Origin of the sequence: Polaromonas vacuolata (assembly GCF_012584515.1) — a bacterium.
Classification (GTDB): domain Bacteria; phylum Pseudomonadota; class Gammaproteobacteria; order Burkholderiales; family Burkholderiaceae_C; genus Polaromonas; species Polaromonas vacuolata.
On the sequence record NZ_CP051461.1, the window covers coordinates 1,054,526 to 1,112,196 of the forward strand.

At 52.3% G+C, this 57,671-nt stretch carries 48 protein-coding genes, 1 tRNA gene and 3 pseudogenes (2 of these 52 running past the window's edge); 34 read left to right on the plus strand and 18 right to left on the minus strand.

What is annotated here, in order from left to right; all coding sequences use genetic code 11:
* Together HC248_RS04980 and HC248_RS04985 are read right to left on the minus strand one after the other, a co-directional pair.
* A protein-coding gene (locus tag HC248_RS04980; RefSeq protein WP_168921545.1) for a homoserine kinase crosses the window boundary here: on the minus strand, window positions 1-880 show its 5' portion. The gene continues 71 nt to the left of window position 1, outside the view; the window shows 880 of its 951 coding nt (coding positions 1-880); its start codon is at window positions 878-880; its stop codon lies beyond the left edge, outside the window.
* Window positions 881-954: 74 nt separating this feature from the next.
* Window positions 955-1,320, minus strand: coding sequence for a hypothetical protein (locus tag HC248_RS04985; protein ID WP_238342722.1), 366 nt, complete (start codon window positions 1,318-1,320; stop codon window positions 955-957).
* Window positions 1,321-1,408: 88 nt separating this feature from the next.
* Here HC248_RS04985 and polA point away from each other — a divergent pair, with 88 nt between their 5' ends.
* Both polA and HC248_RS04995 read left to right on the plus strand, forming a co-directional pair.
* On the plus strand, window positions 1,409-4,258 hold the full coding sequence (gene polA / locus HC248_RS04990; protein ID WP_168921546.1) for a DNA polymerase I: 2,850 nt from the start codon (window positions 1,409-1,411) through the stop codon (window positions 4,256-4,258).
* Between the two features lie 547 nt (window positions 4,259-4,805).
* Window positions 4,806-4,967: a hypothetical protein gene (locus HC248_RS04995; RefSeq protein WP_168921547.1), complete on the plus strand. Its 162-nt coding sequence runs from the start codon at window positions 4,806-4,808 to the stop codon at window positions 4,965-4,967.
* A 607-nt stretch (window positions 4,968-5,574) separates the two neighbouring features.
* Here the strand turns inward: HC248_RS04995 and HC248_RS05000 are convergent.
* From HC248_RS05000 to HC248_RS05015, 4 genes are all read right to left on the minus strand, one after another.
* Window positions 5,575-6,555, minus strand: a complete 981-nt coding sequence (locus tag HC248_RS05000) for an IS30 family transposase (RefSeq protein ID WP_168920864.1) — start codon at window positions 6,553-6,555, stop codon at window positions 5,575-5,577.
* A 1,438-nt stretch (window positions 6,556-7,993) separates the two neighbouring features.
* Window positions 7,994-9,007 carry a glycine betaine/L-proline ABC transporter substrate-binding protein ProX gene (gene proX / locus HC248_RS05005; protein WP_168921548.1) on the minus strand — a complete coding sequence of 338 codons (1,014 nt, stop codon included), beginning with the start codon at window positions 9,005-9,007 and terminating at the stop codon, window positions 7,994-7,996.
* 728 nt (window positions 9,008-9,735) lie between these two features.
* On the minus strand, window positions 9,736-10,647 hold the full coding sequence (locus HC248_RS05010) for a sulfurtransferase (RefSeq protein ID WP_168923678.1): 912 nt from the start codon (window positions 10,645-10,647) through the stop codon (window positions 9,736-9,738).
* 38 nt (window positions 10,648-10,685) lie between these two features.
* Window positions 10,686-11,597: a DMT family transporter gene (locus HC248_RS05015; RefSeq protein WP_168921549.1), complete on the minus strand. Its 912-nt coding sequence runs from the start codon at window positions 11,595-11,597 to the stop codon at window positions 10,686-10,688.
* Window positions 11,598-11,793: 196 nt separating this feature from the next.
* On the opposite strand from HC248_RS05015, the gene HC248_RS05020 reads away from it, so the two are divergent.
* From HC248_RS05020 to HC248_RS05030, 3 genes are all read left to right on the plus strand, one after another.
* Window positions 11,794-12,492 carry a TIGR04283 family arsenosugar biosynthesis glycosyltransferase gene (locus HC248_RS05020; protein WP_168921550.1) on the plus strand — a complete coding sequence of 233 codons (699 nt, stop codon included), beginning with the start codon at window positions 11,794-11,796 and terminating at the stop codon, window positions 12,490-12,492.
* Window positions 12,405-13,115, plus strand: a complete 711-nt coding sequence (locus tag HC248_RS05025; RefSeq protein ID WP_238342723.1) for a TIGR04282 family arsenosugar biosynthesis glycosyltransferase — start codon at window positions 12,405-12,407, stop codon at window positions 13,113-13,115. Before HC248_RS05020 ends, HC248_RS05025 begins: the two co-directional genes overlap by 88 nt.
* Before the next feature lie 239 nt (window positions 13,116-13,354).
* Window positions 13,355-13,525, plus strand: coding sequence for a hypothetical protein (locus HC248_RS05030; RefSeq protein WP_168921551.1), 171 nt, complete (start codon window positions 13,355-13,357; stop codon window positions 13,523-13,525).
* A gap of 73 nt (window positions 13,526-13,598) precedes the next feature.
* Here HC248_RS05030 and HC248_RS05035 read toward each other — a convergent pair whose 3' ends face one another.
* The gene (locus tag HC248_RS05035; RefSeq protein ID WP_168921552.1) at window positions 13,599-14,723 is read right to left on the minus strand and encodes an aromatic ring-hydroxylating oxygenase subunit alpha; all 1,125 of its coding nucleotides are present in this window, start codon (window positions 14,721-14,723) and stop codon (window positions 13,599-13,601) included.
* A gap of 344 nt (window positions 14,724-15,067) precedes the next feature.
* Between HC248_RS05035 and HC248_RS05040 the strand changes: the two genes are divergently transcribed.
* From HC248_RS05040 to HC248_RS05065, 6 genes are all read left to right on the plus strand, one after another.
* On the plus strand, window positions 15,068-16,021 hold the full coding sequence (locus HC248_RS05040) for a polyprenyl synthetase family protein (RefSeq protein ID WP_168921553.1): 954 nt from the start codon (window positions 15,068-15,070) through the stop codon (window positions 16,019-16,021).
* Between the two features lie 36 nt (window positions 16,022-16,057).
* On the plus strand, window positions 16,058-17,920 hold the full coding sequence (gene dxs, locus HC248_RS05045; protein WP_168921554.1) for a 1-deoxy-D-xylulose-5-phosphate synthase: 1,863 nt from the start codon (window positions 16,058-16,060) through the stop codon (window positions 17,918-17,920).
* A 110-nt stretch (window positions 17,921-18,030) separates the two neighbouring features.
* Window positions 18,031-19,110 carry a TRAP transporter substrate-binding protein gene (locus HC248_RS05050; RefSeq protein WP_168921555.1) on the plus strand — a complete coding sequence of 360 codons (1,080 nt, stop codon included), beginning with the start codon at window positions 18,031-18,033 and terminating at the stop codon, window positions 19,108-19,110.
* Between the two features lie 176 nt (window positions 19,111-19,286).
* Window positions 19,287-22,262 (plus strand): aconitate hydratase, encoded by a 2,976-nt coding sequence (locus HC248_RS05055; protein WP_168921556.1) that lies wholly within the window; start codon window positions 19,287-19,289, stop codon window positions 22,260-22,262.
* On the plus strand, window positions 22,262-23,449 hold the full coding sequence (locus HC248_RS05060; protein WP_168921557.1) for an FAD-dependent monooxygenase: 1,188 nt from the start codon (window positions 22,262-22,264) through the stop codon (window positions 23,447-23,449). Before HC248_RS05055 ends, HC248_RS05060 begins: the two co-directional genes overlap by 1 nt.
* Before the next feature lie 172 nt (window positions 23,450-23,621).
* On the plus strand, window positions 23,622-24,389 hold the full coding sequence (locus HC248_RS05065) for an SDR family oxidoreductase (RefSeq protein ID WP_168921558.1): 768 nt from the start codon (window positions 23,622-23,624) through the stop codon (window positions 24,387-24,389).
* A 140-nt stretch (window positions 24,390-24,529) separates the two neighbouring features.
* Here HC248_RS05065 and HC248_RS05070 read toward each other — a convergent pair whose 3' ends face one another.
* From HC248_RS05070 to HC248_RS05085, 4 genes and pseudogenes are all read right to left on the minus strand, one after another.
* On the minus strand, window positions 24,530-24,784 hold the full coding sequence (locus HC248_RS05070) for a DUF2442 domain-containing protein (RefSeq protein ID WP_168921559.1): 255 nt from the start codon (window positions 24,782-24,784) through the stop codon (window positions 24,530-24,532).
* 8 nt (window positions 24,785-24,792) lie between these two features.
* Window positions 24,793-24,966: pseudogene (locus HC248_RS17625) on the minus strand (DUF4160 domain-containing protein); the annotation flags it as partial.
* 133 nt (window positions 24,967-25,099) lie between these two features.
* A complete protein-coding gene (argF, locus tag HC248_RS05080) occupies window positions 25,100-26,026 on the minus strand; it encodes an ornithine carbamoyltransferase (protein WP_168921560.1) in 927 nt (308 codons plus the stop codon).
* Window positions 26,023-27,243: an aspartate aminotransferase family protein gene (locus HC248_RS05085; RefSeq protein WP_168921561.1), complete on the minus strand. Its 1,221-nt coding sequence runs from the start codon at window positions 27,241-27,243 to the stop codon at window positions 26,023-26,025. Before HC248_RS05085 ends, argF begins: the two co-directional genes overlap by 4 nt.
* A gap of 290 nt (window positions 27,244-27,533) precedes the next feature.
* Here HC248_RS05085 and HC248_RS05090 point away from each other — a divergent pair, with 290 nt between their 5' ends.
* Entirely contained in the window at window positions 27,534-27,866 is a 333-nt protein-coding gene (locus HC248_RS05090; RefSeq protein WP_168921562.1) for a DUF3579 domain-containing protein, read from the plus strand.
* 272 nt (window positions 27,867-28,138) lie between these two features.
* Here HC248_RS05090 and rpsT read toward each other — a convergent pair whose 3' ends face one another.
* A complete protein-coding gene (gene rpsT, locus HC248_RS05095; protein WP_168921563.1) occupies window positions 28,139-28,450 on the minus strand; it encodes a 30S ribosomal protein S20 in 312 nt (103 codons plus the stop codon).
* A gap of 185 nt (window positions 28,451-28,635) precedes the next feature.
* On the opposite strand from rpsT, the gene murJ reads away from it, so the two are divergent.
* Together murJ and HC248_RS05105 are read left to right on the plus strand one after the other, a co-directional pair.
* A complete protein-coding gene (gene murJ, locus HC248_RS05100; protein WP_168921564.1) occupies window positions 28,636-30,201 on the plus strand; it encodes a murein biosynthesis integral membrane protein MurJ in 1,566 nt (521 codons plus the stop codon).
* 67 nt (window positions 30,202-30,268) lie between these two features.
* Complete coding sequence (locus HC248_RS05105) at window positions 30,269-31,117, plus strand: SirB1 family protein (RefSeq protein WP_168921565.1); 849 nt, start codon at window positions 30,269-30,271, stop codon at window positions 31,115-31,117.
* A gap of 155 nt (window positions 31,118-31,272) precedes the next feature.
* Here HC248_RS05105 and purM read toward each other — a convergent pair whose 3' ends face one another.
* Window positions 31,273-32,313, minus strand: a complete 1,041-nt coding sequence (purM, locus tag HC248_RS05110) for a phosphoribosylformylglycinamidine cyclo-ligase (RefSeq protein ID WP_168921566.1) — start codon at window positions 32,311-32,313, stop codon at window positions 31,273-31,275.
* A 285-nt stretch (window positions 32,314-32,598) separates the two neighbouring features.
* Between purM and HC248_RS05115 the strand changes: the two genes are divergently transcribed.
* The 5 genes from HC248_RS05115 to folK are packed head-to-tail and all read left to right on the plus strand — an operon-like array spanning window position 32,599 to window position 37,236.
* Window positions 32,599-33,669: an AI-2E family transporter gene (locus tag HC248_RS05115; RefSeq protein ID WP_168921567.1), complete on the plus strand. Its 1,071-nt coding sequence runs from the start codon at window positions 32,599-32,601 to the stop codon at window positions 33,667-33,669.
* A 17-nt stretch (window positions 33,670-33,686) separates the two neighbouring features.
* Window positions 33,687-34,370, plus strand: coding sequence for a DnaA regulatory inactivator Hda (gene hda, locus HC248_RS05120; RefSeq protein WP_168923680.1), 684 nt, complete (start codon window positions 33,687-33,689; stop codon window positions 34,368-34,370).
* Window positions 34,367-35,053 carry an HAD family hydrolase gene (locus HC248_RS05125; protein ID WP_168921568.1) on the plus strand — a complete coding sequence of 229 codons (687 nt, stop codon included), beginning with the start codon at window positions 34,367-34,369 and terminating at the stop codon, window positions 35,051-35,053. Before hda ends, HC248_RS05125 begins: the two co-directional genes overlap by 4 nt.
* 6 nt (window positions 35,054-35,059) lie before the next feature.
* Window positions 35,060-36,727 carry a polynucleotide adenylyltransferase PcnB gene (pcnB, locus tag HC248_RS05130; RefSeq protein ID WP_168921569.1) on the plus strand — a complete coding sequence of 556 codons (1,668 nt, stop codon included), beginning with the start codon at window positions 35,060-35,062 and terminating at the stop codon, window positions 36,725-36,727.
* Window positions 36,721-37,236 (plus strand): 2-amino-4-hydroxy-6-hydroxymethyldihydropteridine diphosphokinase, encoded by a 516-nt coding sequence (folK, locus tag HC248_RS05135; RefSeq protein ID WP_168921570.1) that lies wholly within the window; start codon window positions 36,721-36,723, stop codon window positions 37,234-37,236. The genes pcnB and folK overlap by 7 nt, the downstream gene beginning before the upstream one ends.
* 21 nt (window positions 37,237-37,257) lie before the next feature.
* Here the strand turns inward: folK and pdxH are convergent, their stop codons facing one another.
* Window positions 37,258-37,923, minus strand: coding sequence for a pyridoxamine 5'-phosphate oxidase (pdxH, locus tag HC248_RS05140; RefSeq protein WP_168921571.1), 666 nt, complete (start codon window positions 37,921-37,923; stop codon window positions 37,258-37,260).
* Between the two features lie 47 nt (window positions 37,924-37,970).
* On the opposite strand from pdxH, the gene HC248_RS05145 reads away from it, so the two are divergent.
* Window positions 37,971-38,567 (plus strand): nucleotidyltransferase family protein, encoded by a 597-nt coding sequence (locus HC248_RS05145; RefSeq protein WP_168921572.1) that lies wholly within the window; start codon window positions 37,971-37,973, stop codon window positions 38,565-38,567.
* Here the strand turns inward: HC248_RS05145 and HC248_RS05150 are convergent.
* On the minus strand, window positions 38,506-39,054 hold the full coding sequence (locus HC248_RS05150; RefSeq protein ID WP_168923681.1) for a gamma-glutamylcyclotransferase: 549 nt from the start codon (window positions 39,052-39,054) through the stop codon (window positions 38,506-38,508). The genes HC248_RS05145 and HC248_RS05150 overlap by 62 nt on opposite strands.
* Window positions 39,055-39,204: 150 nt before the next feature.
* Here HC248_RS05150 and HC248_RS05155 point away from each other — a divergent pair, with 150 nt between their 5' ends.
* From HC248_RS05155 to eda, 3 genes are all read left to right on the plus strand, one after another.
* Window positions 39,205-39,789, plus strand: coding sequence for an OmpA family protein (locus tag HC248_RS05155; RefSeq protein WP_168921573.1), 585 nt, complete (start codon window positions 39,205-39,207; stop codon window positions 39,787-39,789).
* Window positions 39,790-40,007: 218 nt separating this feature from the next.
* Complete coding sequence (gene edd / locus HC248_RS05160; protein WP_238342725.1) at window positions 40,008-41,870, plus strand: phosphogluconate dehydratase; 1,863 nt, start codon at window positions 40,008-40,010, stop codon at window positions 41,868-41,870.
* The gene (eda, locus tag HC248_RS05165) at window positions 41,861-42,520 is read left to right on the plus strand and encodes a bifunctional 4-hydroxy-2-oxoglutarate aldolase/2-dehydro-3-deoxy-phosphogluconate aldolase (RefSeq protein ID WP_168921574.1); all 660 of its coding nucleotides are present in this window, start codon (window positions 41,861-41,863) and stop codon (window positions 42,518-42,520) included. Before edd ends, eda begins: the two co-directional genes overlap by 10 nt.
* 187 nt (window positions 42,521-42,707) lie before the next feature.
* On the opposite strand, the gene HC248_RS05170 is transcribed toward eda, so the two are convergent.
* Complete coding sequence (locus tag HC248_RS05170) at window positions 42,708-43,262, minus strand: MarR family winged helix-turn-helix transcriptional regulator (RefSeq protein WP_168921575.1); 555 nt, start codon at window positions 43,260-43,262, stop codon at window positions 42,708-42,710.
* Window positions 43,263-43,622: 360 nt separating this feature from the next.
* A tRNA-Gly gene (locus HC248_RS05175) sits at window positions 43,623-43,696 on the minus strand.
* A 121-nt stretch (window positions 43,697-43,817) separates the two neighbouring features.
* Here HC248_RS05175 and HC248_RS05180 point away from each other — a divergent pair.
* From HC248_RS05180 to HC248_RS05200, 5 genes are all read left to right on the plus strand, one after another.
* The gene (locus HC248_RS05180; RefSeq protein ID WP_168920864.1) at window positions 43,818-44,798 is read left to right on the plus strand and encodes an IS30 family transposase; all 981 of its coding nucleotides are present in this window, start codon (window positions 43,818-43,820) and stop codon (window positions 44,796-44,798) included.
* 435 nt (window positions 44,799-45,233) lie between these two features.
* Window positions 45,234-45,800: a transcription termination/antitermination protein NusG gene (gene nusG / locus HC248_RS05185; protein WP_168921576.1), complete on the plus strand. Its 567-nt coding sequence runs from the start codon at window positions 45,234-45,236 to the stop codon at window positions 45,798-45,800.
* A 423-nt stretch (window positions 45,801-46,223) separates the two neighbouring features.
* Entirely contained in the window at window positions 46,224-47,312 is a 1,089-nt protein-coding gene (locus HC248_RS05190) for a polysaccharide biosynthesis/export family protein (protein WP_238342726.1), read from the plus strand.
* A complete protein-coding gene (locus HC248_RS05195; RefSeq protein ID WP_168921578.1) occupies window positions 47,309-47,770 on the plus strand; it encodes a low molecular weight protein-tyrosine-phosphatase in 462 nt (153 codons plus the stop codon). Before HC248_RS05190 ends, HC248_RS05195 begins: the two co-directional genes overlap by 4 nt.
* 104 nt (window positions 47,771-47,874) lie before the next feature.
* Window positions 47,875-50,127, plus strand: a complete 2,253-nt coding sequence (locus HC248_RS05200; RefSeq protein ID WP_168921579.1) for a polysaccharide biosynthesis tyrosine autokinase — start codon at window positions 47,875-47,877, stop codon at window positions 50,125-50,127.
* Window positions 50,128-50,214: 87 nt separating this feature from the next.
* Here HC248_RS05200 and HC248_RS05205 read toward each other — a convergent pair.
* Window positions 50,215-51,196, minus strand: a pseudogene (locus HC248_RS05205) (IS30 family transposase).
* Between the two features lie 246 nt (window positions 51,197-51,442).
* Here HC248_RS05205 and HC248_RS05210 point away from each other — a divergent pair.
* The 6 genes and pseudogenes from HC248_RS05210 to rfbA form a co-directional block, all read left to right on the plus strand.
* Complete coding sequence (locus HC248_RS05210) at window positions 51,443-52,546, plus strand: MraY family glycosyltransferase (protein WP_168921580.1); 1,104 nt, start codon at window positions 51,443-51,445, stop codon at window positions 52,544-52,546.
* Window positions 52,547-52,623: 77 nt separating this feature from the next.
* Window positions 52,624-53,904, plus strand: a complete 1,281-nt coding sequence (gene tviB, locus HC248_RS05215) for a Vi polysaccharide biosynthesis UDP-N-acetylglucosamine C-6 dehydrogenase TviB (RefSeq protein WP_168921581.1) — start codon at window positions 52,624-52,626, stop codon at window positions 53,902-53,904.
* Window positions 53,905-53,979: 75 nt separating this feature from the next.
* Window positions 53,980-55,077 (plus strand): NAD-dependent epimerase/dehydratase family protein, encoded by a 1,098-nt coding sequence (locus HC248_RS05220; RefSeq protein ID WP_168921582.1) that lies wholly within the window; start codon window positions 53,980-53,982, stop codon window positions 55,075-55,077.
* Between the two features lie 106 nt (window positions 55,078-55,183).
* Window positions 55,184-56,257 carry a dTDP-glucose 4,6-dehydratase gene (gene rfbB / locus HC248_RS05225; RefSeq protein ID WP_168921583.1) on the plus strand — a complete coding sequence of 358 codons (1,074 nt, stop codon included), beginning with the start codon at window positions 55,184-55,186 and terminating at the stop codon, window positions 56,255-56,257.
* A pseudogene (gene rfbD, locus HC248_RS05230) lies at window positions 56,254-57,153 on the plus strand (dTDP-4-dehydrorhamnose reductase). The gene rfbB and the pseudogene rfbD overlap by 4 nt, the downstream one beginning before the upstream one ends.
* A gap of 18 nt (window positions 57,154-57,171) precedes the next feature.
* On the plus strand, window positions 57,172-57,671 hold the 5' portion of the coding sequence (gene rfbA / locus HC248_RS05235) for a glucose-1-phosphate thymidylyltransferase RfbA (protein WP_168921584.1). Its footprint extends 400 nt past the window's final position; the window shows 500 of its 900 coding nt (coding positions 1-500); it begins with the start codon at window positions 57,172-57,174; the stop codon falls past the right edge of the window.

The following is a 57,671-nucleotide window of genomic DNA, read 5'->3' on the forward strand; positions in this document are numbered from 1 at the left end:
ACACGGCGGCTTCCCGAGGCAGAAAAAAGTCCCATACACGTGAGATCCAAAAGCGCATTGCGGCCCCGCGCAGCATGGCTGGCAGCAATTGGCGCTCTTGCGCTGTGAGTGGCCGCTGTGACTCGTAGGCGGCTAGAAAAGCCTGGGCTCGGCTGGCAATGTGCGCGCCGCTGGTCAAGTCCACACACCAATCGTTCAGGCAGACGCTAATGTCATAAATAAAGCGATCACAACCGGCGAAATAAAAATCAAAAAATCCGGTCAGCTTTTCACCTTCGAACATCACGTTGTCTCGGAATAAGTCAGCGTGAATAGGGCCAGAGGGAAGGCTGTTGTAGGCTGGGGACGCTTGAATGTGGTTTTGAAACGCTAACTCGCTGCCAAGCAACACGCGCTGAGCCTCGTCTAAGTGCGGCAATATCAGCGGTACGGTCTGGTTCCACCACTCTAAGCCGCGTAAATTTGGTTGGCTGCGTTTGAAATCACGGCCGGCCAAATGCATGCGCGCCAACATGGCGCCGACTGCTGCGCAATGCGCCGTTTCAGGCGCGAGCTGGCTATGACCCGCGAGCCGGTTCACCACCGCTGCCGGTTTACCTTTGAGCTGGTGCAAGATGTCGCCATTTTTGTCGCCAGCCGGGTCTGGCACGGGAATGCCGCGCTCGGCCAAATGCTTCATCAGGTGCAGATAAAACGGCAATTGCTCAAAGCTCAAACGTTCGAACAACGTGAGTACGTACTGGCCTTGGTCAGTGTCGGCAAAGTAATTGGTGTTTTCGATACCACCGGCGCAGCCCTTGAGGCTTTTGAGGCGGCCGAGGTCTAAGGTCTTGAAGAATGCAGTTGCCTCTTTGAGCGAGACTTCAGTAAATACAGCCATGCCTAAAACTAAACCTTTACGTTAAAAAAAAGAGCGGGAAGTAGGGCGCAGACAGCGCTAGAGATAGCCTGCGCTTAGAACTTAAAGAAATTCCAAACGCGTGTGCCGTTGGTCTCTCCGCTTGAAGATGAGGGCGCAGTGCCCTTGGCGCCTTCGGCCCGCTTGATCTCATAAGCGGGTAAATCAGCGCCAGTTTTTGGCTGCACAGTGATGCTTTGGGTTTCACCGCCTACGCGCAACTCGTCTATTCGGCTGCCGGCGTCTTCTGTGCGTATGCGTTGTATGGCGGGTTCTGGTGCTGCGGCTTTAGTCGCAGGCGCTGGGGTGCTGGTCGCGCCAGCAGTTGGCGTATTTTGTGCCCAGCTGGTTTGCACCATACCGAGCGTGGCTAGCGCTGCAAAAACAGCGGCGCGAAGTAGGGGGTGCAAAAGATTTTTCATGGCCCGATTGTAGGCTGGGCACGGGGCTTGCGATGGGATTGCTTTAGGCTTGTCGCAGGCCTTGGCTTATCGCTGACAATTCAACCCCATGAGTACTGACAAAAAAACCCTGATCCTGGTCGATGGATCGAGTTATCTCTACCGCGCCTTCCATGCCATGCCCGACCTGCGCGTCACGCCGGGCGATCCGGCTAGCCCTGCGACGGGTGCGATTCGCGGCATGATTAATATGCTGCAAAAGCTGAGAAAAGACGTGCGTGCCGACTACGCCGTGTGTGTCTTTGATGCCAAAGGCCCGACGTTTCGCGACGATCTTTATCCTGAATACAAAGCCCAGCGTTCCCCCATGCCAGACGATTTGCGCAGCCAAGTCGATCCTATCCATGAAGTGGTCAGACTATTGGGCTGGACAGTCATGACGGTACCCGGCGTTGAGGCCGATGACGTCATAGGAACACTTGCCTGCATGGGCTCGCAGCAAGGCATAGAAGTGATCATCTCCAGCGGTGACAAGGATTTAAGTCAACTGGTCGATGAGAACATCACCGTCATAGACACCATGAACGACAAGCGCCGCGACTTAGCTGGCGTAGAGGCCGAATTCGGCGTGCCGCCCAGCCTAATGGTCGACTACCAAGCACTGGTCGGGGACGCGGTAGACAACGTGCCCGGCGTGCCCAAGGTCGGCCCTAAGACGGCGGTGAAATGGCTGAAAGAATATGGCTCACTCGATGCCTTGGTGGCCAACGCCGCGCAAATCAAAGGCGTAGTCGGCGAGAACCTGCGCGCCACGTTGGACTGGCTGCCCAAGGGACGTGAGTTGCTGACAATCAAAAAAGATTGTGATCTCTCGGCTTACATGGACGGTCTGCCAGCTTTAGACGCCGCCGCTTTTCTCGACCAAGATGCCGCGGCTTTGACGGATTTTTATAAGACTTATGGCTTTAAAGGTTTGGTCCGCCAAAGCGATGCTGCTAGCACCCAGGCCGAGCTAGGCGCAGCAGAGCAAGGGCTAAAAGCCAAATCAAAATCCAAGGCTTTGGCCAATCCAAATACGCCCGGTTTGTTCGATGAGACGTCGACTTCTGACGAGGCTTCAACGTTAAATGACGCTGCATTAGCCGAGCGTTCTAGCGTTGTACATTACGAGACAATTTTTACTTGGGAAGCTTTTGATCAATTGCTAGCCACGATTGAAGCCGCACCCTTGGTCGCGGTCGATACCGAGACTACTTCGCTTAATGTGATGGTCGCGTCCATCGTCGGTTTGAGCTTTAGCGCCAAGCCCGGTCACGCCGCCTATATACCGTTAACCCACGACTATCCCGATGCACCGACGCAGTTGCCTATCGATGAAGTGCTGGCCCGGCTTAAACCTTGGCTGGAGAATGCGCAAAAATCCAAGCTCGGCCAACACGTTAAATATGATCGCCACGTTTTTGCCAATCACGGCATAGAGGTCAAAGCCTATGCCCACGACACCATGCTGCAAAGCTATGTGCTCGAAGTGCATAAGCCGCACGGTTTAGCCAGTCTGGCCGAGCGGCATTTAGGACGCAGCGGTATTAACTACGAAGACTTGTGCGGCAAAGGCGTGCATCAGATCAAGTTCAACCAAGTCGAAATTGCCAAGGCTTCTGAATATTCTTGTGAAGACTCAGACCAGACCTTAGAGGTTCACAACGTGCTTTGGCCACAAATTGAAAAAGACGCCAAGCTCAACTTTGTCTACCAGCTCGAAATGCAAAGCAGCGAGTCTCTATACCGCATAGAGCGCAATGGCGTGCTCATAGACGGGCCCATGCTGGCGAAACAAAGCGGTGAGTTGGGTGCGCGTATTTTGCAGCTAGAAGCTGATGCCCATGCACTGGCCGATCAGCCGTTTAACTTGAGCTCGCCCAAGCAAATTGGTGAAATATTTTTCACAAAACTGGGTCTGCCAGTGATTAAGAAAACACCTAGCGGCGCGCCCAGCACCGATGAAGAAGTGCTGGAAAAGCTGGCAGAAGACTACCCCTTACCAGCGAAAATTCTTGAGCACCGAGGTCTGTCTAAACTCAAAGGAACCTATACCGATAAGCTGGCCCAACTCGCCCTTCCACGAACCGGCAGAGTGCATACCCATTACGCGCAAGCCGTCGCGGTGACGGGGCGGCTATCGAGTAACGACCCCAATTTACAAAACATACCGGTCAAAACCGCAGAAGGCCGGCGTGTTCGCGAAGCCTTTGTGGCCGGGCCGGGCAAAGTCATTGCCAGTGCTGATTACTCACAAATTGAGCTACGCATCATGGCCCACTTGAGCGAAGACGAGGCTTTACTTCACGCATTTGGTGCCGGCCATGATGTGCACCGCGCCACAGCGGCAGAAGTGTTTGGTGTCACGCTAGAACAAGTCAGCACCGAGCAGCGCCGCACCGCCAAGGTGATTAATTTTGGTTTGATTTACGGTATGAGCAGCTTCGGCTTGGCACGCAATTTGGGGATAGAAACCAAAGCCGCAGCGGCTTATATCGACAAATATTTTCAGCGCTATCCGGGCGTTAAAAACTATATGGACGAGACCCGCATGACGGCCAAATCGCAAGGCTATGTAGAGACCGTGTTTGGCCGCAGACTGTATTTGCCCGAGATCAATTCACCCAACGGCCCACGCCGCGCCGGTGCCGAACGCGCAGCGATTAACGCGCCCATGCAAGGCACGGCAGCTGACTTGATAAAGCTAAGTATGAATAGCGTGCAAGCGCGGCTAGACGCCGAGCAGCGCGGCACGCGCATGATCATGCAGGTGCACGATGAACTGGTGTTTGAAGTGCCCGAGTCAGAAGCCGACTGGGTGCGAGTAGAAATACCGCGCATCATGGCCAGTGTGGCTGAACTCAAAGTGCCGCTGTTAGCTGAAATTGGGCTTGGACCGAATTGGGAAAAAGCGCATTGATGGGCAGTATTAACGCCATCTATTTACAGCTATCGCGCGAGACGATTGCGTGCACTGCTGAGAAGCAAATTCAAAGCTTTTAAATTAATGTGGTCGGTGCGGTCAATGCAGGCAAGCAGTATTTTTTTGTTGGGTGCGTTTTTTAAAAACCAGTGCTGCAGCACTGACCGGGACATGCAAACTCAATCGACAAAAAAAACCGCAGAAATAAAAAAGTGACATCCACTTTAGTTATTTCTCAGCGACGAGGCATTTCGAATAAATAGCAATTGGATTGATAAGCATATGAGTCCGATAGACACGACGACGGCTGTGGTTGAGTTTTCGCCAAGCTGCAACCGAAAAAAATCTACGTTCTAAAATCGTCGCTGTGGTTTAGTCGATGCGGCTTTTGTGCGTATTTCAAAGAGTCGAATTAATTGATAAGAAATAGATGGCTCAGTCAGAGCCGTAAGATTTCGCTCGCCGCGATTGGATAGGTTGAAATCGCCAGCAACAGCGCCATCGAGGTGTTGAATATACGCCTTCACAATGGTCGCGTAAGCGCTTGACTCAATACACCACCGAAGCCGGATCAGACCGCCATGCAAGGCGAGTTGATCAGGCCGAAGATCAAAGTAATGACCATCACATCGTCGGCGCTGCGACGGCTTGGGACGTAAGTGCCAATGGCCCCGATGGCCATAATCCAGGTTTTTGGATTGACTAGGCATAGACCATTTTCAAACTGAATAAGGCGCGATCAATGTCACGCTCAGATAATAAGTTGTGTAGCGCGCAGTATCACGCGTCGATAACGGAAGTCTCGGTACAGCGGCGTGCGCATCAATGAAAAATTCCTGTGACAGACCTTACTGAGTAAATCCCTTAGCTATCAAATGTATGACGCTAAAGCTGAATTTTTTTATTTCAGAATAGCCTAAAAACCGCAATGCGATTGGAACTGAAAGCAGAAAAGGGGTACCTACGTTGTTGAGATCTCAGCGACGGGACACTCTAAAAAAATGACAATTAGATTGAAAATTAAATGAGTCTAATAGACACAGCGACAGCTGCGATTGAATCCCCTAGCAAGTCGCAATCTCGCAAAGTATGTGCTCTGAATTTATCGCTGTGACCCTTAATCTAGATTTTTTTGTCTTCTTATAAAAGACATTCAGCATAATTTATGCTCAGTCACCAGAGATGCAAAACCCAGCGGTCCAAGGTCGCTGTGCGATGAGGCCTCGCATCACTAGGTCGGTGAATTCAGGTGTTATGTATTACCAGCCAACTAAAAATAAAGGAAATAGTATGTACTTTTGGAATGGGCGGATTCAAGCTTGAAGTGCAACCGTATGCTGATAGGACTCTAACTGTTCCATAAAAACCTGATGCGGCGTTCGATACCCTAAACATTTTCTAGGACGATGATTGAGCCTGTGCATCGCTAAAGCAATGTCATCGTCGGTGATGCAATTAAAGCGCATCCCCTTTGGGAAAAACTGGCGAATCAAACCGTTCATATTCTCGTTCGCCCCACGCTCCCACGAGGCGTATGGATGGGCGAAAAAGAAATCTGCACTCAGCGCAGAAGCTATTCGTTCATGCTGGGCAAATTCCTTGCCGTTATCAGTCGTGAGAGTGTGCACGCAATGAGCGAACGGTTTGAGTAAAGTGATTAACGCGTCCCCTACGGCTTGCGCTGTTTTGAATGGCACGTGGAAAATTATTGAATAGCGAGAGACACGCTCATTAATCGTCACTAGTGCTTGCTTCTGCCCGGCACCAATCACCAGATCAGCCTCCCAGTCGCCAAAGCGCGCACGCTCAAGCACGATGTCGGGTCGCAGTTCTATTGAGACCTGGTGAGAGATGGTGCCGCGCCGTTCACGGCCACTGCTGCGTTTTTTTCGCGTCTTCTGGCAACGCAGTGTTTTATGCAAGGTGCCGCCCGCGCGTTTGTCAGCGTAGATGTACTGGTAAATGCTCTCATAGCTAACACCGGGTTGGTGGCTAGCTTCGAGGTGGCCGCTGATTTGCTCGGGGCTCCAAGCCTCAGCCAACTTTTCCTCCACTACAGCCCATGTCGAGTCAGCAACTCTAGGACTATTGGCGCAGGCAAGTCTACGTTCTTGGGCTTTGTCATTTGCCTGCTTAGGGCGATAGCCTCGTAGACCGCGGTTACGACGCAACTCACGGCTGATGCTCGATTTATCACGGTCCATCATTTTTGCAATTTCACTTTGATTGAAGTTTGCTTTGACGAGGATTGCAATCTGGTAACGTTCGTCACGGGTGAGGTGTGTGTAAATCATTCTGGGCAACTTTGACTTGGTAGTCGGGAAGCTTGGATGCTCTCACATCTCACCCACCCGTACGGTTAATTTCAAAGTTGCACTTCAGACTTGAATCCGCGATGCTAAAAAACTAGCGGCCGACATTAAAAATAATTTAGTTAAGGCTGAGGATTGGAAAAATTACTATTTATTACCGTTAATATTTGCGTCAATTTTTTCAATTTTTAAGAACATCTTTCCGCTTTCATTAGGCTTAAGTTTAAATTTTATATATTTATCTGAGCTCTTATATATTGGAATATTTATTTTCGGTATAAACATAACTTTCAAATCAAATTTGAAAAAATCGGGCGAAAGTTATGTCGCAAGAATTACAGCCTTAGGCTTTCCGATTGGAGTGAAATTAATTTCGGCATCTATTTTTATTATATTTATAGCTGTAATAGTAATTTCAATATTTCACTTTGGAAAAGATTTTAAAGAGTGGTTCGTACTCACATTGGCTTGCGTTATGGAAATAATATTTTTTTGGCGAATTAATGTTTATTTGAAATTTATCAATACATAGAAACTCACTTAAGCCACGCACACTTCGTGTGCTGGTTAGTTTTTATATTGTGCTTTTTTTAGTTTCCTACAAAAAAATAATTCAAAAAAACACAATATAAAAACCGCCACTTAACTTGGCGTTATCCGCGCTATAAACGCTCTCTTAAATAAGCGCTCATCACAATGGGCCAGTTTGTCGATACGGCTGTTTCCAAAGCAAAATAATCAACAACAAAAAAGTAAAGGAGACATCTACGCGAAAAGGATATCCACGTTAGTAGAAAGCAAAAGGGACATCCACGTTAGTTGTCTCTCAGCGACGGGGTGTTTTCAATAAATAGCAACTCTATTAAAAATCTAATGTGATTTATAGACTTGGCGACAGCTGCAATTGATTTTCTCGGTGAGCTGCAATCGCACTAAATCTACTCACTGAATTCATCGCTGTGGCACTTAATGTAGATATCCTTTTTGACCTATCCGAATTGTGAAAAAGAGCATTGATAGGCAGTATTCGCGCCATCTATTGACCTTGCAAGTGGCCAATTTTTTTTGGCTATTTACAGCTATCGCGCGAGACGATTGCGCGCACTGCTAAAAAGCAAATTCAAAATTTTGAAAAAAATGCGGTGTCTGCGATTAATGCAGGCAAACCGTATTTTTTTTGTTGGGTTCGTATTTTAAAAGTCAGCGCTCCAGCACACGCCGATGCCTGCAAATGCAATAGGCAAACAGACCACAGCACCGGGGCGCAACAATTTATGCCTCTGCGGCAGCAACAATCCACACAAAAAAATGCCACGCAGCAAGTCTTGGCTTGCTGCGCGGCAGATGGTGGCTTTGCAGTGTCAACTCCTGTTGTCAACGCAGCAGCCCTTAATTGGCCCGCTGAACGAGCCGGGGAACTTTAGATTTTGGCGGCTGCCAGAGACTGGGCAATCCAGCTGTCGAAAGTTTTCTGGTGTGCCTTGATCCAGGCGTCGGTGTGGCGTTCCACATCTTGCTGTCGGTTTTGACCTTCTTGCATCAAACGGTTCTGCTGGCTGATGTCATTGATTGGCAGCGACATGATTTCAAACAGTTTGGCGGCGGCGGGGTTTTTCGCGACAAAGGCCGGGTTGGCCACGATGTGTTCGTTGTTCAGTGGAAAACCGTAGTTCTTGCCATTCGCCTGTTGGGTGTTGATGTTTGCTTGCACGCCGGGCATGGCGGAAAACGGCACTTCCAGCCAGACCACTTCTTTGTTGGCGCGTAAAACGTTGCTCAGCCAATAGGGTGTCCAGGCGTAGAACAACACTGGTTTGCCTTGCTCGAATCGGGCCACCGTGTCTGCGATCAACGCGGTGTAGTCGCCCTGTGTGTAGGTCACGGTGTTGCTCAGCTTGAAGGTGGTGATCTGGTGACTGACTACGGCCTCGCCGCCCCAGCCTGCGCTGGGACCGATCAGGTTGGCCTTGCCGTCACCATTGGTGTCGAACAGCTTGGCCAGCTTGGGGTCGCTGAGCTGGCTGATGTCTTTGATGTTGTATTGGTCGGCCGTTTTCTTGTCGATCATGTAGCCCTGTGCGGCGCCAGACGAGTAAACACCTTTGCGCGATAGTTTGGCGTCTCCGCCAGCGCTCTTATAGAACTCCGAATGGTGCGGGTTCCAGTGGTTGGCGATGAAGGTGGCGTCACCGTTGGCTACTGCGAGGTGGGCAATCGGGTATTGCACTTCTTTGATCGGCTGCACGTCGTAACCCAGTTTCTGTAGCGCGCGAACAACTAGCAAGGTCTGGAACGTTTCTTCGGCCAGCGAGCTTTGCAGCGGCATGACCCTCACTCCTTTGCCGGGCAGGTCGTTGGCCGCGTAGGCGGACAGGCCCATTGAGCTTACCAAGGCTGCGGCGATCAGGGTGCGTGCGAAATTGCGTTTATTCATCAGGTGATGTCTTTCTATTTATTGTTGAAAAATAAAGCCGCCGGGGTTTCGTTCAGGCGGCGCGTCGAGTGAGGCACTAGGCCTGATTTCTTTGAGGCGGACAGGGACTGTTTGGTCTAGCCGTCAAAGTTTTTTGTGGCTCCTGGTCCGGGCATCGGCGTGGCGCTCGATGTCCTTGGACTGGTTCTCACCGCTGCACATGCGCAGGTTTTGTGACTTGATGTCACTCACTGAGAGCTGACATTTCTTGCTTACGCTGGTGGCAGTTCTTCAGTGGTTTTCATTAGCCGTCGGTGCTTACTATCCATTTATGAAGCGGGCGGCGTACACAAAAATCTACTTTTAATGTAGCTGATAGCAGGCCGTCGCGTCTTTACAAAGTACCATCACCTTTTTAAAAGACTCTTAACCGGCAGGAACGCAGTATGACGACGGATTGGTATTTCGACCGCATGAGGCCAATCATCGCAGTCTAAACCGCCTCTAAAAAACGATTTTTCCAGAGATGATGGTCTAAATCCCCAAGAGTTTGCACCCCTCATCCAAAACCATATGTCAGGCTGCCGCAAAATACAGCACCGGAATAATCGCAGTCGTCGTTAGCATGGTGTCGAAATCCATCGCTTTCAGGCCTCTGAGAAACAAGTCTGTGTTGTGGTTCAGTTTTTCGATTCGCCAAGCCTCGTCCTGAGTGACCTTGAAAGCCTCGTTGGCGGCCTTAACTAGCCTTACCCTTTCGCCACCGGCCTACGGGAATCGCTACACCAGTCGCTCCAACTGCCAGCGTAAAGACCCGTAGTGCCAAGACCCGCAATTTCCATGGCGATCATGTTTGGCAGGGCGCTGACGCCACTGCCGCACTGGTGAACTACTGAGGCGGGGTCGCGTCCATCGAGCAAGGCTAGAAATTCTGTTTTGAGTTGGGCTGCGGGTTTGAACTTTCCGTCTGGGCCTAGGTTTTGGCTAAATGGGCGGTTTAAGGCGCCGGGTATATGGCCGGCGACTGGGTCCATGGGTTCGACCTCGCCTTTGTAGCGCGGTGTGGCGCGGGCATCGATCAAGGTTTGCATGGGGCTGGTCAAATTGCTCTGCACGGTTTGGGTTGCGACCAGGTTTGCTGCCTCAGTGCTGAGTTCAAAATTGCTTTGAAAATGCGCTGCTTCGTGACCACTACTGATTGCACTTCCAGCCGCTGTCCACGCCTGCAGTCCGCCATCGAGCACAGCTACATTGTGGTGACCTGCCCACTTCAGCATCCACCACAGGCGGCCACAGTAATTGGCGCCGTTGCGGTCATAAACTACCGCCTGCATGTGGTTAGAAAAACCAACGCTAGACAGCCATGCGGCGAATTTCTCGCGCGTCGGTAGCGGGTGTCGTCCACCTGATGCGGGTGCATCTAGGCCGCCGGTTGGAATCACGCCAAGAGCACCTGGCTTTGCGGGGTTCACTCCATGCTTGGCGCTAAGGTTGCTGTCCAAGTTGGCGTAAACCGCGCCGGGTATGTGGGACTCTAGGTAAGCTTGTTCGCCGGCTTTGGGTTGGCTTAAGTCAAAGCTGCAATCGAACACGCGCAGCGGCTTGCCCTTGTCCATTAACGCCTGCAATTGTTCTGCGGATATCAAGGTGGTGAACGTCATGTCTGTCATGTCTGGCTCCAGTCGGTGTGCGTTTTAGTTTAATGTTCTTCGGCCGGCGCATTCGGCGCGGCCCGTGCGCGCAGCACGGTAGCGGCAATCGCGCTGCTGATGATCAAGCCCATGCCGGCCCAGCCAAGCAGCGATATAAATTCGCCAAACACGATCATGCTGTATAGCGCGGCAAAAACAATGCCGGAGTATTGAAGATTCGCCACCACTAGCGTGGCATGGTGGTTGTGCGAGCGCGAACTCAAGGTATACGCCTTAGTCATGCAAAGCTGACCTAAAGACGCGAGTATGCCCAGCGGTAGCAGCCACACTGCGTGTTGCCAATTCCAGGGCGAGAGGCCGGTCACCGTCATGCCTACAAGACCGGCCAAGGCTGAGCCCAGCGCAAAATAAAACACCGTGCGGGTCTCGGGTTCACCCATCTTGGCAATTGCCATGACCTGCATATAGGCAAAGGCAGCGCCTAAGCCTGACAGCAAGCCGATCAAACCGGCAAAACCTTGGTTTTGACCGATAGCGGGCCGCAGCAGCATGACCACGCCAGCAAAGCTGGCCAAAATGGTCAGTACCAGCGGGCCTTGGCTAGGGCCTTTTTTGCCACTGCGCGCCAGCATCATGGAACCACCGACTAAAAATGCTGCGATCCAAATACTGCTCATGTAATTCAGCGTCATGGCGGTGGGCAGCGGCAAGTGGGCGAGGGCATAAAACCAGCAAGACAAGGCCACCACACCGACAGCACTGCGCCATGCATGCATGCTCAGCACGGGTGTGCGCAGCGAAACGCCAGTGGCCCGCGCATAGCAAGCCATAAAAACTATGCCAATTGCGCCGCGGTAGAAAACCAGCTCAGCGCTATTGAAATTAGCCGAGGCAAACTTCACGCAAACCCCCATGCTGGCGAATAGAAAAGACGAGGCAATCATCCAAAGGGCTTGCATTTTGATAAATTTTTATTGGCCTGCTGGGGCGTTACGGAAAAAAGGGTGAGGCTGTGGGACGAAATTTCAGGAGAGTGGTTTGGGTAGTGCTTTGTCCGTTATGGTTTGAAGCGACGGCCGATTGTGCACTTTGTCTCTTGCAGTTGCAGACGCCTTCACGACAGTGCGAACAGGCGCTTGTTTTATCATTTGCTTCATGCCAACTCACTTAAAGCCAACTTGCCTTTTGAGCATCATCATGCCGGTCTATAACGAGGCCGCTGGCTTAGCCAGTACGCTGCAAGCCTTAGCTTCTTTTGTTGCGTGCGGCACTGAGTTGATAGTGGTCGATGGCGGCAGCCTAGACACCACACTGGCTGTGGCGAATAAATTCACCGCTCGGGTAATCAGCTCAGCGTCCGGTCGGGCCGCGCAGATGAATGCTGGCGCTGCTATAGCCACAGGAGATGTATTTCTGTTTTTGCATGCCGATACTTTTTTACCGACTAATTCGGACGCCTTGGTTGCAGCGGCTTTGGCCGATGGCCGCTTTCAATGGGGACGTTTTGATGTGCGCATCAGCGGCCAGTCCAAGCTGCTGCCCATGGTCTCGGCGCTGATGAATTGGCGCTCACGCTACTCATTTATTGCCACCGGCGACCAAGCTATGTTTATGACGCGATCCGCGTTTGCGGCAGTAGGTGGTTTTCCTGATCAGCCCTTGATGGAGGATATTGAAATTTCAAAACGATTACTCAGCGTTTCGCGCCCCGCGTGTTTACGGGCTCAGGTTTTGACTTCTGGCCGGCGCTGGGACAGCCGTGGTGCGTGGCCCACCATCTGGCTGATGTGGCGCTTACGCCTGGCTTATTGGCGCGGTGTGCCGGCTCAGTGTTTGGCGCAGCTATACCGATGAAGACAGCGACCAAAATCAATACTCGCTTGGTTGTTTTTGCCAAAGCGCCTCAAGCCGGTAAAGCCAAGACGCGCTTAATACCGGCCTTAGGCGCGGCGGGTGCGGCAACGCTGGCGCGCCACATGCTTGGCCGCACCTTAGATATAGCTTTATCCGCCGCTGTTGGGCCGGTTGAGCTGTGTATGAGTCCGACGCCTGACGACGCCGCTTGGCTCGGTATTGCCATCGACAGCGCAGTGCAGCTAAGCGATCAAGGCCAAGGCGATTTAGGTCAGCGCATGGCCTGCGCTGTTCAGCGCGTCACGCAGTTAGAGCCGGTTTTACTGATTGGCACCGACTGCCCGGGCTTGACGCCGGCCTTGCTGCAACAGGCGGCTGAGCAACTCGGTGCGCATGATGTGGTCATGCTGCCGGCCAGTGATGGCGGCTATGTGCTGCTAGGTTTGAAATCGCCATGCCCAGAGATTTTTAGCGCTATGCCTTGGAGTACTGCTGCTGTGGCTGAGATCAGTTTGCAACGCATGAAGGCGCTGGGGTTGCGTGTTTGGGTCGGCCCAATGCAACACGATATTGATGAGCCGGCTGATTTGGATCACTTGCCACCTGAACTTATGAACTTATGAACTTATGAGCGCAGCAACTGATTGTTTTTTTAAGATTATTCGCAGCGCTTAATAGTTCGCATAATTGACTTCATAGTTGACCACATAATTGGCGCACTTTCCAGCTTTCATCGCCATGCTCACACACCCATTTTTAGACTCATTTGTTTTGCTCAGCTATAGATTTTCCAGCTTCGTCTTGGACAACTTAATGGACGCTGCGGCCATGTTGGCTTTGATGTTTGTGCTGTAGGGTCGCTATGAAGAAATATTTATTTCTGAGTTATTTCTTAGCCGCCATGGTGCTACCCGGCTGCGCGGTAATTGTTGTGGCGGATGTTGCTGCAACCGTCGTGGTCGGCACAGTCGGGCTGGCTGCCGATGCGGCGATTGGCACTGCTCGCTTGGTCGGACGAGCCGTCACACCGTAACGGCGTAATGGCGTAAGCCGTTATTTTTTCTATTTGTTTGACTCGTCAGACCACGACGGCCTGACTGGCTGTGTCAAATCATCTGTGTTGTTTTGCTCGCACCCATCTCGCGCCTATACCACTCGTGGAAATGTTGCATACCGTCTTCCATTGGGCTTTGGTAGGGGCCGAACTCATTGTCGCCGCGCTGCATTAAGGCTTTGCGGCCAGCGTCCATGCGTAGCGCGATCTCGTCATCTTCGACACAGGTTTCCATGTAGGCCGCTTGCTGGGCTTCTACAAACTCTTGTTCAAAGGCGCAGATTTCTTCCGGGTAGAAAAACTCCACCACGTTAAGCGTCTTGTCTGGCCCTTGTGGATGCAAGGTGCTGACCACCAGCACATGCGGATACCACTCGACCATCACGTTAGGGTAGTAAGTCAGCCAAATAGCGCCGTACTTAGGCGGCACACCATTGCGGTATTGCAGCACCACGTCATGCCACTTTTTATACGTGTCAGTGCCGGGTTTTCCCAGCTTGTCAGATACGCCTACGGTTTGCACTGAGAACTGTTTTGCCAGTTCCCAATTCAAATCGTCAGTTGTCACAAAGCCGCCTAATCCGGGATGAAAAGGGCCAACGTGGTAGTCCTCCATATAGACCTCAATAAAGGTCTTCCAGTTGTAATTGCATTCATGCAAATGGACTTTACTCAGCTGATAGCCAGAGAAATCCAAGTCCGCCAAAACGCCGCCGCTAAGCGCCGCCATGTCGGCGGTAATGTTGCGGCCAGTGTCTTCAAACACCAAGCCATTCCAGGTTTGGGTTTTGTAGCGGTTCAGGTTAAGGCAGGGATCGGTCTGAAAGTGAGGTGCGCCGATTAGCTCGCCAGAAGTGTTGTAAGTCCAGCGGTGCAGCGGGCAAACAATGTTGCTGCCGGTGTTGCCACGGCCTTGCAGCATGGTTGACTGGCGGTGCCGACAAACGTTGGAGATCAGCTCAATGCCAGAGTCGTTGCGCACCAAGGCGCGCCCTTCGCCTTCATGCGGCAGAGCGTAATAGTCGCCTAAGTTAGGCACAGACAACTCATGGCCTAAATAGCGTGGTCCGTTGGCAAAAAGTTTTTGCTGTTCGCGCTGGTAAATGCCTGCGTCAAAGTAGCTAAAGATGGGTAGCTGGCTGGTGGCCTGCAGTAGGCGAAGGCTTTGATCAGACATGCATTGGGGGGTGGGAAGTACAGCGCTGGAGGCTGCTAATATGGCAAAAATCGATTGTACCTGTGCGGGTCTGTGCAAAAAAGTCAGGCCTTGGTACTGGTATTGGCTTGAAGACGACGGCGTTTAATTAAGCGCCAGTTAAATTGATAAGCAATTTGATGAGCCAAGGGATGGACAATGCGCCAAGTAGCCAGTCAATCGACGGGTCAAGCGCCTAGCCAACCGAGCACTGCGCGCAAACGCCTAAAATAATCTCCAGTTAATACTAAAGCGAAAAGTTCAAAGCCCGTTCTAGGTCAGTTTAAAGCTCGATTTAGCACTGCCTGCGCAAAGAGATTGCCCGATTGAAATCATCTGAAAAAACACCATTGTTCAACCTCAACACTTGGAGCGTAGACCAACTCGCACGGGTAGAGCAGGCCTTATCACGCTGGGTTGTCTGCCCTGAAGATGCACCTGCGCTGGCCGGTTTAGGCCACGCTATGCGCTACGCGGTTTTAGACGGCGGCAAACGCTTGCGGCCGCTGCTGGTCATGGCCGCTTGTGAAGCGGTAGCAGGCAGCGCCAATGCGGCCCTGCGCGCGGCTTGTGCGGTGGAGTTAATTCATGCTTATTCATTGGTGCACGACGACTTACCCTGCATGGATAACGACGTACTGCGCCGTGGCAAGCCCACTGTTCATGTGGCTTTTGGCCAAGCCAGCGCGCTGTTGGCGGGCGATGCCTTGCAAGCCTTGGCTTTTGAGTTGCTAACTCCCGCGCTGGACACAACTGACGCCGCCATCGACAGCGCGACCCAAGCGCATTTGTGCCGCATGCTGGCCCAAGCTGCTGGCTTTAAGGGCATGGCCGGTGGCCAAGCGATTGACCTTGCTAGTGTGGGAAAGCAACTCAATTCATCAGAGTTGCACGAGATGCATGCACTCAAAACCGGCGCGCTGCTAAAAGCCAGTGTCATGATGGGCGCGGCTTGCAGCCAGTCAGGCCCGGCCACGTCAATCGCTGTGCAAGACGCGCTGCGCAATTACGGCGATGCGATTGGTTTGGCGTTTCAGGTGGTCGATGATATTTTGGATGTGACTGCCGACTCTGCCGTGCTGGGTAAAACCGCCGGTAAGGACGCGGCTCAAGATAAACCTACTTTTGTCTCCCTAATGGGTTTGCAAGCTTCTCAAGATTACGCTCAGCAATTGCTGCAGCGCACCTTGCATAGCTTGGCGCAACTCGAAGCCGCAGGCCTGCCCAACACGCATGCACTGCGTGGGCTGGCTGACATGCTGGTGAATCGTCAGCACTAGCCGCTCAAGACACCGTATTACCAGAGATATTTTTATATGACTTCATTGCTCGACACGATTAACAGCCCCGCGGATTTGCGCCAGCTGCCGCGCGCCCAGCTCAGACAGCTGGCGGATGAACTGCGCGACTATGTACTCCACAGTGTCTCGAATACCGGCGGCCACTTAAGTTCCAACCTCGGCACTGTCGAGCTGACCGTGGCCTTGCACTATGTGTTTAACACCCCAGAAGACCGACTCGTGTGGGATGTAGGCCATCAAACTTACGCGCACAAAATTTTGACCGGTAGGCGCGAGCGCATGGCCAGCTTGCGCCAGTTCGGTGGTCTGTCGGGTTTTCCGCGCCGCGATGAAAGTCCTTACGACACCTTTGGCACAGCCCATTCGTCCACCTCTATTTCGGCTGCGCTAGGCATGGCACTGGCCGCCCGTCAGTTGGGTCAAGAACGGAATGCGGTGGCCATTATTGGTGACGGTGCCATGAGCGCTGGCATGGCTTTTGAAGCCATGAATAATGCCGGCGTGTATGACGATGCCCGCATGTTGGTAGTTCTCAATGACAACGACATGAGCATTAGCCCGCCGGTGGGCGCGTTGAACCGCTATTTGGCGCAACTCATGAGCGGGCGTTTTTATGCATCGGCAAAAAACGTTGGCAAGCGGGTTTTGGGTGTCGCACCGCCACTGTTAGAGCTGGCTAAACGGATTGAATCTCATGCCAAGGGCTTGGTCGTGCCGGCTACCTTGTTTGAGAATTTCGGTTTTAACTACATCGGCCCAATCGACGGCCATGACTTGGATTCACTGATTCCGACGCTAGAGAACATCAAGCAATTAATGCTTGACGGTGATGGCCCGCAGTTTTTGCATGTGGTGACTAAAAAAGGCCAAGGCTACAAGCTCGCCGAGGCCGATCCAGTGGCCTATCACGGCCCGGGCAAGTTTGATCCGGCCATGGGTTTGCAAAAGTCCAGTGTGCCGTCTAAGCAAACTTTTACCCAAGTGTTTGGCCAGTGGCTGTGCGATATGGCGGTGCAAGACAAGCGCTTAGTTGCCATCACGCCGGCGATGCGTGAAGGCTCTGGCATGGTGGAGTTTCACAAGCGTTTTCCTGAGCGCTACCACGATGTCGGCATTGCCGAGCAGCATGCCGTGACCTTTGCCGCCGGCATGGCCTGTGAAGGGCTGAAACCGGTATTGGCGATTTACTCGACCTTTTTGCAGCGTGGCTACGACCAACTGATTCACGACGTAGCGCTGCAAAATCTACCGGTGGTGTTTGCACTCGACCGCGCCGGTCTGGTCGGTGCCGATGGAGCGACGCATGCCGGCGCTTACGACATCGCCTTTTTGCGCTGCGTGCCAAATATGAGCATTGCATGCCCAGCCGATGAAAACGAGTGCCGCAAACTGCTGACCTCAGCCTTCGAGCAAGACCATCCAGTCGCCGTGCGTTATCCGCGCGGTGCCGGGGCTGGCGTAGCACCCGATGCGGGTCTGACTTCATTGCCGTTTGCCAAAGGTGAAATTCGCCGCGAAGGCGCTGGCATTGCTATTTTGGCTTTCGGCACACTGCTTTATCCGGCGCTGGAGGCGGCAGAAAAACTCGGCTGCACCGTCGTCAATATGCGCTGGGCAAAGCCACTCGACATTGAGCTGTTGCTACAAGTTGCCAAGACCCACCAAGGCTTGGTCACGCTAGAAGAAGGTTCGGTAATGGGCGGCGCAGGTAGTGCGGTCAGCGAAGCATTGCAGGCTGCGGCCATCAGCATGCCAGTGCTGCATTTGGGCTTGAAAGATGAGTTCACTGAGCATGGTGAACCGGCAAAATTGCTAGCCCTTCAAGGTTTGGACGCAGCGGGAATTGAGGCCTCTATTCGGGCACGTTTTCCGGGTTGAGTTCAGCGGCGCGTTAGCGAGAAGAGAGTCGATAAAGAAAAAAATTTCTTGAATAAGGCATAAGTTGCTGCTCGCCACAGCCACAGCCACATCAGCGGAGGTAATCCTAAATGGACAGGCGTTCACTCATTAAACATACCGGTATTGCCGGTGTGTTGGCCGCATCCCTAGCGCCAGCCGTGCATGCTCAAGCGCTGGTTCGCTGGCGTTTAGCGTCTAGCTTTCCGCGCTCCTTAGACACGATTTACGGCGGTGCTGAAACCTTTGCTCGCCATGTGCGCGCTGTGTCCGGCGGACGCTTTGAAATCAGCGTCCATGCCGCTGGTGAGTTGATGCCAGCTTTTGATGTGGTTGACGGCGTGCAGCAAGGCACGATAGAGGCCGCGCACACAGCACCCTATTATTTTTTTGCCAAGGACGATACCTTTGCAATTGGCGGCGCGATTCCGTTTGGTCTCAATAGCCGGCAAATGAGCGCCTGGACTTTTCAGGGCAATGGCCTGGCTTTGATGCGTGAGTTTTATGCGCGCTACAACATCATCAGTTTTCCCTGCGGCAACACCGGCGCGCAAATGGGTGGCTGGTTTCGCCATGAAGTCAAATCGTTGGCAGATATGCAGGGTTTAAAGTTTCGCGTTGGCGGCTTCGCCGGAAAAGTCATCACCCGGCTTGGCGGCTTGCCGCAAAACTTGCCCGGTGGCGAGATTTATCAGGCGCTAAAAAACGGCAATCTTGACGCGGCCGAATGGATAGGTCCTTACGATGACCAAAAACTTGGCTTTAACAAAGTCGCACCCCACTACTACTATCCCGGTTGGTGGGAGGGCGGTTTGCAGTTGGACCTGTACGTGAATCGCAATGCCTATGAGGCGCTCTCGCCGCAGTACAAAGCAATTGTCGATGTTGCCAGTGCCGCAGCACATGTGGATATGCAGGCCAAGTACGACGCTAAAAATCCGGCCGCACTCAAGCAATTGGTGCGCGACGGTGCCAAGCTCAGGCCGTTTCCTGCCGATGTCATGAATGCTGCTTTTAAGGCTTCGTTAGCGTTGTATGCGGAACTCTCAGACAGCAATCCGGCTTGGGCCAAAGTTTATAAAGATTATTCGGCATTTAGAGGCGATCAAAATTTGTGGTTTCGTTTTACTGAGGCCACGTTTGACCGATTTATGCAAAGCCAAAAACTTTGATTTATTTCTCCTGTCTGTCCCTGTCTATCCCCGTCGATCAGTCTTGCTGCAGCGCTTGCATTTTAAAAAATGTTTGCAACAGAAATTTGCCTACACAAGGGTAGTCATGTCTCCGACATGATGTGTTGCCAACTCCTGTCAAAATAGTTGATCAGGATAATTAAAAGGACATCAACATGGCCAAAACACCGACTCAGACTGCCGCTAAAACAGTCAAAAAAGAATCTACAAAAGCACTTGCAAAAACGTCTTTAAAAACGCCTTTAAAAGCGGTGTCAAAATCAAAAACACCACGCAGCCTAAAGCACGCATTTGCCAACACCCTCAAGCCTTTTGAGACCGCCTCTGGCAAAGCCGGTAAGTTCTATTCCTTGCCCGCTTTGGCTAAACAGTTTCCCAATGTCAGCCGGCTGCCTGTCTCGCTGCGCATTATTCTTGAATCGGTGTTGCGTAACTGCGACGGCAATCGCGTGACCGCAGAACATGTGGCCGAGTTGGCGAATTGGAAACCCAATGCTAAACGCACGGAAGAAGTTCCTTTCTTAGTCTCCCGCGTTGTGCTGCAAGACTTTACCGGTGTGCCCTTATTAGCTGACTTGGCCGCCATGCGTAGCGTCGCCGTCAAGTTAGGCAAAAATCCCAAAACAATTGAGCCGCTGGTGCCTGTCGATTTGGTGGTCGATCACTCCATCATGGTTGACTTTTACGGTAAAAAGAATTCCCTAGACTTGAACATGAAGCTTGAATTTAAGCGCAATAACGAGCGCTATCAATTCATGAAATGGGGCATGCAAGCGTTTAAAACTTTCGGCGTTGTGCCGCCCGGTTTTGGCATAGTCCACCAAGTCAACCTAGAGTATTTAGCCCGTGGCGTGCATAAAACACCGGACGCGGTTTACTACCCCGACACCTTGGTCGGCACCGACAGCCACACCACCATGATTAACGGTATTGGCGTGGTCGCTTGGGGCGTTGGCGGCATTGAGGCGGAAGCGGCGATGTTGGGTCAGCCGGTTTATTTCCTCACCCCCGATGTGGTGGGCTTTGAGTTAACCGGCAAACTGCGCGAAGGCGTGACCGCCACCGACTTGGTGCTGCGCGTGACAGAGCAACTGCGGCGCGAAAAAGTAGTCGGTAAATTTGTTGAGTTTTTTGGTGAAGGCACGCGCTCCTTGTCACTGCCAGACCGCGCAACGATTGGTAATATGTCGCCGGAATACGGCGCCACTATGGGCTTTTTTCCGGTCGATGATAAGACGCTGGATTACTTTCGCGGCACCGGCCGAACCAAGTCTGAGATTGAAGCTTTCGAGGCGTACTTTCGTGCCCAAGGGTTGTTCGGCGTAGCCAATGCTGGCGATATCGATTACTCGCAAGTCGTCTCGCTAGACCTTGGCGACGTCACACCAAGTCTGGCTGGCCCTAAGCGTCCGCAAGACCGTATTGAGTTGGGCAATGTCGCCGATCAATTCACCACCTTGTATAGCCAGTCCTCCGCTAAAGACGGCTTTAATCAACCGGCTGAAACGCTTAATTTACGCCATACACTGCGCCAAGCAAACGATGCTAAACCGCTGGCCAAACAAAATACTGCCGCAACGACTAGCGCCAACGTCAGTGCCGCTGGCTTTCCGACCAGCGCCAAAGCCGTGGCCGAAGCGAAAAAAGGTCAAGTCAATATCGGCAATGGTGATGTGCTGATTGCAGCGATTACCAGCTGCACCAACACTTCCAACCCTAGCGTGTTGTTGGCGGCTGGTTTGTTGGCTAAAAAAGCGGTGCTTGCGGGTCTTAAGGTGCAGCCGCACATCAAGACCTCACTGGCGCCGGGCTCGCGCATAGTGACTGAATATTTGACTGAAACCGGTCTCATGCCGTACCTTGAAAAGCTCGGCTTTTCACTGGCCGGCTACGGCTGCACGACGTGTATTGGTAACTCCGGTGATCTGACGCCAGAAATTAACGAAGCTATCAACGAGAACGATTTGATCTGCGCTGCCGTGCTCTCGGGCAACCGTAACTTTGAAGCGCGGATTCATCCCTACATCAAGGCCAACTTTTTAGCCAGCCCACCGCTGGTTGTGGCTTACGCAATTGCCGGCACGGTAATGCGCGACCTGATGACCGAGCCAGTCGGGCAAGGCAAGGGCGGCAAGGATGTTTATTTGGGTGATATCTGGCCGACCTCGGACGAAATCCAAGCCTTGATGAAGTTTGCTATGAATGGCAAAGCCTTTCGCGCCAACTACGCCAAGGTCAAGACCGAGCCGGGCAAGCTGTGGGAGAAAATTCAAGGCGTAACTGGTACCAGCTACACCTGGCCGGTTAGCACTTATATTGCCGAGCCGCCTTTCTTTAAAGACTTTGAAATGGAATGTGTTGCGACTGACGCGATGGTCAAGGGCAGCACCGCCAAGCGCGTGAACAATGATGTTTTGGGCGCCCGCATTATGGCGTTGTTTGGTGACTCGATCACGACTGACCATATCTCGCCAGCAGGCTCGATTCAGACCAGTTCACCCGCCGGTTCATGGCTTAAAGAGCATGGTGTGTTGCCGGCAGACTTCAACAGCTACGGCTCGCGACGCGGTAACCACGAGGTCATGATGCGCGGCACTTTTGCCAATGTGCGTATCAAGAACTTAATGATTCCCGCCGAGGCTAACGGCTCACGCGAGGAGGGCGGTTTAACGCTGTTTCAGCCCAGCGGCGAGAAAATGTTTATCTACGACGCAGCCATGAAGTACATGGATCAAAACCAAGGCACGGTAGTGTTCGCGGGCGAAGAATACGGCACCGGTTCATCGCGCGACTGGGCCGCTAAGGGCACACAGTTACTGGGAATTAAAGCCGTGATTGCGCGCAGTTTTGAGCGTATCCACCGCAGCAACTTGGTTGGTATGGGCGTGTTGCCATTGCAATTCAAAGCCGGGGATTCTTGGGAAACGCTTGGGCTTAAAGGTGATGAAACGGTTGATGTGATCGTGCATCCCGATCTGAAACCCCAGAGCGATGCCAAGCTGGTGATTATCAAAGCCGATGGCAAGCGCCAAGAGATCACGCTCACATTACGCGTGGATACGCCGATTGAGGCCGATTACTACCGCAACGGCGGCATCTTGCCTTACGTGCTGCGTCAGTTGCTCGCTTAATGGGTTTGAAAGCCGTCATAGCCGGCGGCGGAATCGGCGGCTTGGCAGCGGCGCTGGCGTTGGCGCGCGGCGGTATGCAAGTTGATTTGCTTGAGCGTGCCCAAGCGTTTGCCGAGGTCGGCGCCGGTGTGCAGCTAGGGCCTAATGTCACCCATGTCTTAGATGATTGGGGCTTGCTAGAGCCACTCAAAGCCGTGGCTGCAGCGCCCCAGCGCTTGCTGGTGCGCAGCGCGCTGTCGGCTCGTCTGCTGGCTCAAATGGATTTGGGTCGCAGCATGCAGGAACGCTACGGCGCGCCTTACCTCACGCTGCACAGGGCTGATCTGCATAAACTCTTGCTTGATGCCGCCACAAAAGCGGGCGCGAGTGTGCATTTAGATAGCGCTTTGCAAAACTTCAGCCAAAGTTTTGAGCATGTGAGTCTTCACGCCTCCAACGGCGCTGCTTATGAAGCCGATCTTTTGGTCGCCGCTGACGGGCTGTGGAGCGGCATACGCGAACAGCTTTTGGGCGATGGTCCGCCAACACCCACCGGTCATCTGGCCTACCGCGCTTTGACGCTGCAATCGGCATTGCCGGCTAGCTCGCGCAGTCAAGATGTTAGCGTCTGGTTAGGTCCCAAACTGCATGTGGTTTGCTACCCGGTGCGAGGCGGTGAGTATTTGAATATGGTGGTCATTGTTCATGGCCAAGCGGCGGGCAAGGGTTGGGATTTTGCAGCCAACGCTAAAAGTTTGACTCAAGCTATGGGTGCATGCTGCGGGCAGTTACGTGAGTTGATTGCCGTTATGCCAGAGTGGCGTTTGTGGCCGCTCAATGACCGCCCGCCTATGCAAAGCGCAAGGCAACATGCACGGGGTAGGGTGGCGTTGCTGGGCGATGCTGCTCACCCTATGCGGCCTTATCTGGCCCAAGGTGCAGGTATGGCGATTGAGGATGCGGCCAAGCTCGGCTCGGTGTTTCAGGCGGGTAGCCAGCAAGCTGATTCGCAAGAAGTCGCTTCTCTGGTTGAGCGCTATGCCAATTTACGCTGGCAGAGAAACGCTCGCGTGCAGGCCAAGGCGCGGCGCAACGGTCAAGTGTTTCATGCCAGCGGTTTGCTGCGAGTGGGTCGCGATGTGGCGCTCAAACTAGCTGGCGCTAAGCTAATGGATATGTCTTGGCTGTATGGTGCAAACCAGCCTTAATACGTCTGGTTGTGATGGGCCAGTACGCGCCCACTTTGCTAAATCACCGTGATGGATTTTTGCAGTAGTTCATTCGTGCACAATTAATAGCCGACGCTAGCGCCAAGCGCAGTTGAGTCGGTTTTAAATAGCTGCATTTAAGAACAATATTCACAAGAGGCAAGAGCATTTCATGAGCATTCAAAACACATCTGTTAATAGCCAAAAAGTAGCCCTGATCACGGGCGCAGGTACCGGCATAGGTCGGCAAGTCGCACTGACTTTTTTAGCCGCCGGTTACAGCGTGGTGCTGGCCGGGCGCCGCCTTGAGCCGCTGCAGTCTGTCGTTGCGGAGTCGGGTTCAAACCGCGCATTGGCCGTTTCCACAGATGTGAGTAAGCCCGAGTCAGTCGATGCGCTGTTCGCCGCCATAGGCGCAAAATTTGGCCGTATTGATGTGCTGTTTAACAATGCCGGCGTGGGCAGCAGTCCTTTGTTTGAAGACTTGACGTTTGAGCAGTGGAAAAACGTCGTCGACATCAATCTCACCGGTTCATTTTTGTGCGCGCAAGGCGCCTTTCGTATGATGAAAAATCAGCTGCCGCAAGGCGGACGCATCATCAATAACGGCTCCATCTCTGCTCATGCGCCACGGCCAGATTCTGCGCCTTACACCTCAACCAAGCATGCGATTACTGGTCTGACTAAGTCGATTTCACTCGACGGACGCAAGTACAACATCGCTTGCGGCCAAGTTGATATTGGTAATGCATTGACCGAGTTATCGGCCCGCATGACCAAGGGCGTGCCGCAAGCCAATGGCGAGATAGCGATTGAACCCATGATGGACGCCAGTGAGGTGGCAGATGCTGTGCTGCATATGGCGGCTTTGCCGCTGACAACGAATATCCAGTTCATGACCATCATGGCGACCAAGATGCCGTTTGTGGGCAGAGGATAAATTTTTGCTAGTGGGCGGTTTTGATCTCTAAGCCGTCGGTGACATCAATTCACAGGGCGAGAGTTATTTGCTCTCACCGCTAGGCACTGTCGGTTTGTTTTCTAGGGGCGAATACGCTCAGTGCCGACCGTGCTAGCTACTTATCTCAGCACCCATTGCCCATGCATTTTGATTTCTTGATACATCGCATCAGGCGCGAGATCAAGATCGCCTGGCCAAGCCACTGCACCTGAGTCAATGTGCGCCTGCTGAAAAACTAGCGGATCTTTCAATGCGGCAAAAACGCCGGTTAGGTGGCTTTTTTCAAACTGAACATTGCCAACTAACCCGTCTCTGAACTGGACACGAAGTGCCAGTGACGCAATCGGTTTGACGTCTACAACATCCCATTTCATAGTCGGCCTCATTTCAACGGTTCAATTGGCTTGGGCTGCTGCTTGTCCATGCAAAGGCGCCAGTCTTGAATTAATTCTTCTTGGTGCAGCTCTGCCCAGTCAAGCACCAGTTCTTGTGCCCGGCGCGGGAGAACGCCACTGGTAATCGTCAATAATTTAATGTCAACAGTCGCCTTGAATTCTGCGTACTGGACCTGTCAGTGCGGCGGGGCATGGTCATTAAAAAACATGCGAATGATTAGTCCGTAAAAGGTGCAAATAGTTGGCATGCTGTTTTTGATTTTGAGTTGTAGAGAGCCGAAAACAAGCGCTTATTTACAGCCGCCCAAACAGCAAAAACTCCATCAAAGCTTTTTGCGCATGCAAGCGGTTTTCGGCTTCGTCCCAGACTACTGATTGTGGGCCGTCAATCACTTCGGCTTGTACTTCTTCGCCGCGGTGTGCGGGTAGACAGTGCATAAAAAGAGCGTCCGGCTTTGCCGCTTTCATCATGTCGCTATCGACACACCAGTCGGCAAACGCTTTTTTGCGCGCTTCGTTTTCGGCCTCGTAGCCCATGCTGGTCCAGACGTCGGTGGTGACCAAGTCGGCGCCAGCGCAGGCCAGCATAGGGTCTTTAAACACCTTGTAGCTTTCGCTAGAACGAATGCCAGCGACTGCTTGGTCAACCTCATAACCGCCTGGCGTGCTCACGTGCAGTTTGAAGTCTAAGATTTCGCTGGCTTGTAGCCAGGTGTTGGCCATGTTGTTGCCATCGCCCACCCATGCGACTGTCTTGCCCTTGATGGAGCCGCGGTGCTCTATGTACGTGAAGATGTCGGCGAGTATCTGGCAGGGATGAAATTCATTCGTCAGGCCGTTAATCACCGGCACGCGTGAATGCTCTGCAAAGCGCTCAATCTTGGTTTGCTCGTAGGTACGAATCATCACCAAATCGACCATGCGGCTAATTACTTTAGCGCTGTCTTCAATCGGTTCGGCCCGGCCCAGCTGGCTGTCGCCAGTGGTCAAGTGCACGACACTGCCGCCTAACTGATACATGCCGGCTTCAAAGCTCACACGGGTACGGGTGGAGGCTTTCTCAAAAATCATGGCCATGGTGCGGTCAGCTAATGGCTGGTGCTTTTCATAGGCCTTGAATTTTTTCTTGATCAGGGCGGCGCGGGCAAACAGGTAGGCGTAGTCGTCGGCTGAAAAATCGCTGAATTGCAGGTAATGCCGGAGGGGAACAAGTGCGGTCATGCTGGGGCTTTTTCTTGCAGTAATTGTTTGATTAAGGGCGCCAATATGGCGACTACTTCGTCAGCTTCGACGGTCGTCATGATGAGTGAGGGCACCAAGCGTATGACGCGGTCTGCCGTCACGCTAATTAACAAACCATTGTCGGCCGAACGGGTGACCAGTTCAGCACAGGGAACGCTCAGCTCTATCCCCAACATCAAGCCGCGGCCGCGAATATCTTTTATGCCGGGCAGGCCTTGGAGTTCGCGCACAAAGGCGCTGCGAAGATGCTCGCCGACTGTGGCGGCATTGAGCAGCAAAGCATCTTTTTCCATGATGCGAATAGTCTCAACACCAGCGCGCATGGCTAAGGGGTTGCCGCCAAACGTGGTGCCGTGGTTGCCGGGCTGAAAAATGTGGGCCGCTTTGGGGCCAGTTACTACAGCGCCAATTGGCACGCCTGAGCCCAAACCCTTGGCCAGCGGCATCACATCGGGTTTGATGCCAGACCACTGATGCGCAAACCATTTACCCGTGCGGCCCATGCCGCATTGGACTTCATCAATCATGAGTAGCCAGTCGTTGGCATCGCATACTTCGCGTAATTCGCGCAGGTAGCCATCGTTCATGGGATGGACGCCGCCTTCGCCTTGAATGGCTTCGACAAACACCGCCACCACATTTGGGTTGCCAGCAGTCGCGCGTTTGAGGGCGTCGATATTGTTGATTGGAACGCGGATAAAGCCTTCAACCAGCGGGCCGAAATGGGCCTGCACTTTGGGGTTGCCGGTGGCGCTTAGCGTGGCGATGCTGCGGCCATGAAAGGCGGTTTCAAAGACAACGGTTTCGGGGAAATCAATACCTTTGTCATGGCCGAATTTGCGCGCCAGTTTGAGGGCCGCTTCGTTCGCCTCTAAACCGGTGGAGCAGAAAAAGACGTTTTCTAAACCCGACAGTTCCACCAGCTTTGCCGCCAGCGTTTCTTGCAGCGGCACATGGTAGTAGTTAGAGCAATGAATCAGTTTGGTGAGCTGGTCTTGCAGCGCTGGCACTAATTCGGGATGGTTGTGGCCTAGCGTATTGACGGCAATGCCGCCCAGTGCATCGAGGTAGCTTTTGCCATTCACATCCCAGACGCGGCAGCCTTGTCCGTGCGAGAGGGCAATCGGCAAGCGGCCATAGGTGTTCATCACGTGAGGCGATGCGGCTTCGACATGGGTGGGCAGTGACGCGGTCATGAAAGTACTCCGGGCGTAGAAAAAAATATGTCGCCTGGGTAGGCGAGCAAAACTTATTTTATGCGTACTAGCTGGCCTGTCCAGCAACAGTGCCGGATATCGATGTTTTAGGGGCTAAATTACTGCTTCAAATGTCTTTCTAAAAATCTTTTAAGACCAGTCTTAGGCAGGCGCTTTACGGGTTTACCTTAGGTGTAAGCGGTTTGAAGTCTTATATAAGATAGAATCATTCAGCGCTGCTGCTTAAGCCTGAATCCTGGCTTTTGGCACGCATCAAAACCCTCCACCCGATGGTCTCCAACACAGTAAAAGAAATTTTTATTCAAGGTATTACCTTAGACGGTAAGACCTTTCGGCCTAGCGATTGGGCAGACAGGCTGTGCGGTGTACTGAGCCAGTTTCGCCCGGGTGGGCCACAGCCTGGCAGTCATTTGAACTACTCGCCGTGGTGCGTACCTACCCTTATTAACGGTGTGAAATGCGTGGTGGTCAATGCTGCGCTGAGAGACGCAGAACCCATGGCTTGGGACTTTGCGATTAATTTTGCTATCGATAACGACTTGCAATATGCCGAGGCTTGTTTGGTACCAGCGCCGCCTCCAAGCTCCAACCCTGCGGTTTAGCCTACGCCCAGCTCACGGCCAGTGCATTGGCTGTGAGACCTCTCCCAGAAAGCGTATTTTCCATTTTTCTTGCCGCCGGCTTGCCTGCGAAGTCACGTGCAGACTTAAGATTCATCGAGAAAATTAATGGTGTGTCGCCCACCGACTGAAATTAAACAGACGAAAAAAAGCCGTCTGACGACGGCTTTTTTATCTTCGCTAACAGCGCACCCTACAAAACGGCGGCCTGTGATCTAACTAAAGATTTCAGACCGGGCGGTTTGCCTAATTGCTTAGGCTGCCTTTGGGGCTGCGAGTGCCAGGGCCTTGACCTTGGCGGACAGACGGCTCTTATCGCGAGCTGCCTTGTTTTTGTGGAAAATGCCTTTGTCAGCAATAGTGTCGACAATGCTTTGGGCTTTGGCGAACATTTCTTTTGCTTTTAATGGGTCACCAGTGAGAACAGCTTTTTCAACGTTCTTCACTGCGGTGCGGTATTTGGAACGCAGCGATGTGTTCGCAGCATTGAGTTTTGCATCTTGACGGACGCGTTTACGGCCTGAAGCAAGACGTGGGTTTTTTTTCTTTGGTTTGGCGGTTGCCATATATAAATTCCTTTAATCCGGGAGGAGTCTGTGGATGATGTGAGCGAAGCCCATGATTATATATCGCCTGCAACGGCTTTTGCGGCAAACACGTTTCTACAAGCTTGTCTGGCTGCTGACATTGGACTAATTGATTTTGTCGCCTACTCACCGCTAACTGCTTAGCTTGCGCATAAACTCTGCGAGTGTCACTTTTTAAAGCCGCCTCCACCGTATCCCTGCTGACCCTAGTCTCGCGTATCACCGGGCTTGTTCGCGAGTTGCTGATCGCCTCGACTTTCGGTGCTAGCGCCATGACCGATGCCTTTAATGTGGCGTTTCGGATTCCCAATTTGTTTCGCCGGCTATTTGCTGAAGGTGCTTTCAGCCAAGCCTTTGTGCCTGTGTTGGCCGACAGCTTGGCGCGCCACGGCGAAGAAAAAACCAAGCTGCTGATCGACCGTGTGGCGACTCTGTTGTTTTGGGTGCTGTTGTTCACCTGTGTAGCTGGTGTGTTGGCCGCACCCGTGCTGGTTTGGGCAATGGCAAGTGGCTTACAGCAACAGCCAGAAGGCTATTCAGCCGCGGTGGTTATGACGCGTTGGATGTTTCCCTATATCGGCTTCATGTCCCTGGTGGCCTTGTCTTCCGGCGTGCTCAACACTTGGCGCCACTATGCGGTGCCGGCGGCTACACCGGTGTTACTCAATATCGCCATGATTACTGCCGCTTGGCTGGGCGCTCCTTGGTTTAAATCGTTGGGTATAGAGCCTGTGTATGCACTCGGTGTTGGCGTAATGGCTGGTGGCGTATTGCAGCTTGGCGTGCAAATACCGGCTTTGCTGCGCCTTGGCATGTTGCCAAAAATTGGCTTGAGCCTAGGGCTGATCAAGGCCGCCTTGCTTGATCCCGCGACGCGCAATATTGCCAAGTTGATGGTGCCGGCATTGCTGGGTGTCAGCGTGGCGCAGATATCGCTGCTGATCAACACCCAAATCGCCTCACATCTCACGCCGGGCAGTGTTAGCTGGCTGACTTACGCCGACCGCTTAATGGAGTTTCCCACCGCCATGCTGGGCGTTGCCATAGGCGTTGTGTTGACCCCGCAGTTGGCGGCAGCCAAAGCGGCTAATGACGCAGCACGTTACTCGGCCATGCTGGACTGGGGTTTGCGCATAGTCGTGCTGCTGGCCGTGCCCTGTGCTGTGGCATTGTTGACTTTTGCTAAGCCGCTGGTGGCGACGCTTTATCACTATGGTGCTTTTAGCGACCGCGACGTCACTCAGACGACTAACGCACTGATGGGTTACGGTGCTGGCTTGTTGGGGCTGGTAGCCATCAAGGTGTTGGCGCCCGGTTTTTATGCCAGCCAAGACATACGCACACCTGTGCGCATCGCAGTGGTGGTGTTAATCATCACCCAACTGCTTAATTTAGCCTTGGTGCCGTATTTTGCGCACGCTGGTCTGGCTCTGGCCATCGGCATAGGTGCGTTAATCAATGCCTTATGGTTGCTGCTGGGTTTGCAAAAGCGCGGTAGTTATTTGCCTGAGCCGGGCTGGCGTATGTTTTTTGTGCGAGTGCTGGTCGCTAGCGGTCTGCTGGCTATCTTTTTGTTCTTGGCTGCTAATAGTGTTGACTGGACTGGATTTTCTTCAGCTAAGCTGCAAAGAATAGGCCTGTTTTTTGCTGTTTTAATGGCCTCTGCAGTGGTTTATTTTGGCGCGTTGCAAGTGATGGGTCTAAAACTTAAACAACTTTTTCGGCGTTAACTGCCGCCGCGCTCAAGTAATTCAACCGCGCATGCCCGGGCTTTAAAACTGTGCGAAAGTCAAACTCATGCAATTAAGTTTAGCCATACCTACACCTCTGCAATACTTCGCTTCGTTGGTGGAGAGTGATGACCACTTTCCACTACTTGAGTCGGCTATCAGTTTGGCGCAGGACGAATACCCCGACCTTGACGTTCAGCAGGTGCTGGGCGATGTTGACCAACTGCTCGCGCGCCTCAAGCGCCGCTTGCCTGTCGATGCGCCTGCCCTGCAAAAGTTGCGCGCTTTAAATCAATTCTTTTTCCACGACCTGAGTTTTGGTGGCAACGTCAACAACTACTACGACCCCGATAACAGCTATGTGAATGCTTTGCTCAAGACCCGGCGCGGTATACCTATTACGCTGGGTGTGCTTTGGCTTGAGTTGGCCAGCGGTCTAGACCTGAATGTGCGCGGTGTAGCTTTTCCTGGGCACTTCATGGTGAAGGTCAATTTGCCTAAAGGTCAGGTGGTGATTGATCCTTTTACCGGTCAGTCGCTCAGTCGCGAAGAACTTGCCGAGATGCTAGAGCCCTTTAGGCCCAAAAGCGGAGGCAACGATTTTGAGACGCCGATAGGCCTTTATCTTCAATCGGCTTCACCGCGTGACATCATCACTCGCATGCTGCGAAACCTCAAGGAAATCCATACCAACCAGCAAGACTGGCAGCGTTTGATTGCGGTTGAGGACAGGCTGATAGTGCTGCATTCCGATGCCTGGGTTGAATACCGTGACCGCGGCATGGCTTGGGCGGTGCAGGGGCAAAACGCGCTGGCAGCATCAGATCTGGAAATCTACCTCAGCCATATGCAAGACCCGCCGGATCACCAAGTTGTCTCTGAACGCTTGCTTGAGTTGCGTCAGAGCAGCGCATAAAAACTGCCAAGTTCTAGCTGTGATTGGTGCTTGACGCTGTCTGCACACATCAGTGTTGCTGATTTTGTGCCCCAGCGTAAATTGGCTGTTTAGTGCTGGTAAATTAGTCTGATGGATTAACGCTTGGGCCTTTTATCAAGACCCAAGCCCTGGCTTTAGTTAACTGTAACCGCCGCCCCGTCACCTATTGGGCCAATCACGCCAATTTCATACACCGTCTCGCCCGCTTCGCGCAGCATTTTCGCCAGCGCTGGCGCATGGGCGGCGTCTATCACCACGCACATGCCAATGCCGTTGTTAAACGTGCGGTTCATTTCCATGTCGTCAACGCCGGCTGTGGTTTGTAGCCAAGCAAACAGCTCGGTCTGTGGCCAGCTGCCTTTTTTGAGTTGAGCGGCCAAGCCGTCTGGTAACACCCGGGGAATGTTTTCTAACAAGCCGCCGCCAGTGATGTGTGCCAACGCTTTGATGGGGTGAATCGCCAATGCGGCGAGCACGGTTTTGACGTAGAGCCGGGTCGGCTCCATCAACGCGTCTTTAAACGGTTTGCCGTCTAGCGTAGCGGGCAAATCGCTGCCGGCGCGCTCAATGCATTTGCGCACCAAGCTAAATCCGTTTGAGTGTGCGCCGCTGCTAGCGAGTCCCAACACCACGTCACCGATAGCAACATCCTTGCCGGTGAGAATTTTTGCTTTCTCAACCGCGCCGACGGCAAAGCCGGCTAAGTCGTATTCACCAGCGGGGTACATGCCTGGCATCTCTGCCGTCTCGCCACCAATTAATGCGCAGCCGCTGAGTTCACAGCCGCGGGCAATGCCGCCGACTACGGCCGCTGCGGTGTCAATATCGAGTTTGCCGCAGGCAAAGTAGTCGAGGAAAAACAGCGGTTCTGCACCTTGAACTAATACGTCATTCACGCTCATGGCGACTAAATCAATGCCCACGGTGTCATGCATATTCCATTCAAAGGCCAGGCGCAGCTTGGTGCCCACGCCGTCTGTGCCGCTGACCAGAACCGGTTCTTTGTAACGTTTAGGAACTTCAAACAAGGCGCCAAAGCCGCCGATGCCGGCCAGTACGCCGTCGCGCATGGTTTTTTTGGCCAGCGGTTTGATGCGCTCGACTAGCGCGTCGCCGGCGACGATGTCAACGCCAGCGTCTTTGTAGCTCAGTGGTTTGATGGGGGTGTTGGTCATGTGGAGGCCGGGCTTTTCGGTCGGTAAGTAATGAGTGGGCATGCTCTTTGCTGCGAATATGCAGTCAGTCAGCAAGGGCGCGGGCGCAGACGCTGCTGCAAGCCCGATAGAATTCAGCCTAGATTCTAAAGGCTGTCCTCATCGTGTGGATTCGCCTTGTACGGCGCCAACAGCTGCTTTTGTAGCTTAAAGCGAATTTTTAATTATTATTTCGCATTTTTTCGTCCGGTATGTCCGGCCCAAGCGCTGTTGCCTTCAGTCCCTACTAGCTCAAATCCTTTTTCTATGCAATTTACCAATACCCAAAAACGCAGCGCTGCTTGGTGCTCGATTGCCGTTGTGGCGACGCTGGCGATCTGGCTGCTGGCGCCTGTGCTCACACCGTTTGTGATTGCGGCGGTATTGGCCTATGCGCTCACGCCCTTGGTTAACTGGCTGGTCGAGAGTTGCAAAGGCTATTTGCCGCGCGTGTTGGCCGTTTTGTTTGTCGAGCTGTTGCTCATCATTGCCGTCCTCGGTTTACTACTTTTGGTGGTGCCAATCGTTGCCAAGGAGTTGCCCCTAATGCGCGAGCAATTGCCGCAGGTTGTCGATCGCCTTAAAACCAGTGTTTTGCCGTGGCTGGCTCAGTTTGGTATTGAGCTGTCTCTAGACACTGCCAGTATCAAGGCCTTTGCGCTTAAGTATCTCAATGCCAATTACGAAGAGGCGCTGAGTCAGTTGATGTCATCGCTTAAATTGGGCAGCAGCGTTGCGTTGGCGATTATTGGTAATGCGGTGTTGGTACCCGTCGCTCTGTTTTACCTGCTGATGGATTGGGATGCCTTTATTGCGCGTCTGGTTCGTGTGGTGCCGCCTTCCATGCGCCATGCTTTTGATGAAATGACGGATGAAGCTGATATGGTGCTCGGTCAGTATTTGCGCGGCCAGTTGCTAGTTATGCTCATCATGGCGATTTTTTATGCCGTCGGTCTGTCATTGTTTGGTCTTGATTTGGCCTTGCCCATAGGCGTTTTTACCGGTCTGGCCATGTTCATCCCGTATGTGGGTTTTGGCATTGGTTTGCTGTTGGCGATACTCGCCGGCTTGCTGCAGTTCGCTTCGCTCAAGGCGCTGGTGATGGTGGCGGTGGTCTACGGTATTGGCCAGTTGGTAGAGAGTTTGTACCTCACGCCGCGCTTGGTTGGTGAACGTATAGGTCTGCATCCGTTGGCAGTGATTTTTGCCTTGCTCGCTTTTGGTCAGGTGTTTGGTTTTGTCGGCGTGCTGATTGCACTGCCCGCAAGTGCCGTACTGCTCGTGGCCATGCGCCGCATCATGCTGCGCTATATGTCCAGCAAACTTTATAAAGAATAAGCACCGGCATGCTGGGAATGAAGCAGATTGCGCTGGATATAGGGTTGGCCTCCACGCCAAGTTTTGATAACTTTTTCGCCGGCCCTAACGTTGCGGCTCTTGCGCATTTAGAACTGTCTTCTAGCAGTACCCGCGCATCAGTACCGACCTATCTCTGGGGTTACTCTGGCAGTGGCAAAACGCATTTGCTGCGCGCTGCTTGCGAAGCCTTACGGGAGCAGGGCGCGCGCGTTGGTTGGCTCGATGCCTCAGTGCAGTCGCCGCCTGAATTCAGTGAATCCTGGGCTGCGGTCGTGCTCGATGAATGCCATCTCTACAATGCGGTGCAGCAGCAAGTTGCTTTTAACTGGTTTATCAACTCCATTTACCCGGCTGAAGGTCAGCCGCGCTGGGTGCTAGCCGCAGGTGATTTACCGCCTGCTGACTTGATGCTGCGTGAAGACTTGCGCACCCGCTTAGGCTGGGGCAATGTGTTTGAGCTGCATGCCTTGAGTGAGCCCGAGCGGCGCGCAGTGCTCAAGCGTGAAGCTGATGTACGTGGTCTTTTTTTAAGCGATGACGTCGTCGACTTCATGCTCAGACGTTTCTCCCGTGATCTTGGCAGTTTGATGCGTTTGCTAGACAAGCTCGACGCCCATGCGCTGCAAACCCAGCGCGCCATCACGATCCCATTGATTAAGGACATGCTCGAGACCCAATGAAACCCAATACCGACCGACAAAAAATAGCCTTGTTTGACCTTGATCACACTTTGCTGCCAATTGATTCTGATTTCGAGTGGTGTGAATACACCATCGCCTTGGGCTGGTGCGATAGCAGTGAGTTCAAGCGCCGCAATGCGGAGTTCTTTGATCAGTACCGCGCCGGCACGTTAGAAATTCACGACTACGTACGCTTCGCGACACAAGCCATGCGCGAGCAAGGCGCAGAAAAATCCATCGCCGCCCATCTTGATTACATGCGCACCGTGGTGACTAAAAACATCACCCCGCAAGCGCGCAATTTGCTCGCCCTGCACAGGGACGCGGGTGAGCAAATCGTGATCGTCACCGCCACCAACGAATTCGTCACCCGTCCGATTGCGACAGAACTGGGCGTCGCCGAGCTGATCGCGGTGGAACTTGAACGCAATGCCCAAGGCTGGTTTACCGGTGAGATTTTGGGCACTCCATCCGTGCGAGAAGGCAAAGTCGTGCGCGTAGAGCAGTGGCTAAATGCCCGTGGCCTGGGCTGGGACGACGTGGAAACCACTTTTTATAGCGACTCACTGAATGATTTGTCGCTACTTGAAAAATCCACTCACCCGGTGGCGACCAATCCGGATGACAAACTCCGCGCCATAGCGCTGGCACGCGGATGGCGCATACTCGACCTGTTTATCTAGTTACACATGATTAAAAAATTTATTGACAAATTGTTCGGCAAGTCCGATTCCTCGCTAGCCGCTTCCAAACGCGTCAAGAAATCTCCCTTCGGCGAACGCCGCGATGTTGCAGTCAAAGAGCACGGCATCAACCCTAAGTTGGTGGACGAGCGCGCCATGGACGTGGTGCTGACCCTCAAACACGCGGGCTTTGAAGCCTTTATCGTCGGCGGTGCGGTACGTGATTTGCTCGTTGGCCTGAAACCCAAAGATTTCGACGTAGCCACCAACGCCACGCCAGAGCAGGTCAAGTCGCTGTTTCGCCGCGCCTTCATCATCGGTAGACGCTTTCGCATCGTGCATGTGATTTATGGTCGTGGCCGTGAACATGAAGTCATTGAGGTCTCCACCTTCAGGGCTTATCTGGACAATTCTCTGGCCGAGCAAGTCGGCGGCAATGAGCGCACCAGCAAAAGCCAATTAGCCGGTATGAAGCATGCGGTCGACGCCTCTGGCCGAGTGCTGCGTGACAACGTCTGGGGCCCTATGCAGGAAGACGCGGCAAGGCGCGACTTCACCATCAACGCCATGTATTACGACCCGCAAACCCAAGTCGTGGTCGACTACCACCATGGCTTGCGTGACTCGCAGAAAAAAATCATTCGCATGATTGGTAACCCGGCTGTGCGTTATCGGGAAGACCCGGTGCGCATTATTCGCGCCGTGCGTTTTAGCGCCAAATTAGCCGCCCTGGGTTTCACTTTTGAAGACAAAACTGTAGCGCCTTTGGTTGAGATGAAAACGCTGCTAGCGGACGTGCCGCAATCGCGTTTGTTTGATGAAATGCTCAAACTGCTGCAGACCGGGCATGCCGTGGCCAGCATTGCGCAGCTAAAGTTTTTGGGCTTGAGCACTGGCATTTATCCCTTGCTCGACGTGGTGGTTGATGCTGCTGATGAGCAGTTTCTCAAGCTCGCATTGCAAGACACCGACAGGCGTGTGGGCGAAGGCAAACCGGTTGCGCCTAGCTTTTTGCTCTCTTGCGTGCTCTGGACTGATGTTCGCGAAGGCTGGGCCAGACGCAAAAAACGCGGCGAGCACACTATGCCGGCGCTGCAAGATGCGATTGACGAGGCGTTTAACGCCAAGATTGGCGACGTCTCTGGCCGCGGTAAGTTGGGCACCGATATGCGTGAGATTTGGAGCATGCAGCCGCGCTTTGAAAAGCGCACCGGCAGCACGCCCTACTCGATGTTGGAGCAACCACGCTTTCGCGCCGGTTTTGACTTTCTGCGCTTGCGCGCTCAAACCGGTGAGATAGAGATGGAGTTGGCCGAGTGGTGGGAGAAGTTCAGCACTGCCTATGACGACGAGCGTCACGAAATGATTGAGGCCATGCGCCAAGAGCAGCTGCAAAAGCCGCAAACACCGAGAACCCGCGTCAAGCGTGTTGATGTTGATGCCCAAGCAAACCCACCAGCCGCAGGCTTTGAGCGTCCCGCCAATGGCAATCATGCAGAGCAATCTTTTTCTGATGCGCCAGAGGCTGACGCACCGGTCAAAAAACGCAGGCGTCGTCGCAAGCCGGTCAATCGTGCTGAAGGTGGAGCGCAGGGTGCAGAAGGCACAAATACCTCTAATGGATTTGATGGCGATACTGGCCAGCAAGACAGAGGCTTATTAACACCATGTTGACGCCGGGCTACGCACCGCTGCATGCGCCAGCCCATCCGCTTAATTCGCGTAGTCCGTGTATTGCCTACATTGCGCTGGGAGCCAATTTCGGCGATGCGAAAGCTGCGCTAGAGCAGGCCGTAGTTGCGCTATCGGCTTTGCCTTTTAGTCGTTTGCAAAAACTCTCTAGTTTTTATAAAACGGCGCCAATTGATAGCGCCGGGCCTGACTATCTCAATGCGGTCGCAGAGATTTCAACTAGTTTGTCCGCACCCGATTTACTAGGTGCTTTGCAAGCGATTGAAAACCAAGCCGGCCGCGAGCGGCCTTACCGCAATGCGCCGCGCACTTTAGATCTTGATATCTTGCTGTATGGCAGTGCTTTTGTTGCGTCAGCGCACTTGACCTTGCCACATCCGCGCATGTTTGAACGCGCATTTGTGCTGATTCCTTTGGCAGAAATTGCGCCGCAAATAGTCACTGCGCAGCAGCTGCTAGCGGTTCAAGCGCAAACCATTTCACGCCTTTAATTTATCTTGCTGCTTAGGTTTTTACGGTGCGAGTCGCTCACGCAGCCACTCATCGCCAGTTGACGCAGCGTTCGTCTGCAAGGTGTAGCGCAGTCTGTCGTGCAAACGGCTTTTACGGCCCTGCCAGAACTGCCAGTTGTCGGGCTTTAGCCGGTAACCACCCCAGTGCGGTGGGCGCGGTGGTTGGAGCAAAAATTTAGCCCCATACATGGCCGCATTGGCAACCAACACGCTGCGGCCGCTAATGACTTCGCTTTGCGGGCTGGCCCAAGCGCCAATCCGTGAGTCCAGCGGGCGGCTATGGAAATACGCGTCGCTCTCAGCGTCTGAGACTTTTTCCACAATGCCTTCTATGCGCACCGTGCGTTCGAGTTCAACCCAATGAAATTGCAGCGCTGCAAACGGATTGCCGGCCAATTCCTGGCCTTTTCGGCTGGCGTAATTGGTATACCAAACAATGCCGCGTTCATCAAATCCCTTGATTAACACCACGCGGGTGGATGGCCGCATGTCGCTGCCCACGGTTGCTAACGTCATGGCATTGGGCTCTGGCACTTCGGCAGCAATGGCTTCTTCTAGCCATTGTTCGAACTGCTTCATGGGATTGGCGGCGGAGGCTTTTTCGTCCATCTCTGCGCGCTCATAGCTTTTGCGCAGATCGGCAATGGGTTTGTGTGTGTCTGACATACTCAAAGTATAAATATCGACCCAGCAATTCATTTTTTAGTTTGTCAATGCCCCAACGCCCTACTGTGATTATTCTGGCCGCTGGCCGTGGTGAGCGCTTTGCCGCATCGGGCGGCAAGCTACATAAACTCCAAGCCTTGATCGCTGGTAAGCCGGTGCTAGAGCATGTGCTGGACGCGGTGCGCGCCAGTAGTCTGGACTGGCATTTGGTACAAGCTGATGCCAGTCGACCTGGCATGGGCGACTCGATTGCCGCTGGCGTTGCCGCTACTGCCAAAGCTGCTGGTTGGTTGATATTGCCTGGTGACTTGCCGCTAATTCGAAGCCAAAGTCTGTTGCAAATTGCAGACTATGCAAAAGCTGCTGTGGTCGTACCGCTCTACCAAGGAAAGCGCGGTCACCCGGTGCGTTTTGCGTCTGAGTGCTTGGATCAGCTGTTGGCTTTGAGAGGCGCTGAAGGCGCGGCCAGCGTGGTTAAAACACAGGCTTTGCTGAACGCTGTGGCTTTCTTGGTTTTGGATGATGTCGGTTTGGTCAGTGATGTGGACACGCTAGCCGATTTAGAAAACGTCCAAGCTTTGTTTAATCAACTGCCAGCGCCAACAGCTTGCCCAACGCCGCGTCCTCAATCCCCAGCGATTTGAGTTTGTCGTAGGTCAGCTGCGCATACTCGCGCGTGCTGCCGTAGCGGCCAACAGCGGTTAAGAAAATCTGCCGGTATTGCGTTGGACTGAGCACGCCGGTGTGGTTTGGACTGCGCTTAGACAGCGTAAAAGCCAGCGCCGTTACATCGCCTTTGGCCGTGCGACAGCGCAGCCATTTTGGGTCGTAGACGCCGGTGGGCATTTCTCTGGCCCAGAGGTCGGGCAGCATGCTCAGCACCTTGGCTTTTGGCACGCGAAAAATCATGCCTTTGCAGCTGCCGCCAGGCAGTAGGCCAAACACCAAACCTGGGCACTCAGGTGTGCCGCGGTTAACCCGGCTCCACATTTTCAGAGCGCGGTGATAGCCGGGCAGGGTGGCAAAGCGCTGCTCGTCAAATTCAAACTCGGGCCGCCAAATGAGCGAAGCATAACCAAACATCCAGAGATCGGTCTGGCCGCCCCATTCTCGTTTGAGGGTTTCCAACATGGCTGCCGGGTCGCGAGGTTTGCCGTTGCGGCCTAAGACTGGCGTAAGGCTTGTAATAGACGGTGTCGCGGAAGGTGAAACAGAGGGTAAAACAGGATTTTGTGGCACCCCCCGACTCTACAATAATTAAATTTTAAAACTGGATACTCGATGAACTCTCAGGATGATGAAGGCCAACAAGGCTTGGTGTTGGCTTTAGTTTTTGGCCTCATAGCTTTGGTGCTGGCTTTAGTCATAGGTCTGGCCATACGCACGGCTGGACTGGCGCGTGATGCGGCTTTAGCGCCAGCGTTGCAAGCTCAGTCGGAGTCGCTAGTCACACTGCCTAATGAGCCGGCTGGGGCTACTTCTAGCGCCGCTCCGGTAATGCCAGCGAGTTCTGCCAGCTCGGCGCAGGCCGCTTTAGACGCTGGTAGCGTCAAAGTTGAAACTAACAGCGTGAGGTTTTACTTCCCCTCTGGCAACGCCGATCTGGCCGTTGGTGCTGGCGCAGCGCTGGCTGAGTTGGTCAAAGATGCTCGCCCGGGTCGCAAACTAGTCATCACTGGTTTTCATGATGCCACCGGTAACACCGCTTCCAATGAAGTGTTGGCTACGCAGCGGGCTAATGCGGTGAGAGATGCGCTACGTGCGCAAGGTATTAAAGACTCGCAGATAGAGATGAAAAATCCTGAGTTTATGGTGGGCGCTGGCGGTAACGAACAAGCTCGCCGGGTTGAAGTGCGATTAGAGTAAATACGGCTACTCGACTAAGTCTGCTTAGTCGATAACCGCATTTGGTACCTCACTGGTAACTCGGGCGAATCAAAATCGGCTCATCAGCGGTTACCATGAGTTGGTAATTAAGTTACGTGTTCTTGGCTTCGCCGAGTTCATTCAACCCTCATCTTGTCCGATGCGTCAGTTAAGCACTGGTTTTCAGTGTCCAACTGCAACGGACACTCAAGGTACCAATGTCCGCACAAACACCCAATACCAATCCCGCCATGCACCCCGTGGTGGCTGCTGTTACCGCCCGCATCAAAGCGCGCAGCCTGCCGGGCCGCACCGCTTATCTGGCGCAATTGCATATCGCTGCCAAGCGTGACCGCAGCACAGATCGTATGGGTTGCGCTAATTTAGCCCACGCTGTGGCTGGCATTCCGCTCGATGATCGCTTTAAAGTCGTCACCGAGCGCGCACTCAACATCGGCATAGTCACGGCCTACAACGACATGTTGTCGGCGCACGCACCTTATCAAACTTATCCAGCACTGATCAAGGAAGAGGCGCGAAAGCACGGCGCTACCGCCCAAGTCGCCGGTGGCGTGCCGGCCATGTGCGACGGCGTGACCCAAGGCACGACTGGCATGGAGTTAAGTCTTTTTAGCCGCGATGTGATCGCCATGTCTACCGCCGTGGCCTTGTCGCACGATATGTTTGACGCTGCCTTGATGCTCGGCGTGTGCGACAAAATCGTGCCCGGCCTGTTAATCGGCGCTTTGCATTTCGGCCATCTGCCGGTAGTGTTTGTGCCCGCTGGCCCAATGACCTCAGGCATACCGAATAAAGAAAAAGCCCGCGTGCGCGAACTGGCCGCACAAGGTCTGGTCGGCCGCGAAGAATTGCTTGAGTCTGAAATCAAGTCCTATCACAGCGCCGGCACTTGCACTTTTTATGGCACGGCCAACAGCAACCAATTGCTACTCGAAGCCATGGGCTTGCATGTGCCTGGCACAGCCTTTGTTAACCCTGGCAATGCGCTGCGCCAAGAGCTGACCCGTGAAGCCACACGCAGCGTATTAGCGATTACCCAAAAGCGCCGCTTTGCACCGATTGGCGAGATCGTCGACGAACGCGCTATCGTCAACGCCATGGCTGCTTTGCTCGCGACTGGGGGTTCAACCAACCATTTAATCCACTGGGTTGCAGTCGCACATTCAGCGGGTATCACGATTGATTGGGACGACTTTGCCGAGCTCTCAGAAGTCATTCCCACGCTCGCCCACGTCTACCCCAACGGCAGCGCCGATGTGAACCAGTTTCAGGCCGCAGGCGGACCCGGCTACATCATTCGTGAATTGTTAGATGCCGGCTTGATGCATGGCGACGTGCTAACCGTGCGCAGCGGTGGCCTGCGTGAATACACTGGCGAGCCGCAACTAGACGGCACAAGCCTAAGCTGGAACCCGATTGGCGAATCCAACGACCTGAGCGTTGTGCGCCCCGCCAGCGATCCGTTTAGCCCCACCGGAGGCCTCAAACTGCTGGGCGGAGAACTGGGTCGCAGCGTAATCAAGACCTCGGCGATTCCAGATGATTGCCATTTAATCGAAGCACCAGCCCGCGTTTTTGATTCCCAAGAAGCCTTGCTGCAAGCTTTTAACAGCGGCGACTTAGAAAAAAACTGCCAAGCGCAGGGCGGCGTTATTTGCGTCGTGCGCTGGCAAGGTCCGCAAGCCAACGGCATGCCAGAGCTACACAAGCTCACGCCGCCGCTGTCGGTGCTGCAAGGCAAGGGCTTTAAAGTGGCACTGGTCACTGACGGTCGAATGAGTGGCGCTTCCGGCAAAGTGCCGGCCGCGATTCATGTTTCACCAGAAGCGGCAGCCGGCGGGCCACTGGCCTGTGTGCGTGACGGCGATGTGATTCGTCTTGATGCCCAAGCTGGCCTCCTGAGCATTTTGTTGCCAGCCGCGCAATGGGCCGCCCGCACGCCGGACAGCATGCCCGAGGCACTGCGCGCAGCGAACGCCATGGGCATGGGCCGCGAACTATTTACCGGCATGCGCCGCAGCGCGATGAGCGCAGAAAGAGGAGCTTTGTCATGGCTGTAAAAGCACAACTCACCGGCCCGTTAACGGCTTTACAGGTGATGCAAGACGCACCCGTCATTCCCGTCATAGTCCTCACCGATGTCGGCCAAGCCGTGGCCATGGCCAAAGCCTTGGTTGCAGGCGGCATACGCATGTTAGAAGTCACGCTGCGCACGCCGCAAGCTTTGGCCTGCATAGCAGCGATTGCACGGCAAGTGCCTGAGGCGGTAGTCGGCGCCGGCACCCTGCGCAGCGCAGCAGATGCCAAATCAGCCGCCGCTGCAGGTGCGCGCTTTGCCGTTAGCCCGGGCTACACCAAGGCGCTGGGTCAGGCTTGCCGCGATTTAGGCTTGCCTCTGCTGCCCGGTGTGGCTACCGGCAGCGAGATCATGATGGCGCAAGAAGACGGCCTGAATCATTTGAAATTTTTCCCCGCTATGCAAGCTGGCGGCCCGGCCATGCTTAAGGCCTGGAGCGGCCCTTTTGGCGATGTGCGGTTTTGCCCCACTGGCGGCGTGAGTAGTGACAACGCTGCGCAATTCTTAGCGCTGCCGAATGTGGTCTGCGTGGGCGGCTCATGGCTGACGCCGCTTGACGCGATGGCGCAGGGCGATTGGACACGCATTGAAAAGCTGGCGCAGCAAGCTTCGATTTTGGCGACTGTTGCTTGATTTATCGTAGTTGGTAAGAGCGGGCAAAGCTGATTTTCAGCACCATTGCGCGTTCATTGCCAAACGTTTTTAAGTCGCAAAATATCAATCAGCCTTGCTTAGCGCCTGAACCCTAAGGTGATTGATGGCAGCGCCAAACCAGCGATTGTTCAAATTGCTGCGCCTTACGCCCACGCTGAATAAGCAATCAACTGCTTTTTTTAGTTTTAACAGCGACTACTTTTTGAGAAAGTAGTTTTGCAGCTTTTAAGTCTGCCTCTTCCTCCCACCGCATTTCATCGTTGGCCAAATTTTCTATCATCGCCAGCAAGACTTTTCGCGTCGTTTTAAGGTCAGCGTCGCTAACGCCAAGCGCGCTCAAGTCATTGGTTTGCTCAGCCAAGGGCACAAGCTTTTTCTTTAGCGCCCGACCCTGCTTGCTCAGGTAGACGTAAATATTTTTCTTGTTGCCCGGCAGCTGCCTGCGCTCGATATAGCCAAGCGACTCCATAGATTTCATGGCGCTAAAGGTGGTTGGCTCCATTACTCCGGCGCGTTCACTGAGTTCTTTTTGCGTTAAGCCATCGGCAACCCACAAAATGCGTAAAAAACTCCAGTGCCCAAAGGCAACACCGTGTACAGCTAAACGTGTCTGCAAGGCTTTTTGAAAAGCTCGGGCGGCGTCTTTGACCAAGTGCGCCAGGCGATCGTTTGGAACCGCCTCGCGCCAGTGGTAAAGAATTGAACGTGTTTCGTTGGTCATGCGTGGATTATCTGCTGACGGTTTTCTCTGTCACCTGTTTAAATCTTCCAGCGTCTCTATGGGTATGCCTACTTTTTAAGCACCCTCGGCAAAACCAGCACTGGCTTAGCAAATGCCACTTGTGCAATAGCTTATCCACAGGGTGCAGCACCCTAGGCTGGGACAACTTTTTTAAGTAATGTCGCTCGATAAGCGGCAAGACAGCATGTCGCACTGCTTGCGCTTGAGTACCTATCTAGTGATGGGGGGAGGGCATGAAAGACAAGCGAAGCCAGCGTTGGCCTAGCAAGTTAGTTGATTACCTGTTGGACTGACTGATAGTTGTGCGCGTTTTGGCGTCTATCTTGATCGCAATCGACATGGAGCGGGTGAAGGGAATCGAACCCTCGTATGCAGCTTGGGAAGCTGCCGTTCTGCCATTGAACTACACCCGCTTAAAACTGTTTCAGTCAATCGCGGATTCAAGTCTGAAGTGCAACTTTGAAATTAACCGTACGGGTGGGTGAGATGTGAGAGCATCCAAGCTTCCCGACTACCAAGTCAAAGTTGCCCAGAATGATTTACACACACCTCACCCGTGACGAACGTTACCAGATTGCAATCCTCGTCAAAGCAAACTTCAATCAAAGTGAAATTGCAAAAATGATGGACCGTGATAAATCGAGCATCAGCCGTGAGTTGCGTCGTAACCGCGGTCTACGAGGCTATCGCCCTAAGCAGGCAAATGACAAAGCCCAAGAACGTAGACTTGCCTGCGCCAATAGTCCTAGAGTTGCTGACTCGACATGGGCTGTAGTGGAGGAAAAGTTGGCTGAGGCTTGGAGCCCCGAGCAAATCAGCGGCCACCTCGAAGCTAGCCACCAACCCGGTGTTAGCTATGAGAGCATTTACCAGTACATCTACGCTGACAAACGCGCGGGCGGCACCTTGCATAAAACACTGCGTTGCCAGAAGACGCGAAAAAAACGCAGCAGTGGCCGTGAACGGCGCGGCACCATCTCTCACCAGGTCTCAATAGAACTGCGACCCGACATCGTGCTTGAGCGTGCGCGCTTTGGCGACTGGGAGGCTGATCTGGTGATTGGTGCCGGGCAGAAGCAAGCACTAGTGACGATTAATGAGCGTGTCTCTCGCTATTCAATAATTTTCCACGTGCCATTCAAAACAGCGCAAGCCGTAGGGGACGCGTTAATCACTTTACTCAAACCGTTCGCTCATTGCGTGCACACTCTCACGACTGATAACGGCAAGGAATTTGCCCAGCATGAACGAATAGCTTCTGCGCTGAGTGCAGATTTCTTTTTCGCCCATCCATACGCCTCGTGGGAGCGTGGGGCGAACGAGAATATGAACGGTTTGATTCGCCAGTTTTTCCCAAAGGGGATGCGCTTTAATTGCATAACCGACGATGACATTGCTTTAGCGATGCACAGGCTCAATCATCGTCCTAGAAAATGTTTAGGGTATCGAACGCCGCATCAGGTTTTTATGGAACAGTTAGAGTCCTATCAGCATACGGTTGCACTTCAAGCTTGAATCCGCCCAAGAATTAAATTAAATTTCATAGTCGTTAACTATCGAGTAAAAAAATCAGATGAGAGTCACTATTAATTTTTTTAAAAAGTGAATCTAAAAGAGTCGTTTATTTGATTAAAAAGATTTTTATAAATTTTTACAACAAGTTACCTAATAACTAAGACTGATAAATTAAGTTAAAAATATGAAAAATATGAAAAAATGATAATTAATTTTTATTGATTTTTCAATAAAATGGGTAAATAACTGAATCATTTCAATGATGTATCCAAAAAATAGAAAAAGTAATTTTTTAAAATTACCAATCTAAAAGATTGCAAGCGTGTTCACAAAAGTTCACATTAAGTACACATGAAGTAAGATTAACTGTAAAGAGAATTATTAATTATTTTTTAATAAACCTTTTAATAGCAAATACGCATTCAATAAAGACGCATGGCAGCAGACATTCTTCATCCCGAAACCGACATCGACATAGCGAACCCAAAACTCGTCTGCGCTGATAAGGCTTGGTTTTTGGCTTGGACACGTCCTCGACTTGAGATTGTTGCTGAGCAAAACTTGCGTCAACAAGAATTCGATGTTTATTTGCCCTTGTACAAAAGCATCAAAAAAAATGAGACTGGCAATCACGCAGTGTTTGAACCAATGTTTCCGCGTTATATTTTTTTTAGGCCCAGTAGTGTTAAGCAGTCGATAGCGCTGGTTCGTTCTAGCCGTGGTGTTGGTAATGTCGTCAGTTTTGGTCATATACCTGCAACAATTTCTGCAGACACTTTGACAGCAATTCGTTTGTTCGAGCAAGTTCGAAACACCACAGACATCGAAAAACTAAACCCCATTCGCAAAGGTGCAAAAGTAAAGTTTTTTAACCCTGCGTTCGAGGGAATAGAAGGTTTGATTCAATCGATTTCAAAGCAGCGCGTTACCGTTTTGCTTGAAATCCTAGGACGGCAACAGGTTTTGACGGTTACGCCGAATCAAATTAAGTTGGCTGCCTAGCAATTTGTTTTTTAATTTGCTGGCCTGCCAGCATTGAAGTTTTGATTGTTCGAGAGCCGTTCTTGGCTCGAAATCCACTCAACTTTAACCAGTGTTTTCGTACTAAAAAGTGCAAAACACTGCGGTAGCCTGTGTGTCTGTAAACCACCTCCCTTTTTACTCAGCTAAAACTTGCAGTCATTGGCGCATAAGCGCTAAACAACTAATACTTTTATTGGGTATCAATTTCTCAAGTTTTGCGTAGTCATGTCAAGTCTCGTTTTAATTTGCCTCAACTGCATTCTGAAAAAACGTTAAACGCTTTTTAAAAACAAACCAATGTTCACGTTGAATTCCTTAAATTTTCGCTCATCAAAACTGCTGACTCTTTTTTTAACTCTCAGCACCATCTTGGGTGGATGCGCATATGCACCCGGCCAATCAATGGGTGACTACAAAAATCCAAGTTCGCCTGCAAACCCCTGGTCTATCACCACGCAGCGCGCACCCGAAGGTGCACAACTGCTTGGCTTGCAAGGCCTTCCAGAGGGGCCGATTAGCATCACACCAGCTCTGATTCGGCAGCAGCGATCAGCAAAACTGCTGGTTAATAACGCGGGTCCTGATCTCACACGTTTGTTTGGTGTGGCAAAACCCTATGAAATTGGCTTTGGTGATGTGCTCAGTATTGTTGTGTGGGGACATCCTGAACTTGCAAGTCTTGCAACTGGCGGTGGTGTTGATGGCACAGGTGTGGTTGCCGTCGCATCCGGCTACAACGTAAATACTGATGGTTTGATTCAGTTTCCATTCATCGGCAGCATTAAGTTGACGGGTCTGACCGAAATTGCCGCTCGCGATAAGTTGACCAAAAGCTTGGCAAAATTTATCAAAGATCCAGAAATTAGTCTTCGCGTGCAAGCCTTTAGAAGTAGCCGTGTTTATGTAGAGGGTGAGGTACGTACACCCGGCATGCAGGCAATTAACGATGTGCCTTTGAGCCTGCCCGAACTGCTAGGCCGCACTGGCGGTTTAACTGTTTTGGCCGATAGGTCTTCTGTTTTTGTAACCCGTGACAGCGTGACTACCCGTATTAATTTGGCTGATTTAGAACGGCAAAAAATCAGTCCGGGCAGCATCTTGCTATCGAACAAAGACTCGGTTCGCGTTGGTAGTCGCGAAGACAGCAAAGTATTTGTGCTTGGCGAAGTCTCCCGGCCATCGACTCTTTTGATGCGCGACGGCCGCATGTCTTTAGGTGAGGCACTGGGTGACGCTGGCGGCATTAGCCAAATCACCGGCGACCCGCGCCAAGTCTATGTATTGCGCAATGGCGCTGCCGGCACACCCGATATTTTTCACCTAGACGCTGGTACCACTGTTAGTTACGCTTTAGCCGGTAATTTTGAACTAATGCCACGCGACGTGGTGTTTGTCGACCCATCGGATCTGGTGCGCTTTAACCGCGTAATCAGTTTGTTGTTGCCCAGCACACAAGGCGTAAATTCAGCCATAGACATTTCAAAGAAATGAGAAAAATCTTAGTCGTGTGTGTTGGCAATATTTGCCGCAGCCCAGTGGCAGAAGCTATGTTTAAAGTCAAGCTGCCTAATATTGATGTTCAGTCCGCTGGTATGTCAGCAATGTTGGGTCACTCAGCCGACCCTATGGCCGCGCAGATTGCGCTTGCCAATGGCATAGATATAAGCGCTCATCGCGGACGTCAACTCGCCAGTTGGATGTTGCAAGACGCCGATTTAGTGCTGGTGATGGAGACAAATCATCAAAAACAGTTGTCACAGCAATACCCTTTGTCACGCGGAAAAATCCGCTGCCTAGGAGAGTTTGATGCGCCTGGTGATTTCGGTGCAGCCGGCACTGTTGATATTGCTGATCCCTATCGTCAATCAGAGCAAGCATTTTTGCTTTCCCATGAGCGTATTTCACGCGGTGTTGCTGCGTGGGTTAGCCGAATCGTTCAACTGACTTAAATTTTTGCACAGGCTTTTTAAAAGCCTTGTTTTGTCTTGAATGAAATCGCCCAAATACAAATTTGCGCATTTCATGAATATTTCTCGAATTAGATTCGTAAAAAATGTCACCTCTTAATTCTCCGAATTCACAAAACATATCAAACAGTCCCAATCTGCAAGCAGATACCCAAGACGACGATGAGATAGATCTTCTCAGTTTGTTAGATGTAGTGATTGAATCGCGTTGGTTAATTATTTCAATCGCTTTTTTGGTTTTCCTTCTGTGTGGCACTTACGCATATTTAAGCCGCCCTGTGTTTGAAGCCAACTCACTGATTCAGGTGGAAGACAGTAAATCATCGACTATCGGCGCTCTAGGCGAAGCCGCTAGCCTGTTAGACGCTAAATCGACCGCAAGTGCAGAGATGGAAATTCTTCGATCACGTTTGGTCCTAGGCCAGACGGTTGACGAGTTGCAACTTAATCTGAGCGCGACCCCGGTTTATTTACCCATTGTTGGGAGTCGGTTAGCGCGCTATGCGACCGAGCTGTCCACGCCAGGTATTTTCGGTTTTGGTGGCTATGTTTCAGGCACTGAAAGCATCAAGGTATCGCAGTTAGATGTGCCGACTTCACTTGAAGGCATAGCTCTGCGTTTGGTGGTGGTCGATAAAGGCTATCAACTGTTTGACCCTAACGGCAAACTCATCACCAGTGGCCAAGTTGGTATTGCAGTTTTATTCGACACAGCTGGCGGCCCCGGAAACATTTTTGTAAGCAGCCTCAGCGCCAAACCGGGCGCATTTTTTACTTTGGTAAAAGGTTCGCGTCTTAATGCCATCGAGGGCCTTCAGGCAGATTTGAAAATAGAAGAAAAAGGCAAGCAATCTGGTGTGATTGGTGTGACGCTTCAGGGTACAAACCCAGAGCGAATCGCGACAATTTTAAATACTGTCGGTAAAGTTTACGTCAATCAAAACATTGATAGAAAAGCCGCAGAAGCTGATAAATCACTGGTTTTTCTCGATGATTTCCTGCCCCAATTAAAACGGCAACTTGAAACTTCAGAAGGAAAATTCACAGCGTTTCGTAACCAAAACCGAACAATTAATTTAAGCGCAGAAGCCGACTTAATCCTCCAGCAAGCGGTGGCTTTGCAAACTAACTTGATGACTTTGCAGCAAAAGCGTAAAGAGTTAGAGGCCTTATTTACATCGCAGCATCCCAGCATCAAGACGATTGATGCACAGATTGCCGCTGTCTCTAATGAAATCAATACGAACAATAAAACCGTCAGGACTTTGCCAAACTTAGAGCAAGACTCGCTGCGTCTAATCCGTGATGTGAAGGTCAATAACGAGCTTTACACCGCGCTGCTAACCAACACGCAGCAACTGCGTTTGGTAAAAGAAGGCACAGTCGGAAATGTGCGGGTAGTTGATGTTTCTGCTGTGCCAGAAAATCCAGTCGCGCCTAAACGCAGTTTGATTCTCGGCACAAGCGCCGTGCTCGGTCTTCTTCTTGGAATTGGTATAGCCTTTCTTCGCAACAGTTTGCGCCCGGGTATTAAAGATGCGTCTGATATCGAAACCGCCACTGGTCTAAATGTTTTTGCAACCGTGCCGTTTTCAAACGAGCAGCAAAAACTTTATAAATTAATCAATGACCGCTTACCCGGCAACCATGTGTTGGCTGTCAGTAATCCCGAAGACCCAAGCATAGAAAGCCTACGCGGTCTGCGCACCGCATTGCAGTTTGCTATGTTAGACGCCGCAAACAATATATTGCTGGTTTCCGGCCCAACGCCAAACATTGGTAAGTCTTTTACCAGTGTTAACTTTGCCGCTGTGTTGGGTGCGGGCAATAAAAGAGTTTTGCTAATAGACGCCGACCTGCGCAAAGGCCATATCCATAATTATTTTGGGCAAGAGCGTGGTTTTGGTTTGAGCGAATTAATCACAGGAAGTCAAACGCTAGAGACAGTGATCAGAAAAAATGTTGCACCTAATGTCGATTTAATCTGCACGGGTACCTTGCCGCCAAACCCAGGCGAGTTGTTAATGTCACCGACAACAGATGTGTTACTTAAAACACTGTCTGCCCAATATGATTTAGTCATGATAGATACGCCACCGGTTTTAGCTGTTTCAGATACTCAGGTATTGGCACACTTAGTCGGCACTATTTTCTTGATAGCTCGTGCAGACGTAAGTACCTTGGGCGAGCTACAAGAATCCACCAAACGTTTAAGCCAAGCCGGCGCGCAAGTTAAAGGCGTAGTGTTTAACGGTTTTAATACCAGTCGCCAGCGCTATGGTGGTTATGGCTACAAGTACAGCCGCTATCGTTACACCCAGTACCAGTACGGCAAGTAATTTTTGCTGGATGCTCTGCCTAGTAAAAAACTACTTTTTCAGCAAAGTAGTAATCTAAAAATGTAGCTTGCACATATGTTGGCGGATTCAAGCTTGAAGTGCAACCGTATGCTGATAGGACTCTAACTGTTCCATAAAAACCTGATGCGGCGTTCGATACCCTAAACATTTTCTAGGACGATGATTGAGCCTGTGCATCGCTAAAGCAATGTCATCGTCGGTGATGCAATTAAAGCGCATCCCCTTTGGGAAAAACTGGCGAATCAAACCGTTCATATTCTCGTTCGCCCCACGCTCCCACGAGGCGTATGGATGGGCGAAAAAGAAATCTGCACTCAGCGCAGAAGCTATTCGTTCATGCTGGGCAAATTCCTTGCCGTTATCAGTCGTGAGAGTGTGCACGCAATGAGCGAACGGTTTGAGTAAAGTGATTAACGCGTCCCCTACGGCTTGCGCTGTTTTGAATGGCACGTGGAAAATTATTGAATAGCGAGAGACACGCTCATTAATCGTCACTAGTGCTTGCTTCTGCCCGGCACCAATCACCAGATCAGCCTCCCAGTCGCCAAAGCGCGCACGCTCAAGCACGATGTCGGGTCGCAGTTCTATTGAGACCTGGCGAGAGATGGTGCCGCGCCGTTCACGGCCACTGCTGCGTTTTTTTTCGCGTCTTCTGGCAACGCAGTGTTTTATGCAAGGTGCCGCCCGCGCGTTTGTCAGCGTAGATGTACTGGTAAATGCTCTCATAGCTAACACCGGGTTGGTGGCTAGCTTCGAGGTGGCCGCTGATTTGCTCGGGGCTCCAAGCCTCAGCCAACTTTTCCTCCACTACAGCCCATGTCGAGTCAGCAACTCTAGGACTATTGGCGCAGGCAAGTCTACGTTCTTGGGCTTTGTCATTTGCCTGCTTAGGGCGATAGCCTCGTAGACCGCGGTTACGACGCAACTCACGGCTGATGCTCGATTTATCACGGTCCATCATTTTTGCAATTTCACTTTGATTGAAGTTTGCTTTGACGAGGATTGCAATCTGGTAACGTTCGTCACGGGTGAGGTGTGTGTAAATCATTCTGGGCAACTTTGACTTGGTAGTCGGGAAGCTTGGATGCTCTCACATCTCACCCACCCGTACGGTTAATTTCAAAGTTGCACTTCAGACTTGAATCCGCGGTTTTATATGTCGCCACTACATTAGCAAAATTTAAGTTTAAGCAACTTATTTTTGCAGCACTGTAAACCAAAAAAATACTAGCTTTAGTATTTTTACTGTTTGCATAAATACGCCCCAAAAAAGCTAATTTAAAAAATTCTGTGTATGCAATTTACATTGATCTCTATACCATTCTCTGCATTTGTATCTGCTGGCTTTGCATTACTAGTGGCACTTTTATTAGTGGCTACACAGCGCTGGCATGGTAAACACACTATGGACGCTGACCAAGGCGTTCAAAAGTTTCATACAGAACCCACTTCCCGTGTCGGCGGCATTGCAATCGTTGCAGGTGTTGTTGCTGGTTATTTGATGGCAGACAGTGAAAGAAAGTTATTACTTGGCCCACTTATTTTTGCCGGCATACCATCTTTTGCTTTTGGTTTACTTGAAGATATTACAAAACGTGTCAGTGTAAAAACCCGTTTGTTAGCCACTATGTCCAGCGGTATTCTAGGTTGGGCTATTACTGGTTATTCGATCACAGATGTTGATGTTTGGGGTCTTAACTGGTTTCTAAGTTTTACGCTTATATCAGTAGCTTTTACTGCCTTTGCTGTCAGTGGCATCGCAAATGCTATAAATATTATTGATGGTTTTAATGGTTTGTCTTCGGGCACTGTGCTGATTATTCTTCTGGCTTTTGGTATTTTGGCTACGTCATTAGATGACACTCATTTGGCTAAAGTTTGCTTGATATTAGCCGGCGCTGTATCCGGTTTTTTAATGGTCAATTGGCCTTTTGGGAAAATATTTTTAGGCGATGGCGGCGCCTATTTCATAGGCTTCGCGTTAGCTTGGATTGCCGTTTTGTTATTACACCGTCATCCACAGGTATCTGCTTGGGCGCCAATGCTGATGTGTGGTTTCCCGGTACTTGAAGTATTTTTCAGCATCGTGAGGCGTCGCCGGCGACGTCTGAGTCCTGGAGACCCTGATTGCTTGCATTTGCACAGTCTGGTTAAACGCCGTCTAGTACGCCATATTTTTCCGCGTCGCTCTAACTTAGTTTGCAATTCAGCTACCGGCGCGATTATGTGGTTTGCTGCATTAATGCCAGTCGTCATTGCGGTTCAGTGGCCCAGTAATACCTTCATGTTGATATTTGGATTTGTATTTTGCGGATTACTTTACTCCGCTGTTTACGCACGGTTGACGCAGTTTCGGTGGTGTTTTAGTCCCATAACTTTAATGGCTAGAGCAGCGTAAGAACCTGCCTTTTTTTAACTTTTTCTTTTTCTTTTTCTTTTTCTTTTTTATTTTTCTTTTTCTTGTTCAGTTAAAAAATGCAAAATACCGTCGCAACTTTATCTGTTGCCGTCATTGGCCTGGGTTATGTGGGCCTACCGTTAGCAGTTGAGTTTGGTAAAAAACGCAATGTGCTAGGGTTCGACATAAACGTTAAACGCATTGCAGAATTACAAGCTGGACAAGATCACACTTTAGAAACTGAACCTGAAGAACTTCAAGCGGCTAAATATTTACGCTTTACAACTTCGGCAGATGATTTGCTTGCCTGCAATTGCTACATAGTCACCGTTCCCACACCGATAGATGAGCACAATCGCCCAGACCTTACGCCTCTAATCAAAGCCAGTGAAACTATAGGCAAGGTGCTTAAACCCGGCGACATAGTGATTTACGAATCTACTGTTTACCCGGGCGCTACTGAAGAAGACTGCGTACCAGTGCTAGAAAAATTCTCAGGGCTTAAGTTCAACATAGACTTTTATGCCGGCTACAGCCCCGAGCGCATCAACCCAGGCGACAAAGAGCACCGCGTCACCACCATCAAAAAAGTCACTGCTGGCTCTACGCCTGAAGTTGCCGACATAGTCGATGCGCTCTACAACGAAATCATCACCGCCGGCACACACAAAGCGGCCAGTATCAAGGTCGCCGAAGCTGCAAAAGTGATTGAAAACACTCAACGCGACTTAAACATCGCACTGGTCAATGAACTGGCCATCATTTTTAACAAGATGGGTATAGACACCGAAGCCGTACTACTTGCTGCTGGCAGTAAATGGAATTTTTTACCTTTTCGCCCGGGTTTGGTCGGCGGTCACTGTATTGGTGTTGATCCGTACTATCTGACGCACAAGGCCCAGGCAATGGGCTACCACCCAGAAATTATCTTGGCTGGCCGTCGCCTGAATGACAACATGGGCAACTACGTGGTGTCCCAACTAGTCAAGGCCATGACTAAGCGCCGCGTTCATGTGGATGGCGCGCGCATTCTTGTCATGGGCCTTTCCTTTAAGGAAAACTGCCCCGACCTGCGCAACACCCGCGTGGTTGACATCGTGACCGAACTGCAAGACTACAACTGCCAAGTCGATGTGTACGACCCTTGGGCCACACCTGAAGAAGCGCAGCACGAATACGGCATCAGCCCCGTCGCCCAGCCCGAACTCGGCACCTACGATGGCATCATCTTGGCCGTGGCGCATCAACAATTCAAAACCATGGGCGCAGCCGCCATCCGCGCCTTTGGCAAGCCCAACCATGTGCTGTACGACCTCAAGTACCTGCTGCCGGCTGCCGATAGCGACTTGCGTCTCTAACAACCCAAGAAGCAGACAAAAACTGGGCTTTGTCTAAGTCAGTCTTGCGCAATCCAATATCAATAAATAACTGAAATGACCGTCTACCAACAATTGCAAACCCGCTTACCTACCGAGCCGCGCACCTGGCTTGTCACTGGCGTAGCTGGCTTCATCGGCAGCAACTTGCTAGAAAACCTGCTCAAGCTGGGCCAGCGCGTCGTCGGCCTGGATAATTTTGCCACCGGCCACCAGCGCAACCTTGATGAAGTGCAAACCCTAGTCACCGCCGCGCAGTGGACCAACTTCAGTTTTATTCGGGGCGACATCTGCAACTTTGCCGACTGCCAACGAGCCATGGTCTGGAACCCCATTGATCTGGCCTTGCCACCTCTACCGCTGGGAGAGCTCAATGCTGAGGGCTCTTCAAATTCAAAACCAGTCGATTACGTGCTTCATCAGGCAGCCCTCGGCAGCGTCCCGCGCAGCCTGGCCGACCCGAGAGCCACCAACGCCACCAACGTCACCGGCTTTCTGAACATGTTGACGGCTGCCCGCGACGCCAAGGTAAAAAGCTTTACCTACGCCGCCAGCAGCTCTACCTACGGTGACCACCCCGCCTTGCCCAAGCTTGAAGACAATATTGGCAAACCCCTCAGTCCCTACGCCGTCACCAAATACGTCAACGAGCTGTATGCCGAAGTGTTTGCCCGCAGCTACGGCTTTAATGCCGTGGGCCTGCGCTACTTCAATGTGTTCGGTCCCCGCCAAGACCCTAACGGTGCTTATGCCGCCGTCATTCCCAAATGGACAGCCGCATTGTTGCAAGGCGATGCCGTGTACATCAACGGCGACGGCGAAACCAGCCGAGATTTTTGCTTCGTAGCCAACGCCGTGCAAGCCAACCTGCTGGCCGCCACTGCTCAAAACCTTGAAGCCGTGAACCAGGTCTACAACGTAGCGGTAGGCGACCGCACCACCCTGAACATGCTGTTTGCCCTGCTGCGCGACAACCTCGCCGACCACGGCGTCAACGCCAGCACCCAGCCCGTGTACCGCGACTTCCGCGAAGGGGACGTGCGCCACAGCCAAGCCGATATCGGCAAAGCCCAGCGGCTGTTGGGCTACGCGCCCACGCACCGTTTGGTCGAGGGTGTGGCCAAAGCCATGCCTTGGTATGTCGCTCAAAAATAATGATCTGAAAACGCTGTCTTAGATTCGACATGCGCACAGAGCCATTAAAAAAGCAGTATTTGAAAACTATTCAAAACCATCAGCCGATGATTGTTTTAAAAACACAATGACTATTCTCGTCACCGGTGCAGCCGGCTTTATAGGCGCCAACTTTGTTCTTGATTGGCTGGCCCAGTCTGACGAGACTGTCGTCAACTTAGATAAGCTAACTTATGCCGGCAACCAAGAATCGCTGGCGTCACTGAACGGTGATGCGCGGCATATCTTTGTGCAAGGCGATATCGGCGACAGCGCGCTGCTTGCCAGCCTGCTGGCACAGCACCAGCCCAGAGCCGTCATCAACTTCGCCGCTGAAAGCCATGTGGACCGCTCCATCCACAGCCCTGAAGACTTCATCCAGACCAACATCGTCGGCACCTTTAGGTTGCTTGAAGCGGTGCGTGCTTACTGGGGCGCATTAGATGCAGAGGCTAAAACAGCATTTAGGTTTTTGCACGTTTCAACCGACGAAGTCTATGGCTCGCTTGCCAAGAACGAACCTGCATTTACTGAAGAGCATCGCTACGAGCCCAACAGCCCGTACTCGGCCAGCAAGGCCGCCAGCGACCACTTGGTGCGCGCCTACCACCATACCTACGGCTTACCGGTACTCACCACCAACTGCAGCAATAACTACGGCCCGTACCATTTCCCCGAAAAGCTTATCCCACTAATGATTGTGAATGCGCAAGCGGGCAAGCCTTTGCCGGTGTATGGCGACGGCCAACAGATTCGTGACTGGCTTTACGTTAAAGACCATTGCAGCGCGATTCGCCGCGTGCTCGAAGCCGGCAATGTGGGTGAGGTTTACAACGTAGGCGGCTGGAATGAAATGCCCAACCTAGACATCGTGCACAAAGTGTGCAGTCTGCTCGATGAGCTCAAACCCCGCTTAGACGGCAAGCCTTACAAAGAACAAATCAGTTACGTGACCGACCGGCCCGGCCACGACAGGCGCTACGCGATTGACGCACGAAAGATTGAGCAGCAGCTAGGCTGGAAACCAGCCGAGACTTTTGAGTCTGGCATTCGCAAAACCGTTCAGTGGTATTTAGACAATCCCGATTGGGTTGCCAACGTGCAAAGCGGCAGTTACCGCGAATGGGTGGCCAAGCAATACAGCGCTGGTATACCTGCATGAAAATTCTTCTTTTTGGCCGTGGTGGCCAAGTCGGCTGGGAACTGCAGCGCTCTTTAAGCGTGCTGGGCGAAGTGGTGGCGCTGGACTTTCACGCCAGTGCCAACCCAGATGGCCTATGCGGCGACTTCAGCGACTTGCCGGGCTTGGCCAAAACCGTACGCTTAGTAAAACCAGACGTGATTGTGAATGCCGCCGCCCACACCGCGGTAGACAAGGCAGAGTCCGAACCGGCCTTTGCGCGCACCCTCAATGCACTCGCCCCCGGCGTGCTGGCAGTCGAGGCGCAGGCGTTGGGCGCTTGGTTGGTGCACTACTCGACAGAGTATGTGTTTGACGGCAGTGGCGACGCGCCTTGGCGCGAGACCGATGCCACCGGCCCTTTAAGCGTTTATGGCCAAACTAAGCTTGAAGGCGAACAGCTGTTAGCCGCCTGCGCCAAGCACCTGATCTTTAGAACCAGTTGAGTTTACGCTGCACGTGGCGGCAACTTTGCCAAGACCATGTTGCGCCTTGGCCAAGAAAAAGAACGCCTCACTGTTATCAACGACCAGTTTGGCTCGCCCACCGGTGCTGACCTGCTGGCAGACGTCACCGCCCACGCCATCCGTCATGTGCTGCAATACCCACAAGCAGCAGGCCTGTATCACTTAGTCGCCAGCGGTGAGACCACCTGGCATGCGTATGCAAAACACGTTTTTGCGCAGGCTAAGCAGGCGCAGACAGCCATCAAACTAATAGTTAAAGATGTGTCCTCCGTGCCTACCAGTGCCTTCGCCACAGCCGCCAAGCGGCCGCATAATTCGAGTCTGAATACAGACAAATTGCAAGCCACCTTTGGCGTGACACTGCCCGCATGGCAGCAAGGCGTTAACCGCATGCTGGCCGAAATTCTTTGAGCTGATTTAGCAAAAAATATGAGTATCACTTCGACCCCACGCAAAGGCATTATTCTTGCCGGCGGCTCTGGCACACGGCTTTATCCGGTGACGCAAGCCGTCTCAAAACAGCTCATGCCGGTCTACGACAAGCCCATGATTTACTACCCTTTGAGCACGTTAATGCTGTCTGGGATTCGTGAGGTACTGGTGATTTCCACCCCGCAAGACACACCGCGCTTTGCCGAGCTGCTGGGTGATGGCAGCCAGTGGGGCATGTCAATTAGCTACGCGGTGCAGCACAGTCCGGATGGTTTGGCCCAGGCCTTCATCATCGGGCGCGAGTTTGTTGCGAATCAGCCCAGCGCATTAGTGCTTGGCGACAATATTTTTTATGGCCATGACCTGGTCAAGCAATTGAGTGCTGCCAGTGCGCGCGCAGCAGGCGCCAGCGTGTTTGCTTACCATGTGCACGACCCCGAGCGTTATGGCGTGGTTGAATTTGATGCGCAGCGCTGCGCCGTGAGTATCGAAGAAAA

Bases quoted from the DNA above. Each gene is read 5' to 3' on its own strand.
- HC248_RS04985 (WP_238342722.1), bottom strand. From the start codon at position 1,320: ATGAAAAATCTTTTGCACCCCCTACTTCGCGCCGCTGTTTTTGCAGCG.
- polA (WP_168921546.1), top strand. From the start codon at position 1,409: ATGAGTACTGACAAAAAAACCCTGATCCTGGTCGATGGATCGAGTTAT.
- HC248_RS05000 (WP_168920864.1), bottom strand. From the start codon at position 6,555: ATGATTTACACACACCTCACCCGTGACGAACGTTACCAGATTGCAATC.
- proX (WP_168921548.1), bottom strand. From the start codon at position 9,007: ATGAATAAACGCAATTTCGCACGCACCCTGATCGCCGCAGCCTTGGTA.
- HC248_RS05010 (WP_168923678.1), bottom strand. From the start codon at position 10,647: ATGACGTTCACCACCTTGATATCCGCAGAACAATTGCAGGCGTTAATG.
- HC248_RS05015 (WP_168921549.1), bottom strand. From the start codon at position 11,597: ATGCAAGCCCTTTGGATGATTGCCTCGTCTTTTCTATTCGCCAGCATG.
- HC248_RS05020 (WP_168921550.1), top strand. From the start codon at position 11,794: ATGCCAACTCACTTAAAGCCAACTTGCCTTTTGAGCATCATCATGCCG.
- HC248_RS05030 (WP_168921551.1), top strand. From the start codon at position 13,355: ATGAAGAAATATTTATTTCTGAGTTATTTCTTAGCCGCCATGGTGCTA.
- HC248_RS05035 (WP_168921552.1), bottom strand. From the start codon at position 14,723: ATGTCTGATCAAAGCCTTCGCCTACTGCAGGCCACCAGCCAGCTACCC.
- dxs (WP_168921554.1), top strand. From the start codon at position 16,058: ATGACTTCATTGCTCGACACGATTAACAGCCCCGCGGATTTGCGCCAG.
- HC248_RS05050 (WP_168921555.1), top strand. From the start codon at position 18,031: ATGGACAGGCGTTCACTCATTAAACATACCGGTATTGCCGGTGTGTTG.
- HC248_RS05055 (WP_168921556.1), top strand. From the start codon at position 19,287: ATGGCCAAAACACCGACTCAGACTGCCGCTAAAACAGTCAAAAAAGAA.
- HC248_RS05060 (WP_168921557.1), top strand. From the start codon at position 22,262: ATGGGTTTGAAAGCCGTCATAGCCGGCGGCGGAATCGGCGGCTTGGCA.
- HC248_RS05065 (WP_168921558.1), top strand. From the start codon at position 23,622: ATGAGCATTCAAAACACATCTGTTAATAGCCAAAAAGTAGCCCTGATC.
- HC248_RS05070 (WP_168921559.1), bottom strand. From the start codon at position 24,784: ATGAAATGGGATGTTGTAGACGTCAAACCGATTGCGTCACTGGCACTT.
- argF (WP_168921560.1), bottom strand. From the start codon at position 26,026: ATGACCGCACTTGTTCCCCTCCGGCATTACCTGCAATTCAGCGATTTT.
- HC248_RS05085 (WP_168921561.1), bottom strand. From the start codon at position 27,243: ATGACCGCGTCACTGCCCACCCATGTCGAAGCCGCATCGCCTCACGTG.
- HC248_RS05090 (WP_168921562.1), top strand. From the start codon at position 27,534: ATGGTCTCCAACACAGTAAAAGAAATTTTTATTCAAGGTATTACCTTA.
- rpsT (WP_168921563.1), bottom strand. From the start codon at position 28,450: ATGGCAACCGCCAAACCAAAGAAAAAAAACCCACGTCTTGCTTCAGGC.
- HC248_RS05105 (WP_168921565.1), top strand. From the start codon at position 30,269: ATGCAATTAAGTTTAGCCATACCTACACCTCTGCAATACTTCGCTTCG.
- purM (WP_168921566.1), bottom strand. From the start codon at position 32,313: ATGACCAACACCCCCATCAAACCACTGAGCTACAAAGACGCTGGCGTT.
- HC248_RS05115 (WP_168921567.1), top strand. From the start codon at position 32,599: ATGCAATTTACCAATACCCAAAAACGCAGCGCTGCTTGGTGCTCGATT.
- hda (WP_168923680.1), top strand. From the start codon at position 33,687: ATGAAGCAGATTGCGCTGGATATAGGGTTGGCCTCCACGCCAAGTTTT.
- HC248_RS05125 (WP_168921568.1), top strand. From the start codon at position 34,367: ATGAAACCCAATACCGACCGACAAAAAATAGCCTTGTTTGACCTTGAT.
- pcnB (WP_168921569.1), top strand. From the start codon at position 35,060: ATGATTAAAAAATTTATTGACAAATTGTTCGGCAAGTCCGATTCCTCG.
- folK (WP_168921570.1), top strand. From the start codon at position 36,721: ATGTTGACGCCGGGCTACGCACCGCTGCATGCGCCAGCCCATCCGCTT.
- pdxH (WP_168921571.1), bottom strand. From the start codon at position 37,923: ATGTCAGACACACACAAACCCATTGCCGATCTGCGCAAAAGCTATGAG.
- HC248_RS05145 (WP_168921572.1), top strand. From the start codon at position 37,971: ATGCCCCAACGCCCTACTGTGATTATTCTGGCCGCTGGCCGTGGTGAG.
- HC248_RS05150 (WP_168923681.1), bottom strand. From the start codon at position 39,054: ATGTTGGAAACCCTCAAACGAGAATGGGGCGGCCAGACCGATCTCTGG.
- HC248_RS05155 (WP_168921573.1), top strand. From the start codon at position 39,205: ATGAACTCTCAGGATGATGAAGGCCAACAAGGCTTGGTGTTGGCTTTA.
- edd (WP_238342725.1), top strand. From the start codon at position 40,008: ATGTCCGCACAAACACCCAATACCAATCCCGCCATGCACCCCGTGGTG.
- eda (WP_168921574.1), top strand. From the start codon at position 41,861: ATGGCTGTAAAAGCACAACTCACCGGCCCGTTAACGGCTTTACAGGTG.
- HC248_RS05170 (WP_168921575.1), bottom strand. From the start codon at position 43,262: ATGACCAACGAAACACGTTCAATTCTTTACCACTGGCGCGAGGCGGTT.
- HC248_RS05180 (WP_168920864.1), top strand. From the start codon at position 43,818: ATGATTTACACACACCTCACCCGTGACGAACGTTACCAGATTGCAATC.
- nusG (WP_168921576.1), top strand. From the start codon at position 45,234: ATGGCAGCAGACATTCTTCATCCCGAAACCGACATCGACATAGCGAAC.
- HC248_RS05190 (WP_238342726.1), top strand. From the start codon at position 46,224: ATGGGTGACTACAAAAATCCAAGTTCGCCTGCAAACCCCTGGTCTATC.
- HC248_RS05195 (WP_168921578.1), top strand. From the start codon at position 47,309: ATGAGAAAAATCTTAGTCGTGTGTGTTGGCAATATTTGCCGCAGCCCA.
- HC248_RS05200 (WP_168921579.1), top strand. From the start codon at position 47,875: ATGTCACCTCTTAATTCTCCGAATTCACAAAACATATCAAACAGTCCC.
- HC248_RS05210 (WP_168921580.1), top strand. From the start codon at position 51,443: ATGCAATTTACATTGATCTCTATACCATTCTCTGCATTTGTATCTGCT.
- tviB (WP_168921581.1), top strand. From the start codon at position 52,624: ATGCAAAATACCGTCGCAACTTTATCTGTTGCCGTCATTGGCCTGGGT.
- HC248_RS05220 (WP_168921582.1), top strand. From the start codon at position 53,980: ATGACCGTCTACCAACAATTGCAAACCCGCTTACCTACCGAGCCGCGC.
- rfbB (WP_168921583.1), top strand. From the start codon at position 55,184: ATGACTATTCTCGTCACCGGTGCAGCCGGCTTTATAGGCGCCAACTTT.